This is a genomic window from Methylobacterium goesingense, assembly GCF_022179225.1.
Lineage (GTDB): Bacteria > Pseudomonadota > Alphaproteobacteria > Rhizobiales > Beijerinckiaceae > Methylobacterium > Methylobacterium goesingense.
Genome location: NZ_BPQL01000023.1, coordinates 1 through 57,671, shown reverse-complemented (window position 1 = coordinate 57,671; position 57,671 = coordinate 1). Strand labels below are relative to the sequence as shown.

Below are 57,671 nucleotides of genomic sequence, written 5' to 3'. Positions count from 1 at the left end.
GAAAGCTTAAAGTTCTCACGATCCGCTGATTGGGATGGAGAGACAAGAACTTGTCGGGACTGTGAAGTACGTATTCCGATCCGGCATTGCACTGCACGAAGCATGATGCAGCGCGAAGTTCATCTTCGCGCCGCGGGCGATGTCGTTCAGCGTTGGGCGGGCGCGGCCTGGAGCCCCTGCTCGGCAATCCAGGCCTCGGTCCTGTCGAGGGCGCGGCCCAGCCGGTCGAACAGGGTATCGATCTCGGAGGGCGCGATGACGAGGGGCGGGCAGACCGCGACGCGGTCGCCGGCGAGGAACCGCACGATCAGCCCCTCGGCCTGGGCGAAAGCGACCACGCGGGCCGCCACGCCGGCCTTCGGCTCGTACTGGCGCCGGGAGGCCTTGTCCGCCACGAGTTCGATGCCGCCGATCAGGCCGATCCCGCGCGCCTCCCCCACGAGGGGATGGTCGGCGAGCGCGGAGAGGCGCGCCTGAAACTGCGGCGCCTTCTCGGCGACGCCCTCGATGATGCGGTCGCGCTTGTAGATCGCGATGGTCTTCAGGGCGACGGCACAGGCCACCGGGTGCCCCGAATAGGTGGTGCCGTGACCGAAGGTGCCGAGCTTGGCGCTCTGCTGCACCATGAGGCGATAGAGCGGCTCGTCCACCGAGATGCCACCCAGCGGCAGGTAGCCGGAGGTCAGCGCCTTGGCGAAGGACAGGCTGTCAGGCGCCATGCCCATCGCCTCGGAGCCGAACCAGGTGCCCAGCCGCCCGAAGCCGCAGATGACCTCGTCGGCGATGAAGCGCACGTCGTGCCGGTCGAGCACGGCCTGGATCTTGGCGTAGTAGCCCGCCGGCGGCAGGATGGCGCCGCCCGCACCCAGCACGGGCTCGGCCACGAAGGCCGCCACGGTCTCGGGGCCCTCGCGCAGGATCAGCGCCTCCAACTCGGCGGCGAGCCGGGTGGTGAAGGCGTCCTCGCTCTCACCGGCTTCCGCGAAGCGGTAATGGTGCGGGCAGCCCACGTGCAGGAAGCCCGGCAGGGGCAGGTCCCAGTCGGCGTGGTTGGCGGGCAGGCCCGTCATCGAGGCCGTGGCTACGGTGACGCCGTGGTAGCCCTTGATGTGCGAGAGGATCTTCTTCTTGCGCGGGCGGCCGAGCGCGTTGTTCATGTACCAGGTGAGCTTGACCTGGGTGTCGTTGGCCTCCGAGCCCGAGGAGGTGAAGAAGATCTTCGAGGTCGGAACCGGCATCAGCTCCTTCAGGATCTCGGCGAGCTCGATCGCCGGGTCGTGGCTGCGCCCCGAGAACAGGTGCGTGAAGGGCAGGCGCGCCATCTGCTCGCTGGCCGCCTCCACCAGTTCCTCGTTGGAATAGCCGAGCGCCGTGCACCACAGGCCCGCCATGCCCTCGAGATAGGGACGGCCGTCGCTGTCGTAGACCCAGACCCCGTGGCCGCGCTCGATCACCAGCGGTCCCGTCTCGCGGAACGTCTCCAGGTTGGTGTAGGGATGGATCAGGGTTTCGACGTCGCGGGCGGCGAGGTTCGAGAGCATATTGTTGCCTGACGGTTGACCGATGGCCGACATGGGTGCCCGACTGTAGCGAGGGGCGCCCCCCGTAGAAACCCGCGTTTCCCCCGCGCGACATCGCAACCCGACCTGAAGGCCATCGGACCCGAAACCATGCTCGACCCCGCCACCATCGTGGCCCACCCGGCCCCGGGCCGCACCTGCGGAACCTGCACGCTCTGCTGCAAGGTCTACGACGTGCCGGCGGTGGACTCCGTCGCCGGGCAATGGTGCCGGCACACCAAGCAGGGCCGGGGCTGCGCCATCCACGCGACGCGGCCCGACCATTGCCGCGCCTTCCACTGCCTCTGGATGACGGAGGCCTGGCTCGGCCCGGAATGGAAGCCCGAGCGCGCCAAGATGGTGCTGAGCCTCGATCCGGTCTCGCGCCACATGAACGTGCAGGTCGATCCGGGACAGCCGAATGCCTGGCGGCGCGAGCCCTATTACGGCCAGCTGAAGCGCTGGGCGGTCTCGTCCCTGGCGCAGGGACGCCACGTCCTCGTCCACCTCAACAAGGCGACCACCGTGGTTCTGCCGGACCGCGACGTGGCCCTCGGGGTGTTCGAGCCCGGCGACCGCATGGTCGCGCGCGAGCGCATGACGCCGCAGGGCGTCGTCATCGAGGTCGAGAAGGTGCGGGATGCAGCCTGAGCCCCTGGGTGAGACGATCCGCGGCATCCTGTTCGACAAGGACGGCACCCTCGTCGACTTCGATCGCACCTGGGGGCCGGCGGCCTATTCGGTGATGACCGATCTGTCGGGAGGGAGCCGCGTCCGCCTGGAGGCCCTGATGCGGGTCAGCCACTACGACGAGGCAGGGCAGCGTTTCGCGCCGACTTCGCCCCTCATCAGCGGCTCCTCGGCGGGCTACGGCCCGCTCTGGGCCGAGGTGCTGGGCCGCCCCGCCGGCCAGGCCCTCTACGCGGAGATGGACGCGCTGTTCCGGGCTGCGGGCCTGGCCGCGCTGACGCCGATCGGGGCCCCGGCCGAACTCGCCACCCGCCTCGTCGCCGGGGGCTACGCCCTCGGCATCGCCACCAACGACGCCGAGGCCTCGGCCCGGGCGCAATGCGCGGCCCTCGGCCTCTTGGGCCAATGCGGCTTCGTCGCGGGCTACGATTCCGGGCACGGCTCCAAGCCGGAGCCCGGTATGGTCACGGCCTTCGCGGCGCATCTCGGGCTGCCCGCCGGCCGGATCGCCATGGTGGGGGATTCGCCCTACGACCTCGCCGCCGCGCGGGCCGCGGGCGCCGTCTCGATCGCGGTGCTCAGCGGCCCCCTCGGCCCGGCGGCGCGCGACGCGATGGCGCCGCTCGCCGACCACATCCTCAACTCGGCGGCGGACCTGCCGGCCCTGCTCGGGCTCTAGACGCTCGCCTCGTCGCACATCTTCGTGACGAACCCGCTTCCGCTTCGTCGGAATGCACCCTAGGCGGGCTCGTCCGGCAGCGGCTGCTCCCGTGCGAGGTCGCGCCACTTCAGGACGAGGCGCTCGAAATCCGCGATGTCCCCCTCCGGCAATTGCCCGAGGGTGCGGGCCACGTAGGCCTTCTGCGCCACAATCCCGCGGGTCGCGAGATCCGCGCCGGCCGCCGTGAGGTGGAGGGCGTGCGAGCGCCGGTCCCCCGGGATCGGCCGGCGCTCCACGAGGCCGGCCTCCACGAGGCGGTCGATCAGCCCCGAGACGTTGCCCTTGGTGACGTAGAGCCGGGCCGCGAGGTCCTGCTGCGTCATCCCCTCGCGCTCGGTGAGGGTGGAGAGCGCGTCGAATTGCGGGATCGAGAGCCCGAGCCCGCGCAGTTCCGCCGCCATCGCGGCGGTGACGCGGCGGTTGAGGCGGATGAAGCGGAACCAGACCCGCAGCGGATCGGCGGCCTCGGCGGGGATCTGGGCGGGCGCGGGAGCGGGCATGTCGGCGCCCGCTATAGCAGACCGGCCCCGCCCGCCGAAAGCGGTGCGAATAGCGACGGGCGGGACAGGGCGGGTGGCGCGGGACGGCGCAGACCGGTAAAGCTTGCCGGGACCGGCCTCCCAGGCTCGGCCCCGTGGATCGTCCGGACAGCGAATCTCACCCCAGCATGCGTCGCCTGCCCTACGAGGATCCCGTCACCCGCGCCGGCCCGGTCTCGCGGACCCTGGCGGTGCTGGCCCTGCTCGTCACCCTGTTCGCCCTGGTGCTGGTGCGCGACCCGCGCGCCGAGGCGGGCCCCGCCCTGGCGACCCTCGGCGCTGGCTTCGTATTAGCGGGGGTGGCGGTGTTCCTCGCCCTCGTGGCCTTCGTGCGCGTCTGGCGCGAGGGCGCGCGCGGCCTCGGTGCGGCCCTGGCGGGGCTGTTCCTGGCCAGCCTCGTCCTGGCCTATCCGGCCTTCGCGGCCCTGCGGGGCTTGGCGCTGCCGGCGATCGCGGATGTTACGACCGACGTCGACAACCCGCCCGCCTTCTCGCGCTCGCGGGTCGCCTTCGCGGCCCGCGACGGGCGCTACCCGCCCGACCCCGGCCCGGCCGCACGCACCGCCCAGCGCGCGGCCTATCCGCAGATCGCGCCCCTGACCCTCGACCTCGACGCCGACGAGGCGTTCGAACTCGCCCGCAAGGCGGCGGTGAACCGGCGCTGGCAGATCGTGGAGGCGATCCGCCCCGGCGGACGCGTCGGCAACGGGCGCATCGAGGCGGTCTCGCGCGGCCCCATCCTGAACCTCGCCGACGACGTCACCGTGCGCGTCCATCCCCGGGCGGACGGCGCCCGCATCGACGTGCGCTCGGCCTCCCGCCTCGGCACCCGCGACTTCGGCAGCAACGCCGACCGCATCCGGGCCTATCTCGACGAAGTCGCCAACCTGGCCATCGCGCTGAAGTGAACCGGGATCAAGCGGGCGCGTAGCGCCCCTCGATCCGGGGGGACCCGTCGCTGACGACCACGCCGCGCGCGACGAGATCCTCCAGGTGGGCGAGGACCGACAGGGCGGCCGCCCCCCGCAGGCCGGGGGCCAGCCCCTGGTAGATGGCCCCCACGATGGCCGGGATGTCGCGGTCGCCCGCCTCGATCCGCGCGCGGATCGAGGCCTCGCGCTGCCGGCGATGGGCCGCGAGCCCACGCACGAAGCGACGCGGATCGCGCACCGGGCCGCCGTGGCCGGGCCAGTAGGTCGTCTCCGCACGGGTGCGCAGGCGCTCCAGGGAATCCATGTAGGCGTTCATCGCGCCGTCGGGCGGGGCGACGATGCTCGTCGACCAGGCCATGACGTGGTCGCCGGAGAATAGCAGCGCCTCCTCGGGCAGGGCGAAGGCGAGGTGGTTCATGGTGTGGCCGGGGGTCGCGACGGCCTCCAGGGTCCAGCCCGCGCCCGCCACGGTCTCGCCGTCGCCCAGTTCCCGGTCGGGCCGGTAGGCGCGGTCGGCACTGGCGTCGAGATGCGCGACCTCGCCCTCCGCCAGAGCCCGCGCCGCCCGGTGCGGCCCGCAGCCGAGGATCGGGGCGCCGGTCCGGGCCTGGAGCAGGCGCGCGCCGGGCGAATGGTCCCGGTGGGTGTGGGTCACCAGAATGGCGACGAGGCGGCGCCCCGCGCAGGCCGCCTCCAGGGCCGCGATGTGCGACGCATCCTCCGGCCCTGGATCGATGACCGCGACCTCGTCGGTCCCGACGATGTAGCTGCAGGTGCCGCTCGCCGTGAAGGGACCGCCATTGGGGGCGACCCGGCGCCGGACCAGGGGCGAAAGCCGGACGGTCTCGCCGCTCGGGGGAAGTGCCGCCTCGAAGGCGGGTTCGTCCCGTGGGGCCGGTTCATTCTGCGGGCCGGGTTCGTCCTGGGATTCGCGCATGCCGGATTCCGGGCTCGAAGGCGGGTCAGCCTGTCGCCCTAGAGGATCGCCGCGCCCCCGACAACGCGGGGCGCGGCTCAGTACACGAAGGGCGAGGCCATCACGACCCGGGGACCGGCCGGCGCGCGCGCCGGGGCGAAGGCCGGCTCGACCTCGATCGGCGGCGCCGACTGGAAGCCGGCGCCGGATGCGAGGCGGATGCGCGAGGCCCGGTCGGCGCGGCGCATCGCGTTGCGGAAGGCTCGGACATCGGCCTCGCGGCGGATCACGTCGACCTTGGCGTCGATCGCCCGCCGGGCCCGCCGAGACAGGCCGCGGGCCTCGCGGAAATCCACCACCGTGAGGCCGCCGTCCCGGGCCTGCGTCACGATGGCGGCGGAGGCGGCGGTGGCGACCACGTCGCCGGCCCGCAGAGTGCGGTCCTGGGCGAGAGGCAGGGGGATCGCGGCGCGCCCCTCCGGCTGGCACGCGCACTGCGCCACCCGCTTGGTGCGGTAGAGGTTGGCCACCGCAAGGCTGCGGTAGGGCCGACCGTCGAGGCCGACCGCCCGGTCCATCTCGGTCTCGTGCGCGCCCAGAGTGAAGAGGCTGGTCGGGGCATTCGGGCAGGCCGCCGTGCAGGCGGCCTCGTGCACCGGCAAATCGGCGCGCGCAGCGAGACGGCCCACGGGGAAGAGGTAGCCGTCGCAGGCGCGCACGCAGACGGTGCGGGCTCCGAGGACGGCATCCCCGAATCCCGCCACCGGCGTCTCGGGCACCCGGGTGCGGGCTTGCCGGAGGGGCCGCGGGAGCCGGACCTGCTCCCGCACGCGCGGGGTCTGTCGTACCACCCGCACCGCGGTTACCCGGCGGGCATCGGGCAGGGAGGCGTAATGGGCGGGACGCCGCCGCACCGGCGCCGCCATGGGCTCGGGGGCGGGCCCGCGAAAGATCGATTCGAAGAAGTCGAACAGGCCCCCGCGCTCGGAGGCCTGGACGAGGCCGGTGCCGGCCGTGACCCCACCGAGGCCGAGCAGCAGGCCCGCCAGGGCCGTCACCGCCATCTGCTTGCGCGTGCGCGCGGGCGCCAGACGCTGCCAATCCATCCCGAGCGCTCCCCCTCGAAGGCGTCGCCGATCAGCTACACAGCATCCCCACCCGAGGGCAATGGCGTCAGACCACCGAGACGCGGCATTCCGGCGCACGATTTTGCGGCTGCACGATCCCGTGCGCACATGATCCTGCGGGCGCATGATTCCGCGAAGGTTTCGTCAACCCATGCCGAGTCATGGTCCGGGCCAGATCATCACCCGGCAGCCGATGTCCGTCCCCTTCTTGCGAGAGACCTTGCCGACATACCGCGCCCTGCGCAGACGGATGCGCCGGCTGGTTCCATCGGCGGCCTGGCTGGTTCTGTTCAACGCCCTGGTGGCGGCCGCCCTCTGTGGCGTGTGCGCGGTCATGCTCCTCGAGATGCGCCGCGAGATCGACGAGCGCGCCAAGGTCACGGCGCGCAGCCTCGTGACCCTGATGGCGCGCGACATCGCCCGCAACGTCGAGCTCTACGACCTCTCCCTGCGGGGCATCGTCGACGGCATGAAGGAGCAGCGGGTTCGCGAAGCGGATCCGGAGCTGCGCCACATGATCCTGTTCGACCGGGCCGCGACGGCCACGAATTTCGGCCTGATCGCCCTGCTGGATTCCGAGGGCAGCCCGATCCTGACCTCGCGCCCGATGGCGCCGTTCAACGCGCGGGACCGGGAATACTTCCAGCATCATCTGCGCGACCCGAGCCCGGACCTCTTCATCGGCAAGGCGATCCTGTCTCGCAGCTCCGGGCGGTGGGGCCTGCCCCTGAGCCGCCGGGTCTCGCATCCGGACGGCAGCTTCGCGGGCGTTGTGGTGGGCGTGATCTTCCTCGACCACTTCGAACAACTGTTCGCGACCGCCGGCCGCCAGGCCGGCGATGCCATCAGCCTGCTCACCCTGGACGGCACCATTCTAATGCGGGACCCCCGGCCGGGCGTGGGGACCAACGTCGCGCAGTCGCCGAGCTTCCAGACCATGCGCGCCGCGCGCGAGGGTCTGTTCGACGGCACGGCCATGATCGGCCAGGATGAGCGGCGCTTCGCCTTCTCGCAGGTCGGCGACCTGCCCCTGGTCGTCAGCCTGTCGGTCCCCCTGGAGACGATCTACGCCGCATGGTGGCGCAAGGCGATCGCCCTGGGCGGCATCGTCCTGATCCTGTGCGGCGCCACCCTGGTCCTCACGGCCCTGCTGCGGCGCGAGCTCATCCAGCGCCGGAAGGCCGAGGAGGCCACCGCCCGCCTCAACGACGAACTGCGCCAGCTCGCGGTCACCGATCCCCTGACCGGCCTTAACAACCGGCGCCGGTTCGACGAGGTGCTGGCGCGCGACCTGCGCCGGGCCCAGCGCACGGGGCATCCCCTGGCGTTGATCCTCCTCGATGCCGACGCCTTCAAGGCTTTCAACGATTGCTACGGCCACCAGCGCGGCGACACGGCCCTGCGGACGATCGCCGAGGCTCTGGTCAGGGCGGCCGCCCGGCCCGGCGCGACCCTGTGCCGGATCGGCGGCGAGGAATTCGCCGCGATCCTGCCCGAGACCACATGGATCGAAGCCGAAGCGGCGGCGCGGCGCATCCGGGCCGCCGTCATCGCCAGCGCCCTGCCGCACGCGGCGAACCCCCACGGGGTGGTCACCGTGAGCCTCGGGGTCGCCTGCCTGTCGCCCGGCACGGGCTCGGCGCAGGGCCTCGTCGCCGCCGCCGACGCGGCCCTCTACGAGGCCAAGGGCGGGGGCCGCAACACCTACGTGATGGCGCCAGCGTCACTGTCGGGTCCGCGCGCCGCCTGAGGCCGCCGGTCGACAGCCCTCGTGAGCCACATCGGCTCGCGAGGGCCACATCTCCCTGGGCTGGGCGTGCAGCGCGGTGGGTCCGACCACCGCGAATCGCATCCGAGCGACGCGGGCGACCCATGATCACGCCTGAAACAAGCCCCTGCACTGCGGCGAACATTTGAGCTGTGCGGGGTGCAGCGCGATCATGCGACCCAAATTTCGCCGAAGGTCTAAGCAATATTCGATCACAGTGCGAATAATTACATCAATACTTGATATGCCGCTCATCACGCGCATGTGATCAAGGATCGATCGATGCTATATTTGTCGAACCAATGGCCTTCAGTGAATCTTAATCGAACCGACGCTTTACTCGTACTCAAGAGCGAAGCTGCGGAATGGTCGCCGAGGCTTGGATGGCGGGGACGGAGCATCCGGCCCGACCGAACCGCTCCGAGACCGGGGGAGCCTGATGTGACCGATCCGTCACCGGAGCCTGAGTGCTCGCGAGACGGGCCGCAGGAAGCAGCGGAACAGCCACCACACCCATGATCTTGGGTTTGAATCGACTTGGCCGCAGTTTCACGATCCTCGTTCAATAAACCCACACCACTTCCCTGATGCCACGAAATCGAACGCCCCAGGGCGTCTTTCGTGTCCCGTGTGGTCGTACACCGGGATCATTCAACCCTCCTTCAAACACTCGGCTCCGAGCGCGTACGGCGCGTGCGAACCAGGAATCCAAGCCATGACGTTCTTCAATCGCGGGTCATCGGCGAAACTCCAGGCCCTGGACCGCTCGCAGGCCGTCATCGAGTTCAAGCTGGACGGGACTATCGTCACCGCGAACTCCAACTTCCTGGCGACGATGGGTTACAGCCTCGACGAGATCCGGGGGCGGTACCACAACCTCTTCGTCGACCCCGCCGAGCACGAGAGTGCCGCCTACCGGGCCTTCTGGGCGGAATTGGCCAAGGGCGCGTTCCAGCGCGGCGAATATCGCCGCCTCGGCAAGGACGGGCGCGAGATCTGGCTCCAGGCGAGCTACAATCCGATCCTGGGCTCGGACGGACGCGCCATCGCGGTGGTCGCGTTCGCCACCGACATAACCGCCGAGAAGATGCGCAGCGCCGACACCCTAAGCCAGATCGAGGCGATCGACCGTTCGCAGGGCGTGATCGAGTTCGGCCTCGACGGGACGATCCTGACGGCCAACGGCAACTTCCTGAACCTGGTCGGCTACAGCCTCGCGGAGGTGAAGGGCCAGCACCACCGGGTGTTCGTGACCCCGCAGGACCGGGACTCGGCGACCTATCGCGCGTTCTGGGAAACCCTGGGCCGCGGCAGCTTCCAGGCCGGCGAGTTCCGCCGCGTCGGACGCGACGGGCGCGAAATCTGGCTCCAGGCGAACTACAATCCGGTCTTCGACCCGTCGGGCCGGCCGATCAAGGTCGTCAAATACGCCACCGACATCACCGCCGTGAAGGTCCGCAATGCCGAGATGCAGGGACAGGTCGAGGCCATCGGCCGCTCGCAGGGCGTGATCCACTTCGACCTCGACGGGACCGTCCTCGACGCCAACACGAACTTCCTCGACGTCCTCGGCTACGGGCTAAGCGAGATCCGGGGGCGCCACCACCGGATGTTCGTGGACCCGGCCTACGCGGCCTCGGCCGCCTACGGTGACTTCTGGGCCGCCCTGGGCCGGGGTGAGTTCCAGTCCGGCATCTTCCAGCGCGTCGGCCAGGGCGGCCGGGACATCTGGATCCAGGCCTCCTACAACCCGATCTTCGACCTCGCCGGCCGCCCGTTCAAGGTGGTGAAGTTCGCCACCGACATCACCGGACGGATGCGCTCGCAGATCGATGCGGCTCACGCCTCGGGGCAGACCCTGACCAACGTCCAGACCGTCGCGGCGGCGGCCGAGGAGCTGAACGCCTCGATCAGCGAGATCGCCAGCAGCCTTGCGCGGTCCCGCCAGGAGGTCGACGACATGGACGACCGCGCCAAGACCGCCGACCACGCGACGGGCCAGCTCGCGGACGCGGCAAGCTCGATGAATGGTATCGTTCAGCTCATCCAGGGTGTCGGCGGGCAGATCAACCTCCTGGCGCTGAATGCCACCATCGAGGCGGCCCGCGCGGGTGAAGCCGGGCGCGGCTTCGCGGTGGTCGCCGGTGAGGTGAAGAACCTCTCCAACCAGGTGACGAGCGCCACCGCCCGCATCGCGGAGGACATCAAGGCGATGCAGTCGATCTCCGGCGACGTGGTCGGAGCGCTGACCGCCATCGGCCAGTCCATCGACGCGGTCCGGGGCTTCGTGACCGGCGTCGCCTCGGCGGTCGAGGAACAGAGCGCGGTGACGTGCGAGATCTCCATGAGCATGCAGACCGCAGCGCACGGAGTCGCGGCCATCGATCGGAATCTGCAGACGCTGGCCTCGTGACGGCGCCGGGCGGCCGACGCCTCACGAAACCTCCCGGCTGCGGTCGATTTTCGTCCCGCGCGCGACGGAGCGGCGGGCGTTTCGTGCGCGCCACTTAGCCCGTTGCTCTTAGTATAGCCTCTGCTATAACGCCTCGGACCGTGACCATTCGACCGCTCGGCGCGCTCGATCCCGTCTCGGCGAACGGCAAGCGTGGGCATGGCTTTCAACGAACAGGTGACGACCCCAGAGACCGTGGCGGAGCCGCGGGCCTCCTGGAGGTTCGACGACGCGACGGGCGCGCAGCCCAGTCTCGGGCGCATGAATGCCAGCGTGCCGGTGCGGGCGGGGGGCTCCTGGCTGCGCCGGCTCCTCGCCTTCATCGGCCCGGGCTACATGGTCTCGGTCGGCTACATGGACCCGGGCAACTGGGCCACCGACATCGCGGGGGGCGCGCAGTTCGGCTACACCCTTCTCGCCGTCATCCTGCTCTCGAACCTGATGGCGATCGTGCTGCAGGCGCTCGCCGCGCGCCTCGGCATCGCCACCGGCCGCGACCTCGCGCAGGCCTGCCGCGACCATTATCCGCGCCCGGTCAGCCTGCTGCTCTGGATCGCCTGCGAGGCCGCGATCATCGCCTGCGACCTTGCCGAAGTCATCGGCACCGCCATCGCGCTGAAACTGCTGTTCGGGATTCCCCTGGTCCTCGGCGCGACCATCACGGCCCTCGACGTGTTCTTGATCCTGCTGCTGATGCGGCGCGGCTTCCGGGCTCTGGAAGCCTTCGTGATCGCGCTGCTGGCGGTCATCTTCGTGTGTTTCGGCGTCCAGATCGCGCTCGCGGCGCCGCCGATCCAGGCGATCCTCGGGGGCTTCCTGCCAACCGCCGAGATCGTGACGAACCCGGCGGCGCTCTACATCGCCATCGGAATCATCGGCGCCACGGTGATGCCGCACAATCTCTACCTGCACTCCTCGATCGTGCAGACGCGCGCTTATCCGCGCGACGAGGCCGGGCGCCGGGGCGCGATCCGCTTCGCGGTGACGGATTCCACCATCGCGTTGATGCTGGCCCTCTTCGTCAACGCCGCGATCCTGATCATGGCGGCCTCGGTGTTCCACGCGCAAGGACGCACCGACGTACAGGAGATCGAGCAGGCCTACGAGTTGCTCTCGCCGCTCCTCGGCGCCGGGATCGCCTCGACGCTGTTCGCGGTGGCGCTGCTGGCCTCGGGCCTCAACTCCACGGTGACGGCGACGCTCGCCGGACAGATCGTAATGGAAGGTTTCCTGCGTCTGCGCATTCCCGACTGGGCCCGCCGCCTCATCACCCGGGGCATCGCCATCGTGCCGGTGGTGGGGGTGACCGCCCTCTACGGAGAGCAGGGCACGGCGCGTCTGCTGGTGCTCAGTCAGGTGGTGCTGTCGATGCAGCTGCCGTTCGCGGTGATCCCGCTCGTCGGCTTCGTCTCGAACAAGGGCAAGATGGGCCCTCACGTGATTCCGGGCTGGCTCAAGGTCCTGGCCTGGGCGATCGCGACCATCATCGTCGCGCTGAACGTGAAGCTTCTGTTTGATACGATAACGGGCGCCTGACGCCCGTCACGATCCGTCGAGGCCGCGACGACGCGCGACCGAGGCGCCTCAGCGGCGCTGGCGCCCGGCGCGGACCCGCACGGGAACCGGCTGCGGCGCCGGCATCGCACCCTCGACCACCGAACCGATGAACGACCGGCTGGCCTCGGCGACGGTTTTGATCAGGCGACGCACGATGGAAGCGGCAGTCGATTGTCTCATCATGGGCTCCTGACCGACGGGCTTGGGACGAACGCCGCATCCCGGGCCGGGTTCCGGAGGCGACTGAGACATGAGATGGCGAGGGGATCGTCTCCTGTTCAGGGCCCGAGGGCAATCCGCCGCACGCGGGCGACACGCGTAAAAAAGCACCGGCGCCGGGCGCCGATGCTTAAAATTTAACGCATGCTGGGCGGGCGCCGCACCGAGAGCCTACGGCTTGCCGCGCTTGGCCATCAGCTGCTCGATGAGCGAGCCGCCCTTCTCGATCGCCGCGAGTTCCTCGGCGACCGCATCCACGGTCTCGCGGATCTGCTCCGGCGTATGCTCCGAGGTCATGAAGAAGCGCAGGCGCGACGAGCGCTCCGGCACCGCCGGGTGGATGATCGGCTGCACGTTGATGCCGCGCTTGAACAGGCGGTCCGACAGGGTCACCGACTTCAGGGAATCACCGATGATGACCGGGATGACCGCGAGGCCGAGGCTCGTGCCCGTATCGAGGCCGTGCTTCTTGGCGCAGGACAGGAACAGGTGGCCGTTCTGACGCAGGCGTTCCACCCGGTGCGGTTCGGCATGCATGATTTCGAGGGCGGCCTCTGCGGCGGCGGCGAGCGGCGGCGAGATGCCGACGCTGAAGATGAAGCCGCCGGCGGTGCATTTCAGGTATTCGATCAGCGGCGCCGGGCCGGCGATGTAGCCGCCGCAGGTGGACAGCGTCTTCGAGAGCGTGCCCATCCAGATGTCGACCCCGCGCGGATCGACGTCGCAATGCTCCGCGAGACCGATGCCCGTGCGTCCGAGGACGCCGAGGCCGTGGGCGTCGTCGACCATGAGCCAGCAATCGTAGCGCTGCTTCAGGCTGATGAGGGCGGCCAGATCCGGTGCGTCGCCGTCCATGCTGTAGAGGCCCTCGACCACGATGAGCGCCCGGCGGTGCTCATGGCGCGTGGCGCCCAGCAGGGTCTCCAGGGCGTCGAGGTCGTTGTGCGAGAACGAGCGGCGCTGCGCACCGGAGAGCTGCGCCCCCGTGACGATGCTGTTGTGGCTTAGCGCATCGTGGAATATCACGTCGCCGGGTTCGAGCAGGGCGCCGATCGTGGTGACGTTGGTGGCGTGCCCGCTCACCATCACCACGCAGGCCTCGGTGTCGTAGTGCTCGGCGAGCGCCTTCTCCAGGGAGAGGTGGCCCGGGCGCTCGCCGGCCACGATCCGGCTCGCGGAGGCCGAGGTGCCGTAGATCTCGATGGCACGGGCCGCCGCCGCGTTCACGTCCGGATGCCCGTTGAGCCCGAGGTAGTCGTAGGACGAGAAATTGATGAACGACTTGCCGTCGATGCGGGTCGTGGCGCTGGCCCGGGTCTCGTGCACCCGGAAGAACGGATTGCCGAGGCCGATCAGGTCGGCCGCCGAGCGCTGGAGGCGCAATTCCCGATAGCCCGGCAGGGATTCGAAGTTCTGGACGGACGGATCGCTCGAGGGACGCTGGGCCGTCCGGGCCGGAGCCGGCCGGCTGGCGCTGCGCCCCATGCGGTTCGTGACGAAGCCCGCCAGGGCCGCGCGTCCGCCGTCCGGTCTCGCGGGGTTGCTCATGCGGGTACTTTCGAAGCTGCGCTCAAGGCAGGATTTCTTTGATCACGAGGCTGTTCTCTTCCACCAGGGCGTGGAAGGGCTCGAGGGTGCGCACGTCGACGCCCTCGCTGGCGTGGCGCTGAGCCAGGCTCATCACCGCCGCCGCCGCCTCGTCGACCGGGGCCGAGATCGACTGGATCAGGGTCTCGGTCAGCTCGTTGACGGTCAGCCCCGACGAGATGCCGGAGGGGGGCGCCTCGAGGGCGAAGCGCTCCTGCAGGCTAGCGCCGAGTTCCACGCCCATCAGCGAATCGAGGCCGATTTCGGAGAGCTGGCGCACGCGGCTGATGTCGTCCTTGGGCAGGCGCAGGATGCGGGCGATGTCCTCCACGATGGCGTCGGCCACCGTCTTGCGAACCGCGTCGATGTCCTGGGTCTTCAGGAGCATCCCGATATTGATGGCCGCCACCGTGCCGGCTTCCATCTGCTGATCGGAGCCGAGCTCGGCGTAGCTCGGGCTCTTCATGGTGGCGAGGCGCTCGCGCGCCTTGCCCCAGTGCATGGAGGCGATGGCGATCACGGCGTCGTCCGGGCTGCTGCCCTGGCCCTGCAGAGCGTCGGCCATGAGGTCGAGGCAGTGGCGGGCATCCATCGGCGTGACGCCGACGCGGCCCGCCAAGGTCTCCATGACCGCGCGGTTGCGGGCCAGCACCCCGACATCGCCGATGGCGCCCCAGGCGACGGCGAGCGCCGGCAGGCCGGCCTTGCGGCGGCGGCGGGCGAGGCCCTCCATGAAGCCGTTGGCCGCGACGTAGGCGCCCTGGCCGGGGTTGCCGATGAAGGTCGTGGCCGAGGAGAACATCACGAAGTAATCGAGGGCGCGTCCCCGTGTCGCCGCGTCGAGGTTCTCGGCGCCGATCACCTTCGGGCGGATGACCGCGTCGAGGGCGGCGGCATCGATGTTGGCGATGAGGCCGTCCTGCAGCACCATCGCGCCGTGGATCACGCCGGCGAGGCGCCGGCCGTTGCGCTCCACTTCGGCCACGAGGCCGTCCACCGCCTTGCGGCTGGTGATGTCGCAGGCCATCGCCGCGACGTTGACGCCGCGTCCGCCGAGATCGGCCACCACCTGCTTGGCCTCGGGGCTTGCCGCCCCGTTGCGGCCGACGAGGACGATGTGCTTCGCGCCCCGGTCGGCCAGCCAGCGGGCCGCCTCGATGCCGAAGCCGCCGAGGCCGCCGGTGACGAGGTGGACCCCCTCCGGCGAGATCGAGAAGGCGGATGTCTCGGCCTGCATCACGCTGCCGGGCTTCGGCGGCGCGATGACGATCTTTCCGACGTGACCCGATTGCTGCATCAGCCGGAAGGCGTCCGAGACCTCGTCCGCCGTGAAGGGCTGGAAGGGCAGGGGCTTCAGGCCGCCCTCCTTGAACAGCGCCATGACCTCGCGGAACAGCCGGGCGCCGTCCTCACCCTGGTGCTGGAGCACCTGATCGAGGTCGACGCCGAAATAGGAGAGGTTCCGGCGGAAGGGGCGCAGGCCGATATGGGTGTTGGCGACGTAATCGCGCTTGCCCAGCTCGATGAAGCGGCCGAACGGCTTGAGGACGTTGAGGCTGCGCTCCATCGCCTCGCCGAACAGGCTGTTGAGCACTACGCCGACACCGTCGCCGGTGATGCGGCGGACCTCGTCCACGAAGGCCAGCGAACGCGAGTCGAGCACGTGCTCGGCCCCCAGCGCCTTGACCAGGGCGCGCTTCTCCCGCGACCCGGCGGTGGCGATGACGCGCGCGCCCTTGAGCTTGGCGATCTGGAGTGCCGCGAGGCCGACGCCGCCGGCGCCGCCATGCACCAGCACCCACTCGCCCCGGCGCAGGCGGGCGCAGCTGACGAGGCCGTAATAGGCGGTCAGGAAGGCCACCGGCACGGTGGCGGCGGCCTGCGCGTCGAGTCCGGGCGGGCTCGGCGCCACCACGAGCTCGGGCACGACCACGTGCGTGGCGAAGCCGGACTGTGCGAAGGCGACGACGCGGTCGCCCGGCTTGAAGGCTGCAACGCCCTTGCCCACCGAGAGCACGCGCCCGGCGACTTCGAGACCGAGGCGGGGGCCGGCGAAGCCGTCCTCCAGGATCTCCTCGGGCAGCATGGAGAGCGCCCAGAGCACGTCGCGGAAGTTGAGGCCGGTGGCCTCGACCGCGATCTCCACCTCGCCGTGACCCGGCGCGCGGCGCTCCGCCGGCCCCCAGGCCATCTCGTTGAGACCGCCGGTGTTGCTGCGCTCCAGGCGGGCGGCGACGGCCGGCACCGCGTCGGCGGCGGGGCGGCGGGCGCGCTGGCCCGGCGCGAACCGGATCACGCGGGTGCCGTCGGCGTCGAGAATGATCTCGGTCTCGGCCGTGCCGGAGAGGATGAGGTCGCGCAGGCGCTCGGCAGCGGCCTTTGTCGAGAGTGCCTCGGCGAGGTCGATCCGGCGCACGTCGAGGTTGGCGACCTCGTTGGCCAAAGTCCGGCTGAAGGCCCAGACGCCGGCCTCCACCGAGCCGGTGGCGTCGCCCCCGTCGCGGGTGGCGCCGGGGCAGACGACCCAGAGCCGGGTCTGGCGGCTGCCGAGATGCTCGACGCAGCGCTTCAGGCTGAGGCAGCGCTCGCGCAGGCGGTCGGCAGCCGAGCCCGCGTGGTTGAAGGCACCGGCCAGGAACACCACCGTGTCCGGCGTCTCGCGCTCCAGTTCGAGCAGGGACTGCTCCGAATCGAGGATGATCGAGACATGGACGCCGCTGGCCACCAGCAGGGTGGCGAGGGAGGAGGCGGTCTCCGCCGCGACGGCGTCGTGCGAGCCGATCACGAAGGCGAAGGTCTGCCCGGCGGCGGGCTTCGTGCGCGGCGGGGCCTCGGCGATGAACAGGAGGTCGTCGCCGTTGGCCGAGGCAGCCCGGTCCACCGCCACCCGTACGAGGCCAGTGTCGCTCAAGGAGCGCTGCCAGCCGGTGATGTCGTCGAGACGTCCGACCGGAAGGTCGCCGGCGCCGTCGAACCAGTCCGGGGTGAGGCCGAAGACGAGGTCGCGGAACAGGGAGGCCCCGGGCTCCACCGCGAGGAGGAAACCGCCCGTGGCGAGCGCGTCGGAGACCTGGTTCAAGAGGGCCCGGTCGGAGCGGTGCAGGACGTTGCTCGCCAGGATGGCGTCGAAGCCCCCCGCCGTGAGTTCGGCCGGATCCTCGATGATCGTGACGCCGCGCGGCAGGGCGAGGCGGGCGCGCTCGGCCAGGCGCCGGTCGGCCTCGAACACCGTGAGCTGCGCCTCGACGGCGTCGGTGAAGCCCGCGGCCTGCGCCGAGAGCGGACCGAAGCCGACCTGGAGCACGCGCAGGGCCCGGTCGCGGGGCAGGGCGCTCCGGCCGGATTCGACCAGGGCGGCCAGGAGGTCGGCGGAGGCGCGCGCCGTGGCGCTGCGCAGGATGAACGCGTCGAGGGCGTTCTGCGACAGGGTCGGGGCGACGGTGAGGCCGCCGTCGAGCAGACGGGCGATGACGGCGCCGATATCGGCGGTGAGCACCAATTCAGCCGAGAGTTCGGGATGGTCGGCCGCGATCCAGCGCATGATCTCGTCGGGCGCCGGCAGGGTGACGTCCTTGCGCAGAATCCAGCGCTCGCCGTCGACGGTGGCCAGGTCGCTGCTCTCGAGCGCCAGGAGGGCGTTCAGGAGCCAGGGACGCATCGCCTCCGGAACTCGCTCGTCGATGGCGACGGTGCCGGCGCGCTGGAGCCCTTCCGCGAGGCGGTAGGCCATCGAGGTGGCCCAGCCCTCGAGGAGGAGGTGGCCGGGCGCCAGGGGCGCCTCGGAGGCCGCGAAGGCCGCCTTCACCGCCGGCCGGATCGCATCGGCGATGCGGGCGCCGCGCGTCAGGGGGATCGCGGTCGGCTCGGTGGCAAGTTCGGGACGCTGGGCGATGGCATAGGCGGCCAGATCGCTGCCGTTCTTGGCGCGCAGGGCCTGGAACCGGCCCTCGCGCAGGGTAGCGATGACCTCGCCCTCTTCATCCACGAGGGTGAAATCGGCCAGGATGCTGCGCTCGTTGGCGCGCCGGGTCCGGATCATCGCCCGCGCGATGACCGCGCCGGGCTTGACGAGGCGGATTTCGCCGAAGCGGACGGGAACGTAGGCCTTGGTCGAGCCCTCGCCCATCAGGCCGGCGAAGAGCAGGATCAGGCCGTGGAAACAGGAATCCAGGCGCGCGGGCACGAGGCCGAAGCGGGCATCGGGCTCGGCCGGCACCAGCTCGGAGACGATAGTGGTCTCGTCCAGGCGCGCGCTCAGGGCCACCTGGCGGAAGCTCGGGCCGAAGCCGAGGCCGGAAGCGGCGGCGAGGCGGTACAGGGCCGCCCCCTCGACCGCGTGCTCCTCGGGCACGTGGATGTCGACCGGGGCGGGCGCATCGAAGCTGCCGTCGATGATCTTGGCCGCCGCGTGGATCTGCCAGGCGGCCTGGGTCAGGCGCGGACGGCTGAGGACCTGGATGGCGTTGCCGGAGCCGGCGATGCGGACCGCGACCTCGCGCAGGGAATCCTCGCCGAACACCATCGGCGACTGGATCTCGAACTCGGCGAGCACCACGGTGTCGCTCTTCATCGCCTCGCGGGCCACGCCGAGCGCCATCTCGATGAAGGCCGCGCCCGGCAGGATGGCCTGCCCGTCGATGCGGTGGTCGTCGAGGTCCGGCACCGTCGCGATGTCGACGTGGCCGTGCCACTCGAGGCCGTCGGGCGAGAGCCGGGAGCCGTAGAGCGGGTGGTAAGGGCGCGGTGTCGCGGCGCCGACGCCCTCGGTGGTCTCGGCCAGACGGAACGGGCGGCGCTGCCAGGGATAGAGCGGCAGCGGCACGTCGCCCGCCGGATTGGCGCCGAACACGGTGTCTTCGTCCACGGCGGCACCCTGGACGAGGGCGGCCGCGACGGCGCGGGCGATCGGGTCTGCACCGGCCGGCTTGCGGTGGAGCACGCCGATGGTGGCGTTCTCGATGCCCAGCGGCTCGATGGCGTCGCCGATATGCGAGAGTAGGGTGGCGCGCGGACCGACCTCGACGAAGACGCGGGCGCCCTGGCGGGTCGCCTCCTGCACGGCTTCGCAGAAACGCACGGGCTCGCGGATGTTGCGCCACCAGTAACCGGCACCGAACTGCTCGCCGGCCAGCACCGTGCCGGTGACCGTGGAGATCATGGCGGTGGTGGCGGCGCGCGGCTTGAGCCCCGCGAGATCCCGCAGCAGGGGCTTCTCGGTCGGGTTCATCAGGCGACCGTGGAAGGGGTATTCCAGGTCGAGCTTGCGCCCGCGCCGGCGCTTGCGCGACAGCGCCTTCATGGCCGCGTCGATGTCCTCGACGGGACCCGCCACCGTGACGGCCTTGGGGCTGTTGTAGGCGGCGATGTCGAGGCTCGGATAATCCTGCAGGAAGACCGCGATCTCGTCGGCCGGCGCCAGCAGCACCGCCATGGTGCCGAAGCCGCGCGTCGTCTCCTGGTGCTTGCTGCGGTAGAAGATGACCTTCACGGCCTGTTCGAGGCTGAGGATGCCGGCTGCCTCGGCCGCCGCGATCTCGCCGACGCTGTGGCCCAGCACGTAGCTCGGCTTGAGACCATGCGCCCGCAGTGCGGTGGTCGAGGCACTGGAGATCGCGAAGATCAGCGGCTGAGAGACCCGGGTCAGCGCGAGGCGCGTCTCGAGGTCGTCGGCGAAGAGGGCCTCCTTCAGCGACCAGTCGGAGAGCTTCAGGAACAGCGCGTCGATCCGGTCGAAGGCCGTGCGGAACGCGGCGTTCTCCTCATAGGCCTCGCGGCCCATGCCGGCCCACTGGCTACCGTTGCCCGAATACACGAAGGCGACCTCGGCCGCGCGGTCGACGGCGGTGCCGAGGAGGGCGGCCGGGGCGTCCTCCGCTTCGCCCACGGCGCGCAGCACCCCGGGCAGGTCGGCATCGAGGGACACGGCGAGGCGCGAGGACAGGCGCTCGCGGCGATGGGCGGCGGCCCCCGCGATGCGGGCGACTTGGCCCGCGTCGGCACCTTCGAGGCGCTCGGCATAGTCGAGGGCGAGTTCGTTCAGCGCCGCACGGCTCTGGGCGGAGAGCAGCAACACCTCGGGCGTGCGGCCCGCCCCGGAGGCGGGGGCCTGCACGGCGGCGGCCGCGCCGTCCGTGAGAACGATGTGCGCGTTGGTGCCGCCGAAGCCGAAGGAGTTCACGCCGGCGAATCGCGGCTTACCGGTGCGCGGCAGCGGCAGGGGCTTGTTCGTGACGGAGAGATTGAGCTCGCGGAACGGGATGTCCGGGTTCAGCTCGGCCGCGTGCAGTGAGGTCGGGAACAGGTCGTGTTCGAGGGCCAGGCTCGCCTTGAGCAGGCCCGCGAGGCCGGAGACCGGCTCGGTGTGGCCGATGTTGCTCTTGATGGAGCCGATGGGCAGCGGCGCTTTGCGGGGCCGTCCGAGCTTGCCGCCGATGGCGCTGGCCTCGATCGGGTCGCCGACGGGGGTGCCGGTGCCGTGGGCCTCGACGAAGACCACGGAGTCGAGGTCGATCTCGGCCTCGCGGTAGACCTGCTCCAGCAGGGCGCCCTGCGCGTAGCCGGAGGGCAGCGAGATGCCGGTGGTGCGCCCGTCCGAGTTGACGCCGCTCGCCGCGATCACGCCGCGCACGGTGCTGCCGTCGCGCATCGCCGCGCGCGCCGATTTCAGCACGAGGACGACGCCGCCCTCGGAGCGCACGTAGCCGTCGGCGCTCGACGAGAAGGCCTGGCACAGGCCCGTGCGGGAGAGCATCTGCGCGTTGGAGAAGCAGATGAAGTTGAAGGGGCTCGCCAGCAGGTTGACGCCGGCCACCACGGCCGTGTCGATCCGTCCGCTGGAAATCGCCGCGACGGCGGCGTCGAGGGCGACGAGGGAGGACGAGCAAGCTGTGTCGACGGTGAAGCTCGGGCCCTTGAGGTCGTAGATGTACGAGATGCGGTTCGACAGGATCGAGAGCGTGTTGCCGGTGGCCGCGTAGGCGTCGCCCGACGAGGTGTCGAGGACGCGCAGGTTGCCGTAATCGAGAGAGGAGGCGCCGACGAAGACACCGATCTGGCTGCCGGCCACGTCCGAGGGACGCAGGCCCGCATCCTCCAGGGCCTCCCAGGTGAGTTCCAGCAGCAGGCGCTGCTGCGGATCCATCTGCTCGGCCTCGCGGGGCGAGATGCCGAACACGCCGGGATCGAAGGACCAGATGTCGTCGAGGACACCCGCCGACCAGGTGTAGCTCTTGCCGCGCTCCTGGGCCCGCGGATGCCCGAACCGTTCCAGCGACCAGCGATCATCCGGGATGCGCCCGACGGCGCAGCGTGCCTCCGTGAGGAGCTGCCAGAGCCCTTCGACGCTCGATGCACCGGGCAGCCGGCAGGCGCGGCCGACGATCGCGATGTCTGTACGTTGTGTCACGTTCGATTCGCACGCGCTCTTGAACGGGGGACAGATCGACTGGCGCCACCGGAGTGATCCATGCGATCCTTAGTATGGCTCCAAGTCGGTGTCCAACCGGGGAGGGCGCGCCCAACAGGATATCGGCAGAATGCACCGCCCCTGTTGCACGTATTCACCAGTCGAACGCCCAAGACTATCCGCGCCAGGGCCACATTCTGCGCGAATACACCCAAATTTTCCTTTAATAATCCCATCGCCGACCGTAGTGGCCGATGTGCGGCCAAGACTATCGGCAACGTATGCCTCGTCGCGGCCGGGACCGGACACGCGAGACTTGAACGTCCCCACCCGGGAAGCCTGCTCGAACGCGCTGCCATGGTGGATGCGCCCGGCATCGCGGATGGGCCGCTCTCGATAAAGCCCGTGAATGCGGCGACTTTGCGGTGCGGACGATCGATGCCGCACTGCACCATCAGAGCCGAAACCGGCCGGATGCCCGTGAAAGGTTGGGGTTGTAGTACGGGTCCGACCTCAACTGGCTCTCCCAGCGGGTCTTCATGACGCGCACCTCGCCCTCGAACCGCGCGCGCTTCTCGGGCGTGTCCTCCGGCCCGCGACTCTTCGATTCGTGGTGGACCAGCACCGCGTGCGGGGTCCAGACGTTGCGGTATCCGGCCGCGCGCAGGCGCAGACAGAGATCGACGTCGTTGAAGGCGACCGCGAGATGGTCCGCGTCGAAGCCGCCGCAGGCGGTGAACAGCGCCGCTCGCACCGCGAGGCACGCCCCGGTCACGGCCGAGACCTCCTGCGTCAGCACCATGCGGGCGAAATAGCCGGGCTCGGATTCGGGGATGCCGGGATGGCTGTGGCCCGCGACCCCGCCGATGCCCAGGATGATGCCCCCGTGCTGAAGTGTCCGGTCGGGGTAGAGGAGCTTGGCGCCCACGGCCCCGATCCTGGGATCGAGGGCGATCGAGACCATTTCCCGCAGCCAGCCCGGCGCGATCACCTCGACGTCGTTGTTGAGGAAGAGGAGGACGCTCCCCCGTGCCGACGCGGCGCCCCGGTTCGAGAGGGCGGAGAAGTTGAAGGGCCCCGGCACCGAAACGACGTGGACCCGAGGGTCCGCCGCGTGGCGGGCGAACAGCGCGCGGGTCGCCGCCTCGCGGCTGTCGTTGTCGATGACGACGACCTCGATCGCCGGGTAATCGGTTCCCGAGAGCAAGCCCGCGAGGGCCAGGCCCAGCAGGTCCGCGCGGTCTCGCGTCGGGATGATCACCGAGACCAGGGGCGCCGGATCGGGCAGGGGCCGCACCAGCCGGTTGAAGCCGAGCGGCCCCCGCTCCGCCCGCGCGCCGGAGGGCGCGGCGATGTCCGCCAGGGCCCGCAACCGGGCATCCTCGGTGCGTGCCAGGGCCCGGTCCGAGAAGGTGCCGGAACCGCCCGCCGCGCGCCAGTGATAGAGCACCCGCGGGATGTGGCGGACGCGGCGCGCGTCGAGGCCGGCGGTGAGCCGCAGCAGCAGATCGTGGTCCTGGCTGCCCTCGAAGCCGGGGCGCAGGCCGCCGACCGCGCGCACGGCCTCGGCGCGTACCACCGTGAGGTGGTTGACGTAGTTCTGCCCGTAGAGGAGTTCGCGGTCGAAATCGGACTTGAAATGCGGCTCGAAGCGGCGCCCGCGGCCATCGATCTTGTCCTCATCGCTGTAGATCAGGACGAGGTCCGGGTCCGAGCGGATCGCGGCGGCGACGTGGTAGAGCGCGCCCTCGGCCAGGACGTCGTCATGGTCGAGGAAGGCCACGAAGCGCCCCCGCGCTTCGGCCAGCGCATCGTTCGTCGCGCGGGCGATATGGCCGTTCTGCGCCCGGCGCTGCACGTGGATGCGCGGCTCCGCGCCGGCATGCCGGACGAGCAGCCGCGAGATCGCCGGGTCGGTGGAGGCGTCGTCGACGATGCGGAGTTCCCAATGCGGATAGATCTGGCCGCGCACCGACCGGATCGCCGCCTCCAGGACGCGCGGGTCGGGGTCGTGGACCGGCATCACCACCGAGATCAGCGGCGCGGTCCCGGCCCAGGCCGCGACCTCGTCCCGCATGCGCCGGCGATCCGGGTCCGACAGGGTGTCGAACCGGGCGATCCAGGCCGCATAGCCCGTCTCGGCCCGGTATTCGAGGGCGCGCAGGAGCAGGGCGCGACCCCGGACCTTGAGGCCGAGGGCGCGCCAGTACACCGCCCGCGCCGCCAGGGCCGGGTCCCGGCGCAGGGCCCCCGCCACCAGGGCGATCCGGCCGCGGCGCCGGACCGCGAAGGCGGTGAGCCGGAACGGCACCTCGCGGGACAGGGGTGACAGGCGCAAGGAGCGCACGCCCTCGGGGAACCGGCCCGTCCAGACGAAATCGTCGCCCCCCGCCGGCGCCTCCGCGAGGGCGATCGGCTCGGGCGTGCCGTCCGGCCCCGCGACGAGCGCAGCGAGCACCAGGCGGGCGACGCCGGCACTGCCCGCGTCGCGGAAGCGGATCGTCGCCCAGGCGCCGCCGAGGCCGGCATCCGACACGTCGAGGGTCAGGCCGCCGCCCTCGGCCACGAAGGCACGCGCGCGCGGAGCGCCGCCCCGCCGCGGAAAGGTGGCCACCGGGGCGGCGTCCATGCTCAGGCGTTCCAGCCCTTCGAGACCGCGTCGCGCACCGCGTCCGCCATGGCAACGTCGAACACCAGCATCTCCTCGGCGGCCTTCATGGTCCGCAGGCGGCCGGCGAGTTCCAGCACCTCGGCGGGGATCGGGGCCGGAACCGGCACCTGCGCGTCAATGCCGAGGCGATCGAGGAGGGTGGCGGCGAAGGCTTCGAAGTAGTCGCGGTGGCCGACGATGCCCATGCGGGCCAGGACCTCGATGGCCACGATAGAATGGCCCGGCATCAGACGGTCGTCCGGCAGCTTGGTGCTGAACTGCCGGGTGAGGGGGTTGTAGAGCATGCGGTAGGCCGATTCCGGCAGCATGCGGAAGAAGCGCTTCAGGCTCCGGTTGTCCGAGAAGTCATAGTCGTTGACCGCCTGGACCGCCTCCTTCAGCTGCCCCGCGCGCCAGGCCTGAGCCGGATCGGCCGTGATGGCGGCGCGCGCCTTCAGCCAGAGCAGGCGGGTCGCCATCTCCACGTAGGGGTCGTGGATCAGGGTCGTGGTGAGGATCTCGTCGCCCACGAAGGACCCTTCGTAGCGCGGCATCAGGATGAGGCCCGAGAAGAACGACGACGTCATCCACGGGCTCTCGAACAGCACCCGCAGGACCTCGTCCGAGAGGGTGCCGACCCCGAAGTAGCTCTGCTGGAAATGGTCGAACAGCACGGACTGGATCGCGCTGTCGCCGGTGATGCTGGTGTCGACCAGAACGACCTTGGCCCGGATCAGGTCGGTCCGCGGCGAGCGCCGGTAGATCAGCACGTTGGTGTCCGCGTCGTAGAGTTCTACGCGCCGAGCCTGGCTGATCCCCGGGGCCTGGGCGTCGGTGATCTCGAACACGCACTGGCCGGTGGAATGCCATCCCTGCAGCCGGATCACGTCGTCGACGAGCCAGGCGTCGAGTTCCGCGACCCGGCGTCCCTCCAGGGCGACGTAAATCCGGCTGATCGCCACCGGATTGTCCGGCGCGACCCAGCACCGGATCAGCGCTCCGAGATCATGGTCGACGTAGAATCGCATTCCTCAACCGATTTTTGCCTCAACCGACGCCTGCTGCGCGGCGGACCCGACACGACCGGATCGGCGACGTCCAGCCGCGCGTCGCGCGCAGGCCATGCGGGCCGCCGTGCCGGCCTTAGCGCATTTTTCATCGCAGTGCAGCGGCATCCGAACCCCGCGCATCCGCGATGCCAAGCACCCTTTCGTGCCCGACGCATCTTCGATGCGCGAGGGGCCTTGCGCCCCCCCGGACCTCCGGCTATAGCCCCCTTCATCGGCGCCGGACGGCACCGGTGAGGGCGCGTAGCTCAGCGGGAGAGCACTACCTTGACATGGTAGGGGTCACAGGTTCGATCCCTGTCGCGCCCACCATCCAGCCTGTTCATGTCATTGGACCTTGTCCAAGACGGGTTGGATAAGCCGGAGACTACCTTGGGTTCAACCAACCTGGGACCGGTTCGGAGCAGGTTCGCAGCGCACGGCGCACAGCGAAATCCGGCCCATCTTCAAGCTCCCCATTAGCAGCAGTTCGGCTCAGCGCCTCTGGTCAAAATCAGGCGTTGACGCATTGCGTTGACCCTCAGGTCCGAGTGGGGCCAGTCGGACGCGACGCTCTCAATCGAGACGTCCATCTCGGCCGGACGAACAGCCGCCGAGTGTCCATCGCGTCGTCGCGGTGTGCGCAGATCTGTGTGGCCGATCCCCGCCGATCATGCTTTCTTAACGGTGCAGTAATCGGCTGAGCGATCAGACTATCCATCAACGCCAGCGGCTGGATGGAAATGGCATGACGAGCTTGGAGCGCAGGGATGCCGTTCGCCGGGACAGATTCCAGACCGGTGAGATTTCGGTCGGCGTCGGCGATCCGCCCGTTCATTGCCTGGTGCACAACAGCTCCGTTCATGGCGCCTTGCTCCAGGTCACATCGACGGAAGGCATACCGGAGCTGCTGATTCTGAGGATCATCTCCAAGAACTATAGCCGCCCATGTGCGGTCGTTCGCAAGACGAAGCATATGCTTGGTGTCGTCTTCCTCGAATGAGAATGCTCCGTTGGGGAAATAGGCTGAGACGGCCGTCTTCCTGCCGCAGCGCCTTCAATCACCGCGACACGAACGGGGCCATTCCGGATCTATTCCCGACCTGATCGCGGGAGCGGGCGGCATTTCCGGCCGATCCGTTGCCGTATGTCAGGCGGGAATCCGTGCCCCGTCCCAGGCGAAGACATGGCCGGTATCCTCCGGCCCGAGACCATCGAGGACCTTCAGCAGGTGAGCGGCGCTCACCGCCGGGCTGAACAGACCAGGGGCGTCCGTGTCCGGCCGGAAGGGTCGGGACAGGGCCGTCGTCACGGTTCCGGGGTGGAGGCCAACCACGATCGCGCCCGGATGGGTGCGCCTGGCCTCCACGGCGAGGGTGCGCAGGATCTGGTTCAGGGCGGCCTTCGAGGCCCGGTAGGCGTACCAACCGCCGAGCCGGTTGTCCTCGATCGATCCGACCCGCGCCGAAAGGGCGGCGAAGCAGCACCGCTCCGCGCGCGGCATCAGGGGAAGGAAATGTTTGGCGACCAGGGCCGGGCCGATCGTGTTCACCGCGAACACGGTCGCCATGGCCACCGGATCGAGGCTCCGGATCGCCTTCTCGGGCGCGACGCCGTCCCCGTGTAGGAGCCCGCTCGCCACGATCACCAGCCCCACCGGACCGTCGCGGGCCACGTCCTCGGCGGCGGCCGCCACCGAGGCCTCGTCGGTCACGTCGATGATACCCGCGCAGGCGGGCGCCGGGGCGGGCACGCCGGATCGCGACAGGGCGAACACCGTGCCGTGAGCGCCCCGCGCCACGAGGGCATCGACGAGGGCGCGGCCGATGCCGCCGGAGGCACCGATCACCACAGCGCTGGTCGTCATGCGTCTTCACCTCGGCTCGGGCAACGATCGGAACGGCAGGCGAGCGACACGTCTGCCATGCCCGGCCTCAACGCGCGGCGACGGGCTTCGGGCGCGCCGCCGGCGGCCGCACCGCCCCCTTAACCTTCTGCTGCGACAATCCCGATGGGTCGAAGGGGCGCCGCCCTGGGCGCACCGGGGGATAGGGAAGCCGGTGAGCACGGCGAACAGCATCACGGCGTCATCCGCCCCGTCCGATCGCTCGGCCTTCGACAACCCGGCGGTCCTCTGGCTGCTCGTGGGGCTCGGCCTCTGGATGCTGTACCCCGTCTCGGGATTCCGGGACGTGGTGGGTGGCCTCGTCCTTCCCGACACCGACGACGCCATGCGCCTCGTCCAGGTCCGCGACCTCCTGGCGGGGCAGGGCTGGTTCGACATGGTCCAGCACCGGCTGATGCCGACGGACGGCGCCAGCATGCACTGGTCCCGCCTTGTCGATGCGCCCCTGGCCGGTCTGATCGGCCTTGCCACGCCCTGGCTCGGCCGCCCAATGGCGGAGGGGCTCGTGGTGGCCCTCTGGCCGCCGGCCCTGTTCGGCCTCTGCCTCGCGCTCGTGTACCGCGCCGTCCGTCCCCGGTACGGCTTCCGCGCCGCCCTGCTGGCGCTCTTCACCGCGACGCAGACCGCGAATTTCGGCGGCCTCTTCGCCTTCGGGCGGATCGACCATCACAACGTTCAGGCGCTGCTCGTCCTCACCCTGGCCCTCTGCCTCGCCGCTCCAGTGCCGACGTTCCACCGGGCGGCCCTCGGCGGCATCGCCGCCGCGACCTCCCTGGCCGTCGGCCTCGAAGCGCTGCCCTTCATCGCGATCGCGGGCGTGTTCCTCATGGGCGACTGGGTCCTGCGGGGCAGGACGGCCCTGCCGGCCCTGTGGGGGTTCGCCCTCGCGCTGGCCGGCACCGGCCTCGCGCTGTTCGCGGTGCAGACCGACCCGGCGCTCTGGCGCGTGACGCGCTGCGACGCGCTCTCGCCGCCCTGGCTCTGGCTCGCCGTCGCGGCCGGCGCCGTCGCGCCGGTCGCGGGCTGGCTCGGCGGATTCCTCGCCACGCCGGGCCGCCGCGCGGGTTTCGCCGCCGCCTGCGGAGCCGTCACGGTGGCGGGGTTCGTGCTCCTCGCGCCGCGCTGCCTGTCGGGACCGTTCCAGGATCTACCGGCCGTGGTCCGCGCCGAGTGGCTGGAGCGCGTCCTGGAGATGCAGCCCTTCCACCGCCTCGTCCTGACGATGCCGGGGGCGGCCCTCGCGTTCGGCGTACCGCCGCTGCTGGCCGGTCTGGTCGCCGTCCACGCGGCCCTGCGCGGGCGGCCCCCGCTGCGCCGGGCCGCGGCCCTGACCGCCGCGTTCCTTCTCACGGGATTCGTGCTCGCGCAGTTCCAGCTGCGTGGCGTCTACATGGCCGGCATCTTCGTCGCCCTGGTGGCCGGCCCGCTGCTGGACCACGCGATCACCCTGCTGGGACGGCCCGTCCGGGCGAGCCGCAAGGTCGCAATCCTCGCCCTGGCCCTCGCGCTGATGCCCCGATCCTGGGCGGCCCTGCTCATGCCCCTTGATCCCGGCGGCGCGTTCCCGGTGGGTGCGAGCGGCGCGGCGACGCGGACCGGGCATGCGGGCACGCAGACCTGCGATGCCGGCGGGGTCCTGTCCGCCCTCGATACCCTGCCGCCCGGCACCATCCTGGCGCCTGTCGACCTTGGCCCCGCGATCCTGCTCCGGACCCGCCACGGCGTCGTGGCCGCGCCCTATCACCGCGCCATCGCGGGTCTAACCGCGTCGGAAGAGGGCCTGCACGGCGACGAGGCCGCCCTGAAGCGCGCCCTCGCGGCATCCGGGGCCGACTACCTCGCCCTCTGTGCGGGCACAGAGGGCGAGTCGCCGGAGGGACGGGCGTTCGCACGGCAACTCTTGACGGGCGCGGCCCCACCCGAATGGCTCGACCGGCTGTCCGACCCCGGCGCCCCCCTGGCCGTCTGGCGATTCCGCCGGGACGGCTGACGCATCCGCGTCGGCGGCCGCCACGTTCGGAAAGCATAAGATAATCCTCCATCCTATCAGGTCTCGCGGCGGAACGCCGTTTTACAAGTCGAGACCAATACGGAATGGCGTTTCATTGACTTGATGGCCTGGCCCACAGAACAATCGCTCCCGGCGCGCCGCTTTCGCGACGCCCGGCAGCGCCCCTTCGATGGGGCGCTGCCGGGCCGGTGTCGAGGCGCGCCGAACCGCCTGCATCCCCCGGGGTGATCTGTCCGTGCACGCTTGGCCGCGCCCGGGATCGCGCCCGCACGACCGGAGTGTCCCCGTGCCGAAAACATCGATCCGCTTGCTCGCCCTTGCCCTCGCCGTGCTCACGCCCGCCGCCGTTCGCGCGCAGGAGCCCGTCGCGGCGCGCCAGGCGGCGGCCGGCCCCCTCGTCAGCACCGCGTGGCTAGAGAAGAACCTCGATGCCAGGGGGTTACGCATCGTCGAGGTCAGCGTCGAGCCGGGTCAGTTCGAGCGCGGGCACATCCCCGGAGCCCAGAACGTCGCATGGCACACCGACCTCGTGGAGACCGTCAGCCGCGACATCGCCGGGCCGGACAAGTTCGCGGCCCTGGTGCGGCGCCTCGGCATCGACCGCGACACCACCGTGGTGCTCTACGGCGACAACAACAACTGGTTCGCGGCTTGGGGCGCCTGGGTGTTCGCGCAGTACGGCCTCGTGGACAACGTCAAGCTGCTGGATGGCGGGCGCAGGAAGTGGGAGGCCGAGAAGCGCCCCCTCGACACGCGGAGCACGGAGGTGGCGGCCTCGCGCTTCGAGGCGTCCCCGGCCTCGCCGGCCCTGCGCGCCCGCCTCTCGGACGTACTGGCCGTCGCCCGCAAGGAGCAGGACGAGCAGATCCTCGACATCCGCTCGCCCGATGAGTTCAGCGGCAAGGTGATCGCGCCGGCCGGCGTGCCCGAGCTGGCGATCCGCGCCGGCCACATCCCCGGATCGGTCAACGTGCCGTGGGGCAAGGCGGTGAACCCGGACGGGACGATCAAGTCGCCAGCCGAGTTGAAGGCCCTCTACGCGGCCGCCGGCATCGACGGGTCGAAGCCCGTCATCACCTCCTGCCGAATCGGCGAGCGCTCCAGCCATTCCTGGTTCGTGCTCAGCCGCATCCTCGGCTATCCGGTGCGCAACTACGACGGCTCCTGGACGGAATACGGCAACACGGTGGGCGTGCCGGTGGTGAACCTCGCCGGCACCGTCTGGGGCGGCAAGTGAGCTGGATACGAGTGGGCGCGCAGAGGTGCAGGACGTCGGTGAACCCGGCACCCGCGGCCAGCCGTCCGGCTGTACAGCGGTGAGCACGGCGGCCACGCGCATGCCGGTGCCTGTGCGAATGCGGGAACGCTGGGGCCTTCCGGCGCGCTTGGGCGCGGCGCTCGCCGTCACGGCGGGACTGGCCTGGGCGGCGCATCGCCTCGCCGAGGAGCCGAACGGCGCCCGCCTGTCCCTGTCGCTGATCTTCGGGGCGCTGTTCGGCTTCGTGCTCCAGCGCAGCCGGTTCTGCTTCTACTGCCAGTGGCGGGACTTCCTGGTCGGGGGCGATCCACGCGGGATGCTCGGCATCCTCGCCGCCCTGGCGGCGGGTATGGCGGGTTACGCCATGATCCTCGGGGCCTGGATGCCCGACCCGTCTGGGGCGCGGCTGCCGCCGGATGCCCATATCGGACCGGTCGGGCCGGTGCTGGCCCTCGCGGGCGCCGTGTTCGGGGGCGGCATGGCTGTGTCCGGCTCGTGCATCAGCGCGCATCTCTACCGCCTCGGCGAGGGCTCGCCGACCGCGCCCTTCGCTCTCCTCGGCACGGGCTTCGGCTTCGCGCTTGGGTTCGCCACCTGGAACCCGCTCTACCTCGCGAGCGTCTCGGAGGCGCCAGTCCTCTGGCTCCCGCGCCATCTCGGCTATGGCGGAAGCCTCTTCGTCGCCCTCGCGCTCCTTGGCGTCCTCGCCCTGGCGCTCCTGCGCCGCCTGCCCGCCCGTGCCCCGGCGCCGGCCTCCGTCACGCCCTGGCAGGCCGTCTTCGTCGACCGCTGGCCGGTCTGGCTCGGTGGCCTCGCCGTCGGCGCCCTCGCGATGCTGGCCTATCTGCGGATCGGGCCACTCGGGGTCACGGCGGAGATCGGCGGGCGGACCCGGCAGGCGGCGGCAGGCCTCGGCCTGCTGCCGGACCGGCTCGAAGGTCTCGACGGCTTCCGGGGCTGCGCCACGGCCGTGCGCGACGCCCTGCTGACGCCCAACGGCCTTTTCATCGGCGGCCTCGTGCTGGCCGCGTTCGCCGCCGCCCTCGCGGCCGGTCAGTTCCGGCCTTCCCGCCCGACGCGGGGCCAGGCCCTGCGCGGCGTCGTGGGCGGCATCCTGCTGGGCTGGGGCGCCATGACGGGGCTCGGATGCAGCGTCGGCACGCTGCTCTCCGGCATCATGGCCGGCGCGGTCTCCGGCTGGGTGTTCGGCCTCGCGATGTTCGCGGGCGCCGCCGCGACACTCCGGCTCGGACGCCGCGCCCGCCTGCTGGCGTGAGCCCCCGCGAAGCGCTGGCGCGACGGGCGGGGCGGGGCGGCGGGGATTTAGCGGTGGCCACTCCGCGGGGCGCGCGATAGAGGAGCGCTCGCACGCAGCGTTCCCGTGGCCCGGCCCCCCGACATGCACGCCCCCCCGCATCGCCCGCCCGCGCCGCTGTCGCCCATCGTGACGTACTGGGAGGGGCCGGTCAGCTGGCTCGAACGGCTCAGCGCGGCCTCCATCGCCGCCGCCGGCCACGAGTTGCGGATCTATACCCACACCGTCTCCGACCTGCGCGGGCAGGGCCTGCCCGGCAGCGTGCATGACGTCCGCGAAATCCTCGGCCCCAACCCGATGGCGGACCTGTACCGCGCCCGCCGGTCCTACGCATTCTACACGGACTACGTGCGGCTCGCCCTGCTACGGAACGGGCGCGGCATCTGGTCGGACCTCGACTTCGTCTTCCGCCAGCCGCTGCGGACCGATACGGAGGGGGGCGACTACGTCTTCGGCTGGCTCAACCCGAACCGGATCAACAACGCCATCCTGCACGCGCCAGCGCAGTCGGAGCTGCTCGCGCGCTACTGGGACGCGATCACCCGCGTGCCGATCCGGACGCCCTGGGCCACGGGGCATATCCGCGTGAAGCGGAGCCTCGAGATCCTGGCCGGCCGGCGTTTCCCGATCCAGCCCGAACGGCTGGCGATCGGTCCCCGGGCGCTGACCTACTTCATCCGCCGGCTCGGCCTGACGCAGCACGCGCGGGCCAAACCGGCTTTCTATCCCCTCGACGACGACGAGGCCCATCTGCTGACGCAACCGGACGACGCCCAGGCCCGTGCCCGGATCACCGCCGAGACGGTGGCGGTCCATGCCTGGCGCGGCAAGCTCTGGTCGATCGGCCAGAGCGCGCCGCCCGCGCCCGCGTCCTGGCTCGGGCAGCGCCGCCGGGAACTCGGCGTCTGAGCCGGGACCTCATCAAGTCGAGCGGAACGCCAGGAGGAGCCGGATGCGCCGGGCCACGTTCATCTGCGCGACCCGCGTGGAATTCGGCATCGACACGCCGGCCACGGTCGGGCTCGGCGGCATCGAGAGCACCAACATTGCCCTGGCCCGCGCCCTCGCGCGGCGGGGCTGGGCTGTCACCCTCGCCACCCGCCGCACGGGCAGCGTGGAGCGGGACGGGGTCCTGAACGTCCCCCTGGCCGAGGCGGGGCGGCACCCCGCCGATGCGGTCGTGACCAGCAACGACCCACGGCCGCTGCGCGACTTCCCCGATGCGCGCCGGATCGTCTGGGTGCACAACCCGATCAACCTGGAGAAGGCCTTCCGGAAGCGCTACCTGCTGCCGATCCTGGCCCTGCGCCCGGACGCGGTCTTCGTCGGCAGCATCGCGGCCGCATCCATGTCCCCGGTCTTCGCCTATCGCCGCCGCCGGGTGATTCCGCACGGGATCGCGCCGGCCTTCCGGGAGCCCGAACCGACGCGCGGGACCGGCCGCGACTTCGTCTACGCCTCTCAGCCCCAACGCGGGCTGGAGCGCGTCCTGACACTCTGGCGCACGGTGCCGGCGATCGCCGCGACCGGGGCGCGGCTGCACGTCTTCGGCTCGGATTACCCGGCCTCGACCGACACCGGAGGGCCAGTGGTCTTCCATCCCCGCGTCGGCGCCGCCGCGCTGGCGGCCTTCTACGCCCGGGCGCGCGCGATGGTCTGCCCGGGCTCGGTGGACGAGACTTTCTGCCTCGCGGCGGCCGAGGCGCAGGCGATGGGCCTGCCGGTCATCACCGCCGGCATCGGCGCCCTGTCCGAGCGCGTGCAGCACGGGGTCAACGGCCTGATCGCCCCGACCGACCGCGATCTGGCCGAGGCGATCGTTCAGGTGGCCGGCAATGACGCGGTCTGGTCCGCTCTCAGCGCCGGGGCGCTCCTGCAACGCACGGCGCTGACCTGGGATCGGGCCGCCATCCTGTGGGAGGCGGTGCTCGACGACGCGCGGGCCTGAACGTCCTCAGACCGTTGCCTGCACCGGCGCATGCGCCTCGACGGCGCCGTCCCCGTCCGCCAGCGGCTCCGGGCGACGCCGGGACAGGGTGACGATCAGGACCGGCAGGATGAGGAGGATGAGCAGCGGCGCCAGGCTCATTCCACCGACGACCACCAGCGCCAGCGGCTTCTGCACCTGCGAGCCGACGCCGTTGGAGAAGGCCGCCGGCAACAGGCCCACGCCGGCCACCACGCAGGTCATCACCACCGGGCGCATCTGGGTCAGGCAGGTGCGCATCATCGCGCGCATGCGCTCCTCGCCCTCGGCGATGAGGCCGTTGTAGTGCGAGAGCACGATGATCCCGTCCATCACCGCGATGCCGAGGAGCGCGATGAAGCCGATGGCGGCGGAGACGCTGAAAGGCGTCTCGGTGAGGACGAGGGCGAGCACGCCGCCCGCCACCGCCATGGGAATGACGCTCAGCGCCAGCAGCATGTCGGTGATGGAGCCGAAATTCACGAAGAGCAGGATCGCGATGAGGCCGATCGCGATCGGCACCGTCACGGAGAGGCGCGCCAGCGCACCCTGCATGTTGTTGAACTCGCCCACGAGTTCGAGGCGGTAGCCGCGCGGCAGGCTGACCTCGTTGGCCACGCGCGCGCGCGCCTCCAGGATCGCGCTGCCGAGGTCGCGGTCGCGCACGCTGAACTTCACCGGCAAGTAGCGCTCCTGCCCCTCCCGGTAGATGTAGGCCGGCCCGGAGACCAGGGCGACCTGGGCGACCTCGCTGAGAGGCACCTGCATCAGGACACCGCCCGGGCCTTGCCCCGAGATGCGCAGGCCACGGATCGAGGCCATGCTCTGCCGGAACTGCTCGGCGAGGCGGATGACGATGGGGTAGTGGCGGTCCGAGCCGCTGTCGTAGAGGTCTCCGGCGCTGTCGCCGCCGATGGCGGTGCGGACCGTCGCGTTGATGTCGCCTGGGGTGAGGCCGTAGCGGGCCGCGCGGACGCGGTCGACGTCGATCTGCACCGTCGGCTGTCCGAGCGAGGTGAAGACGCCGAGATCGGTGACGCCGGGCACCTTTCGAAGACTCGCCTCCACGCGGTTGGCGACCTCCGTCAGGGTTTCGAGGTCGGGCCCGAACACCTTGAAGGAGTTCTCGCCCTTGATGCCCGAGACCGCCTCCGCGACGTTGTCCTGGAGGTACTGAGAGACGTTGAACTCGACGCCGGGGAACTCCACGCGCAGCTTGTCGAGAAGGTCGCCGAGCATCCGCTCCTTGGTCACCCCGGGGCGCCACTTCTCCGTCGGCCTGAGGGGGGCGAAGAATTCGCCGTTGAAGAAGCCGGCGGCGTCCGTGCCGTCGTCCGGGCGGCCGTGCTGCGAGACCACGCTCTCCACCTCCGGCACCGCCGCGATGATGCGGCGGATGCGGTTGACGTAGAGGTTGCCCTCTTCCAGCGAGATCGTCGCCGGCATGGTGGCGCGCAGCCAGAGGTTGCCCTCCTCGAGCTTGGGCAGGAATTCGAGACCGAGCTGGCGCCCGGCGAGGCCGACGCCGACGGTCAGGATCGCCGCCAGGCCGAGGGTGAGGAGGCGGTTGCCGAGGGCAGCTCGAATCGCCGGCCGGTAGAGCCGCTCCAGGGTCCGCACCAGGATGGTCTCGACCTCCTCGACGTGGTCCGGCAGCAGGTAGGCCGAGAGGACGGGCGTCACCGTGAAGGTGGCGATGAGTCCGCCGAGCAGGGCGTAGGCGTAGGTCTGCGCCATCGGCCCGAAGATGTGACCCTCGACGCCCGTGAGCGTGAAGAGCGGCAGGAAGCCCGTCACGATGATGATGGCGGCGAACACGATGGAGCGGCTGACGTCGCTCGACGCTCCCACGATCCGGGCGAGCTTGCCCTTCAGGCCGGGGGGAGACCGATAGCCGGGCGGATCGCCGTGGCCGGACAGGCGACGGAAGATCGCCTCCACCATGATGACGGTGCCGTCGACGATCAGACCGAAATCGAGGGCGCCCACCGAGAGGAGGTTGGCCGATTCACCCCGCACCACCAGGATGATGACGGCGAAGAACAGCGCGAAGGGAATCGTCGCCACCACGATGAGGGCGCTGCGCAGGTTGCCGAGGAAGAGCCACTGCACGATGAGGATCAGCACGATGCCGACCAGCATGTTGTGCAGGACCGTGTGGGTGGTCACCGCGATGAGGTCGGCCCGGTCGTAGATCCGCTCGATCCGCACGCCGGGCGGCAGCAGGCCCATGGTCTCGATGCGCGACACTTCCGCCTGCACGGCCTCGATCGTGGGCGTGCTCTCCTCGCCGCGCCGCATCAGCACGATGCCCTGCACGATGTCGTCGTCGTCGTTCATGCCCGCGATGCCGAGGCGTGGCTGGTGTCCGATGGTAACGGTGGCGACGTCCTTGACCAGCACCGGTGCGCCGCCCGACTGCGTCAGTACGGTATCGCCGATGTCGTCGGTCGAGCGGATCAGGCCGACGCCGCGCACCACGGCGGACTGGGTCCCGAGGTTGATCCGGTTACCGCCGACGTTGAGATTGCTGTCGTTGAGGGTCTTGACGATGCCCGAGAGGGTCAGCCCGTAGGCGGTGAGGCGCTCGAGATCGACGGAGATGTCGAAGGTCTTGGTCTTGCCGCCCCAGCCGATCACGTCGATCACGCCCGGCACGGCGCGAAAGCGCCGGCGCAGCACCCAGTCCTGGAGCGATTTGAGGTCGAGGACGCTGTAGCCCTCCGGAGCGGTGAGCTTGTAGCGGAAGATCTCGCCGATCGGACTCACGGGCGAGATGGTGGGCTTGGCCCCATTGGGCAGGGCGTCGAGCTGGGCGAGGCGATTGAGCACCTGCTGCTCGGCCTCGCGATAGCTGAACTCGAACCCGAACTGCAGCTTCACGTCCGAGAGGCCGTAGAGGGAGACGGAGCGCACCTGCTTCAGGTTGGGCAGGCCGGAGGTGATGACCTCGATCGGCACGGTGACGTAGCGCTCGATCTCCTCGCCCGAGAGCCCGTTCGCCTGGGTGATCACGTCGATCATCGGCGGGGTCGGGTCGGGATAGGCCTCGATGTTGAGGGTGCGGAACGCCACCAGCCCGCAGACGAGCAGGAGCACGAAGGCGAGCACCACCAGCGCACGCTGGCGCAGCGCGAGAGCGACGAGACCGTTCATGAAGGGTGTTTCCCCGCGGTGGAGCGCTGACGGATCAGCTTCGCGTCAGCATGCGGTCGATGAACAGCGAGCCGCGCGAGATCACCCGCTCGCCCACCGCGAGCCCCTGCAGGATCTCGATGTTCCCGCCGTCGATGATGCCGGGCCTGACCCGGCGGCTCTGCACCACGTTGCCGGCGCCCAGGACCCAGACGCTCGCCTTGGGGCCTTCCAGCACCACCGCGCTGCGGGGCACCGAGGGCGACACGGTCTCGCGCTCGTTGATGATGCGCACGCTGGCGTACATCTCCGGCTTCAGGAGGTTCTCGGTGTTGTCGATGTCGGCCCGCACGGTGATGCGGCGGGTCGCCGGATCGACGGAGGCGCCGATGAAGTTGATCTGGCCGTCGAAGACCCGCTCGGGAAAGGCGAGCACGCGGAACTTGATGCGGTCGCCGAGATCCACCCGCGCCGCGTCCGGCTCGCGCAGCTGCGCGATGAGCCAGACCTTGGAGAGGTCGCCGATGATGTAGGAGGGATCGCCGCCGCCGCTGCCGACATACTGGCCCGGGCCGATCTTGCGCTGGATGATGGTGCCATCGAGGGGCGCGTTGATCGCCGTCTCGGGGTTGATCGAGCCCTTCTGCAGATTGGCGACCTCGTCGTCGCGCAGGCCGAGGATGCGCAGGCGGCTGCGCACCGCCTCCAGGCCCACCTCCGCGGTACGGGCGTCGTTCGTGGTCGAGGTCAGGTCGTTCTGGGCGTTCTGGAGTTCGCGCAAGGTGGTGACGCGGGACTCGTAGAGGTCGCGCAGGCGCTTCTCGGCCGCCTGCGACAGGGCGAGCTGCGAGCGGGCCTTGTTCAGGACGTTCAAGGCGGCGAGGTAGTCGTTCTGCGCCTGGACCATCTCGTTGGCCTGAAGGGAAAACAGGCGCTGGCCCTTCTTCACGCGCTCGCCGGTACGGGCGAAAATGGAGACCACGCGCCCCGGATAGGGCGAGAAGACCGGCGTGGCCTGGTACTCGTCGACGCCGATCTTGCCCTCGGTGTTGATCTCCTCGGAAAACAGGTGCTGCTCCACCGACGCCACGGTGACGGCGGCGAGCTGGTCCGGCGTGAGGACGAAATCGGCATTGGGTGCCGGGCTCGAATTGGCCGCGTTGGTCGGCGCCGCCCCGGCCTGGGTTCCGGCGGGGGTTCCGGCGAGGGTTCCGGGAAGCCAGAGGGCGCCGGCGATGACCAGGACCGCGCCCGTCAGGATCGCGACCTGCGTGCGCTTCCGGAAACCGGAGACCGGAGCCAGCGGAGAGGCGTGTTCACTCATGCGACGGATCTCGTGCCCAGCCGCAGCCGCGGACGACACCGGTGGGACCGCGGCGCACGGCCGCAATCCAGTTCGATGCCGTGCGGCCGAAGGGCTCCAGGAGGAGTTTGACGCCCGGGCGTAGCGTCGATCTCTGACGCATTGATGAAGGTTGGCGTCGAAAACAAGGCGTGGCGCTGAGAATCCGCGCCGGTTGTTTCGCATGGGCGCATGTCGCACGAATCGGGCGGGAATTGCTCTGTGTAAAGGAACCTTCGCATCCCCCGTGCGATGGCTCCGCGCCGACCGTCGCGAGGGCCTCGTCACGGGACGCGGATCGGATCACCCTCCAGAACGTCGGCCCGCCAGGGTCCTTGTCCATGCCATCTCCCCCCGACATCACCTCTCGTGAGATCACCTTCGAGGAGATCCGAGAGCGCGCCTACGATTTGTGGGAGCGCCATCATCGCCCGGAGGGGTTCAGCATCGAGCTCTGGCTGATGGCCGAGCGGGAGTTGCGGGCCGAACGGGAAGGACGCCGGCCCGGCAGGCCGGAGCCCGAATCCGCGCCGGCCCCGGCGGAGCCCGGCACAGCGGCGAAGCCTAAGGCTTCGCTGGAGCGAATCGCCTCCTGAGCGCGCCGGCCCTCAAAACTCCATACCGAATTTGACGCGCAGGTTCTGGCGCTCGAACTGGTCGAGGCCGAGCCTACGCCCGGTGAGGTCGGGGCCGGTGTCCCGGCCCCGGACCTGCCCGGCATAGGCCACGGTCAGCCAGGTCTTCTCGGTGAAGCGGTGGTGCAGGGCGGGCCCCAGGAAGAGGGCCTCGCTCTCCAGCTTGTTCAGGAACGTGCCCGCGTAGCCGCGCAGGTAGCGCAGTTCGGGTCCCAGATAGGTGTTCTCGCCGATCCGCGCGACGAGGGCGTTCGACCAGAGCAGGGTAGAGGAACGGTAGCCCGGGCCGTTGCCCAGCTGGCGCCCGGCCGCCGGCTCGAAGCTCAGATTGCCGCCGTACCAGAGCTTGTTCGGCACGATCTGGACATCGAGCTGAAGCACGCTCTCCATGTCGAAGATATCGGCGCCATTGCCCTCGATGGGCAGGACGCGGCTGAAGCGCGGACGCAGCTCGACCGCGAGCCCCAGGGGCTGCTCCGCCGAGCCTTTCAGGAACTGGTACTTCACCTCCACGGAAATGCCGTCGAACGTGCCGTACGACTTGTCGTCGAGGCCCACGATGTTGCGGGACGTGCGCAGGTTGCCGAAGGCGCCGAGCTCGATGCTCAGCTTGTCGATGGGGTTGAACTGGTAGCCGAGCTTGGTGTCGAGGACGCGGTAGCGCGATCCGCCGGGGCCGGCGGCGCGCTTGCCGAAGCGGGATATGGTGTCGAGCACGACCTCCTGCTCGCCCTTCTCGCCGGCATCCGCCCCCTCCGTGAAGCCGAACAGGTGCTCGGTGTCCACGTCCTTGGCGGAACTCTGCCCCTTGTCGCCCGAGGCGGACGCGCCCTGCTTGCCCGGCGCATCGTCCTGTCCGGCCCGGGCCGGGTCCTCGCTCTGGAACGCCAGTATCGCGAGGGATAGCACGGCCACGGGGACAAGGTGAGCGGCAAGCCACCCGATGCAACTCGAAGACATGAAACGCCACCCTGCCGCTGCCGACCGGTCCTGGAAGAACCGACCGCCCCGCAACGTCTTAGAGACGTGGTTGCGAAGCTTGCCTGCACCTTGGATGGCACAGCGCCCGAAAATGATGAAGACCGGGGATTAATTTCGAACGCCCCGGCATTCCGCCGGAGTGCAGGGGCGGCGGGTCCTTCCGCTTCAGCCGTCCCGGTCCGGGTGATGACGCAGGGCGGGCCGGGGATGGAACGGGGCGGGCGGGACACTGTTTTCCTCCCGGCATCGGCTGGGAGAACATCATGCGGATCACTGCAACGGCATCGGCGCTCGCGCTCCTCACCTTCGGGAGCGTGGGAGCGGCGGAGGCCAAGGGCTGCATCAAGGGCGCCATCATCGGTGGCATCGCCGGCCATTACCTGGCCGAGCGCGGGGTCGTCGGTGCCGTGGCGGGCTGCCTCGGCGGCCGCTACCTCGCCAATCGCCAGGCTCGGCGCCAGCGCGAGATCGATTACGGCTCGCGCGTCCAGCCCCGCGACACCGGCTACGGCCCGGGCCAGGGCGCCGGCCGCCGCAGCTACAGCTACTGACGACCGGGCGCCGCCGGCGGGACCTTCCCGTGGGGCGGCGTCAGGCCCCGATCGCGGCCTCGGGACGGACCGCGAACCAGAGCACGTGACGGGGGCCGAGGGGGCCCCCGTTCGCATAGATGCGCGCCTCGTCGACGGTGAAGCCGTGCAGGCGCAGGCGTGCCTTGAAGCGCCGGTCGGGCTTGCCCGACCAGACCCCCAGAACGCCGCCGCGCGTCAGCGCGTAATGCGCGCGCCGCAGGCCCCAGCGGTCGTAGAGCCGGTCGTTCTCCCGCCGGGTCATGCCCGAGGGACCGTTGTCGACGTCGAGCAGGATCGCGTCGAATCGCTCGGGCCCCGACTGGATCACGCGGTTCACGTCGTCCTGGACGATCTCGACGCGCGGATCGTCCAGGCTGTCTCCGAACAGGTGCGCGAGGGGGCCGCGTGCCCAGGCCACCACGGCCGGGACGAGTTCGGCGACCACCACGCGGGCGTCGGGCCCCAGCGCGTCGAGGGCGGCGCGCAGGGTGAAGCCCATGCCCAGGCCGCCGATCAGAATGCGGGCATGCGGACGGTCGCGCAGGCGGGCGCAGGCCATCGTCGCGAGCGCCTGCTCGGAGCGCCGGTCCAGGTTCGTCATCAGCTCCGCCTTGCCCACCTGGATCGAGAAGGCCTCGTCCTGCCGCAGGAGGTGGAGAATGGTGCCCGTCCCGGGGATGGGCGCGCTGTCGAGGTGAACCCAGGGGCTCGCGGACATCAAGGTGAGGCTCCGGACGCGGCGTGGCCGCGAGGCCTCGGCCGAAACCGGGGGTCGCGTCAAGCTCGGCCCCCGCGACCCTTTAGGAACCTGGCGGGCGCGGAATGCGCCCGGTGGATCAGACCAGGGCGCCGGATTGCGCCGGCGCGGCGGCCCGGGTGGCGTCGGGACCCGGGTTGGGGGTCTCGCCGGCGTCGCGCTCCACCACCGGAGGCGCGGCGCGGCGCTCCAGGGTAGCGATGGTGCGGAAGGCCAGGACGATGCCGGCCAGACCGAACAGGACCGAGCCGAGGCCGACGCCCGCGATGACGCCCTTCGGCCCGTAGAGATGGGCGCCGAGGAGGGCGGGCGGCACCGTCCCCAGGGTGGCGCGGCCCCAGTTCAGGGCGGTGGAGTAGAACGGGAAGCCGAGGTTGTTGAAGGAGGCATTGGCCAGGAACAGCAGTCCGGTGAAGAACCAGACGCCGCCGCTGACGAGGCAGAAGAACGTGAACAGCTCGGCCGCCAGGCCCTGAAGGGCGAACAGGCGCGTCAGTGGCGCGGCCCCGAGGGCCAGGGCGACCCAGACCACAAGGACGTAGACGGCCGTGACCAGGGTGCCGTCACGCAGCACGCCGCGCATCCGGTCGAAGCGACCCGCGCCCCAGTTCTGTCCGAGGATCGGGCCGATCGAGCCCGACATCGCGAACAGGCCCCCGAAGGCCACGGGGGTGAGGCGGTCGACCACCACGTTGCCCGCCACCGCCACGGCGCCGAACTTGGCGAGCGCGTGCGCGATGAAGGCGCTGGCCACGGAGGGCGCGAGGTTGGTGAGTACGGCGGGCAGGGCGATGCGCATCATCACGGGGGCGTCCGCGACTATGTGGGCGAGGCTGGGACGCGCGAGGAGGCGGTGCTGGCGCACGCCCCAGAGGCCCACCAGCGCGAAGGTGGCGCGGGCCACGCAGGTGGTGATGGCGGCCCCGTCCACGCCGAGCCCCGCCCCGAAGATCAGCAGCGGGTCGAGGCCGGCGGTGACGATGGCCCCACCGAGGGTGACGTACATGGCCTGTCGCGCGGCACCGACGGCGCGCAGCAGGCCGGAGAACATCATGCCCGGCCCCATCAGGAGATTGGAGGGCAGGGTGATCCAGAGGAAGCGGATCGCCACCGGCATGGTCTCGGCATCCGCGCCGATCCAGCCCAGAACATGCGGCAGGAAGGGCAGCATCATCAGGATCAGGGCGCCCGAGATCACGAGGCCGTGGATGGTTCCGGAGGTGGCGAGGCGCCGCGCACCCGCCTCGTCCCCGGCGCCGATCGCCCGCGAGACCAGGGCACCGGCCGCGATCATCAGGCCGATGTTGATGGCGATGGCGAAGAACTGGACGATGGTGGCGAAGCCCACCGCCGCGGTCAGGCTGGGGTCGCCGAGCTTCGAGACGTAGAGCAGCGAGAGGAAGTCGACGACGAAGATCGCCATCAGCCCCACCGAGCCGGTGGCGCTCATCGTCACCACGTGACGCAGGATCGAGCCTTGGACGAAGCGGGCGGAATCTCGGGTCGCCTCAGGCATCCGAATGCGCGTCCTGGGCGGCATGCGCCGGAGTTTGGGTGACCGGCGCTTCGAGGGTGCGCGTGGCCGCCTCGCGCGTCTTCGAACCGATGATGCCGCGGGTCTCGGCGTTGAGGGCGCGGGAGGGCCGCTGCGGCTCCGTCAACGGCTCCGGCTTGATCTCCGAGACACCGCGCGTCCAAAACGTGGCGTCCGGCGCGGCGCCGGCCTGCTGCAGCACGAGGCGGGCGATGTCGCGCTTGCGCACGTCCTCGGCGGTGGCAGTGGCCGCCTCGGCGCTGAGGCCGAGGCCCTCCAGGGTGGCGCGCCCGAAGGCGAGGGCGGATTCGACCGTTTCGCGCAGCTGGAAATCCACGTCGCGGTTCATGAGTTCGACGGCGTGCATGCGGTCGTAGGCCCGGACGTAGGTGCGCACGCTGGCGAATTCCTCATGCACGATGTCGACGATCTTGAGGGCCGCCTCGCCATCGTCGACGCAGACGCAGAGGAGTTCGGCCCGGCCGATGCCGGCGGCACGCAGCACGTCGAGGCGGGTGCCGTCGCCGTAATAGATGCGGAAACCGAAGCGGGAGGCGCTTCGGATCTGCTCCACGTCCTTGTCGATCACCGTGACGCTGATGCCCTCCGCGAGCAGCACCTGGGTCAGGATCTGCCCGAAGCGCCCGAAGCCGATCACGAGGACGCGGGCCTCGGTGCTCTCGATCGCCTCCGGCGTGGTCTCCGGCCCCTCGGGACGCCGGGCCAGCACGGTGTCGAGGGCCTTGGCGGCCACGGGCCCGACCAGCATGGTCAGGGCCGCCAGCGCCACGGCGAAGCGCGTGCCCGCCGGATCGACGAGGCCGAGCTCGCCGCCGGCCGGCAGCAGCACGAAGGCGAACTCGCCCGCCGGAGCCAGGATGGCGCCGCCGCGCACCGCGTCGAGCCAGGGCGAGCCGAACAGGCGGAACAGGCCGGCGACCAGCGCGACCTTGAGCAGGATCGCGCCGGCCGTCGCGCCCAGCAGGGTCGGCCACTCGGCCTTGAGCAGGCCGCCGTCGATCGACATGCCGACGCTCATGAAGAACAGACCGAGCAGCATGCCGCGGAACGGCTCGATATCGGCCTCGAGCTGGTGGCGGAAGTTCGATTCGGCCAGCAGAACGCCGGCCAGGAAGGCGCCCATCGCCATCGACAGGCCGACATGCTCCATCAGCATCGCGGTGCCGAGCACCACCAGGAGAGCGGCCGCCGTCATCACCTCGCGGGCGCCGCTGGCGGCGAGCAAGCCGAAGAACGGGTTGAGGCCGTAGCGCCCGACCAGAACCACGGCGAGGATCGCCGCGCCCACCGTGCCGGTGGATTGCAGGGCGGCGAGCAGCCAGCCGTCGCCGCCGCTCGGGCCGGACGCGGCGAAGAGGGGCATCAGGGCCAGGATCGCCACTACGGAGATGTCCTGGAACAGCAGCACCGCGAAGGCGCGCCCGCCATAGGGCGTGCCCATGTCGCCGCGCTCTTCCAGCAGCTGCAGGGCGACCGCCGTGGCCGAGAGCGCCAGCGCGATGCCGATGACGAGGCTCGCCGCGGGCTTGGCGCCCATCAGGATGCCGACGCCGGCGAGCGCGGCCGAGCAGACGAAGAGCTGGGCGGTGCCGAGCCCGAAGATGTCGCGCCGCATGGAGACGAGACGGGAGATCTGGAGTTCGAGGCCGACGATGAAGAGCAGCAGCACGACGCCGAGTTCGGCGACGCTCGCCGCCGTTTCGGGCTCGGCGATCAGCGAGAAACCGAACGGCCCGATCACCACGCCCGCCACGAGGTAGCCGAGCACGGCGCTCTGTCCGATAAGGCGGAAGATCGGCACGCCGATCACCGCCGCCGACAGGAACGTCAGCACGGGCGGCAGGAAGCTGACGTGGGTCGCGGCGCTCGCCATGGGACTCCGGAGCTCGGGTACTCGCGCTGGATAAGGACCGACTCGATCGCGATCGATCCAAGAGTGCCGGGCCGCCCGTCTTAACCACCGGGGGGCCGCCCGTCACGTCGGCACAGCCCTTTGCAGTCCCGTCACTCGCGCTCCACCGTGCGAATCGGCACGTCGGCCTCCCGCGTCCGATCTATGCGCCTCGCCCGTTGCGACGGCGCGCGCCCCACCGCTCGTTCCGGCGGCCCACGAGGAAGCTCGACGCGTCGCCCTCCCGGAGCAGGAGCTCGGAGTCGCGCACGTCCTGCCGCACGAGGCCGATATCCCGGAGTTCGCGGTCGGACATCCGCGAAAGCTGACCGATCACGCGGCGGTTAATGGCGGCCCGCGACACGCCCTCGGCCACATGGGCCATCAACCCGACGAACCAGGCCCTGGCGAACCAAGTCCCGGCCAAGAGGCGCGCCTTGGCGCCTGTGGGTGCGCCTGAGTGCCGGCAGGTGGCGGTAATTCTCGGAGTGGTGATGCCGTCCATGATGCAGGTCCCTGGCCGGCGCCCGCTCTCAAGGGGCGCCGATCCCGAAACCATGCGGGCCGGGGACTGGCCGCGACAGGGACAATTCAGTACGGTTCGGTTGAATTGTCCGGTACGAGGAGCAGGACAGATGAAGGCCTCCCCCCTGTCCGCCCCCACCCTTGTCGAGACCGTGGCGGCCTCGATCACCGAGCGGATCGCGGGGCGCCACCTCATGCCGGGCGCGCGCCTGCCGTCCGTACGCGCCTTCGCGGAGGCGATGGGCGTGTCGAAATCGACCGTGGTCGAAGCCTATGACCGGCTCGGGGCCGAGGGGGCCATCGTGGCGCGCCGGGGCTCGGGCTTCTACGTGGCCGGCAAGACGCGCCCCTTGTGCCTGAAGACGGTGGGGCCGCAGCTCGACCGGGCGGTGGATCCGCTCTGGATCACCCGCCAGTCCATGCAGGCGGGGCCGGACCTCGTGATGCCTGGCTCCGGCTGGCTCCCGGCGGCCTGGATGCCGGACGCGGCGATCCGGCGGGGCCTGCGGCAGTTGGCACGCGGCGGGGAAGCCAACCTCGTCGCGCACGACCAGCCCCTCGGCTTCCCGCCCCTGCGGGCGCAGATCGCCCGGCGCCTGGCCGAGAAGGGCGTCGAGGCGGGCGCGGATCAGGTCGTGCTGGTGGATTCGGCGACGCAGGCGGTGGATCTGCTCTGCCGCTTCCTGCTCGAACCGGGTGACGCTGTTCTGCTGGATGACCCCTGCTACTTCAACTACCACGCCCTGCTGCGCGCCCACCGCGCGCGGATCGTGGGGGTGCCGCTGACGCGATCCGGCCCGGACCTCGCCGCCCTCGACGCCCTCATGGCCGAGCACCGGCCCCGCTTCTACCTCATCAATTCCGCGCTCCAGAATCCCACGGGCTCGACCCTGGCCCCGGCGACCGCGCATCGCGTGCTCAAGCTCGCGGAGGCCCACGACACCCTGATCATCGAGGACGACATCTTCGGGGATTTCGAGGTCGAGCCCTCGCCGCGCCTGGCCGGCTTCGACGGTCTGGAACGGGTGATCCAGGTCGGCAGCTTCTCGAAGACGCTCTCGGCGGCCGTCCGCTGCGGGTTCGTCGCCCTGCGGGAGGACTGGGTGGAACCGCTCATCGACCTCAAGCTCGCCATGAGCCTCGGCAACAGCCACCTGTCGGCGAGCCTGATGCACGGCCTTCTCACGGACGGCACCTATCGCCGCCACCTCGGGGAGGTCCGCGAAAAGCTCGCGCGCGCCATGGCGCCGGCCTTGCGCCGGCTGGAGGCCTGCGGGCTGACGGCCTGGCTGGAGCCGGCCGGCGGCTTCTTCCTGTGGATGCGCCTGCCCGCGGGCGTGGATTCGGCGGACGTCGCCCGGCGCGCCCTGGCCCGCGGGCTCGTGCTCGCCCCCGGGGGGGCCTTCAGCCCCTCGTCGCTCGGCGACAGCTTCCTGCGCTTCAACGTGGCCCAATGCACCGATCCGCGCATGATCCCGATGCTGGAGGCCGCGTTGGCCGAATGCGCGGCCTCGGCCGCGCCTTGAGGTCCGCTCGAAGCGGCCCGACGCGAATTTACGGGAGAGCGGCCGGGTCCTGCGTGTCACGCGGACCCGGTTTCGCGGACCCAAGGGTGCCTGTGCCGGAGTTTTCCGCTATGACAGGTTGACAGGGGCGTCCCCGCCTCGCCACATCCCGGCTATCATGAGCGACGCGAATCCGACGACCTCCCCCGTCTCCAGCGATGTGGCCGAGCTGCCCTCGGTCAAGCCCCCCCTGGAGATCCTGCTCTGTGCGCCGCGCGGCTTCTGCGCCGGCGTCGTGCGGGCCATCGACGTGGTGGAACGTGCGCTGGCCATCTACGGACCCCCGGTCTACGTCCGTCACGAGATCGTCCACAACAAGTACGTGGTCGAGAGCCTGAAGCGGAAGGGCGCCGTGTTCGTGCGCGAGCTCGACGAGGTTCCGGACGGCTCCGCCCCGGTGATCTTCTCCGCTCACGGCGTCGCCAAGACGGTGCCGCACAACGCCGATTCGCGCGGCCTCACCACCATCGACGCGACCTGCCCGCTGGTGACCAAGGTCCACCGCGAGGCCGAGATCCACCACAAGCGCGGCCGCCACGTGCTGCTCGTCGGCCATTCCGGCCACCCCGAGGTCGTCGGCACCATGGGCCAGCTGCCCAAGGGCTCGATCACCCTGGTCGAGGACCTGGAGCAGATCGCCGCCCTGGAGCCGGAGAACCGCGACAACCTCGCCTGGGTGACGCAAACCACCCTGTCGGTGGACGACACCCGACACATCGTGGCGGCGCTGAAAGAGAAGTTCCCGACCATCACGGGGCCGCACAAGGACGACATCTGCTACGCCACCACCAACCGCCAGGAAGCGGTGAAGCAGGTGGCACCGCTGGTCGACGCGGTCATCGTGGTCGGCTCCTCGAACTCCTCGAACTCGCAGCGTCTGCGCGAGGTCGCCGAGCGCGTCGGCTGCCCGATCACGCGCCTCGTGCTGCGCGCCGAGGAGATCGACTGGCCGGCCTTCGAGGGCATCCGCAAGCTCGGCCTCACGGCCGGCGCCTCGGCGCCCGAGGTGCTGGTGGAAGAGATCATCGACGCGTTCGCCGCCCGCTACACCGTGACGGTGGATACGGTGTCGACGGTGGTGGAGGACATGTCCTTCCCGCTGCCGCGCGAACTGCGCAGCGAAGCCGCCGAATAACGGCCGTTCCCACGGCCGAAACCATCCGCAGGGGCGCCGTTCGGCGCCCTTGTCCTTTTCCGCCCCCGAGATGTTAAGCGAAGCGCCGTGGCCGTCTACACCGAGGTCTCCGACGAGGCCCTGACCGCCTTCCTCTCCGCCTACGAGATCGGCACGCTGCTCTCGTACAAGGGCATCGCCGAGGGCGTCGAGAACACCAACTTCTTCCTGCACACCACCGCCGGCTCCTACATCCTCACGCTCTACGAGAAGCGGGTGCGGGTCGGGGACCTGCCGTTCTTCCTCAACCTGATGGAGCATCTCGCCGCGCGCGGGCTCGCCTGTCCGCAGCCGATCCGCAACCGGGCCGGCGTGTCCTTGAGTGAACTCTGCGGCCGCCCGGCCGTCATCGTCAGCTTCCTGGAGGGCGTCTCGGTTAAGCGCCCCGGGATCGACCATTGCTGGGCGCTGGGAGGCGCGCTCGCGGGCCTGCACGCGGCGGGCGCCGATTTCGGCATGCGCCGGGACAACAATCTCTCGGTGGAATCCTGGGGACCGCTGTTCGCCGGAGCCGAGGCCCAGGCCGACACGGTCTCGCCCGGCCTCGCGGATCGCGTGCGCGGGGATCTCGCCGTGCTCCAGGCCGGCTGGCCCGCCGGCCTGCCCACGGGCGTGATCCACGCCGACCTCTTCACCGACAACGTGTTCTTCATCGGCGACGCCCTGTCGGGGCTGATCGACTTCTACTTCGCCTGCACCGACGCCTTCGCGTACGATCTGGCGATCTGCCTCAACGCCTGGTGCTTCGAGGCCGACGGCACCTTCGACCGGGACAAGGGCGCGGCCCTCATCGCGGGCTACGAAGCGGTGCGCCGCCTGACCGCGGCCGAGGTGGAGGCCCTGCCGATCCTATGCCGGGGCGCGGCCCTGCGCTTCCTGCTGACCCGCCTCGTGGACTGGCTCGACGTGCCGCCCGGCGCCCTGGTGCAGCCCAAGGACCCGCTGGAATACGACCGCCGGCTGACGTTCCACCGCACGGCGATGCAAGCGGTCGATTATGGCTGGGGCGTATAGGGAGGCTCGGCCTCACCGGGTCCGGTCCAGGGAGCACGAACCGGGGAGCACATTTCCCTTGCCCCGCACGCGGGGAGAGGATCGCAGGCACCTTGTCGTGCCTGCGATGAGCGAAGCGAGGGTGAGGGGACGGATCCGATCGAGACCCTCCCGGATTAGCCCCCTGACCTTCGGCTGCCGCCTCGCTCCGCCAACGGCAGGGTCGGCGAAACCCTCTCCCCGCGTGCGGGGCGAGGGGACGCGCACCGAGCGATGCGCGAACGTAGGTGCGATCCTCGCTCAGATTACCTTCAGCAGAGCTTCCGCCCCGGAGACCTCGGTCTTGGCCGGGGAATCCTCGACGTTGAGCACCCGCACCACGCCGTCCTCGACCAGCATGGCGTAGCGCTTCGAGCGCGGGCCGAGGCCGAAGCCGGCGCCGTCCATGTCGAGGCCGACGGCCTTGGCGAACTCGGCGTTGCCGTCGGCCAGGAATTCGATGCCCTCGGCGCCGCTGGCCTTCTGCCAGGCGTCGAGCACGAAGACGTCGTTGACGGAGGTCACCGCCACGGCGTCGACGCCGCGCGCCTTGATCTCGGCCAGCTTCTCCACGAAGCCGGGGAGGTGATTGCGGTGGCAGCTCGGCGTGAAAGCGCCGGGCACGCCGACGAGGACGACGCGGCGCCCCTTGAAGAGGTCGTCGGTGGTCTTGGCCTCGGGCCCGCTCGCGCCGCTCACGCGGAAGGTCACCTGGGGAAGGTGGTCGCCAACCTGGATCGTCATCCGTCGTCTCCTGAAACGCTCGCCGGCGCGCCCGGCACCCGCTCTGTGGGGCGGCCTCGTGCGGTTGCGTCTAGCTCGCGGGGCCGGACCTGTCGAGTTTGCCCGAATGGGTGAGGGGCCCTCGCATCGCGGCGCCCTGGACAACGCCGCCGGCCCGCGTAGCATGCGGGGATGCAGACCTCCCGGCCCCGAGCTTCCCGGCCTGAAGCCTCCCGACCTCATAGGGGTGATCCCGCCTATTTCGACGGTCAGTTCCTGGTGGCGATGCCGGGGCTCACGGATTCCCGCTTCGCCCGCTCGGTGATCTACCTCTGCGCCCACTCGGCGGATGGGGCGATGGGCATCATCCTGAACAAGCCGGTCTCGGACCTCAACATGCCGGACCTGCTGATCCAGCTCGACATCGCCAGCGAGACGGACGCGATCCGCCTGCGCGAGCGGGTCGGCCACATGCCGGTGCTGATGGGCGGGCCGGTGGACGCCAAGCGGGGCTTCGTGCTCCACACCGATGACTTCCACATCGACCAGTCCACGCTGATCATCGACGACGGCATCTGCCTGACCGCGACCGTGGACATCCTGCGCGCCATCGCCTCCGGCGACGGGCCCGCCAGCGCGGTGCTGGCGTTGGGCTACGCCGGCTGGCAGGCGGGCCAGCTCGAGAACGAGATCCTGGCCAATGGCTGGCTGATCTGCCCGGCCGACCCGGAGATGATCTTCCACACGGCCCTGGACGCCAAGTACGAGCGCACGCTGCGTAACAACGGCATCGATCTGGCCATGCTGTCGGTGAGCGCCGGGCACAGCTGAGGGCCGCGCGCCGAGATTCGTCTCAAGGGCGCTACTGCTCCACGAAGGGCGAACCGCCGGCATCCGGGTTCATGCCCTCCACCGGCGGCTTGCGGCGCGGGCGCGGCGTCGTTGCCGTTGCGGTCGGCGCCGCCGTGCTGGTGTTGACGCCGAGGCGGGTGGCGAGCGCCAGGGCCCGCGCCTCGGTAAAGCGCAAGTTGCAGAACCCGTGGGCGCCCTCGCGGGCATAGGTCCGGCAGAGCTGCTCGCGGTCGGACGAGAACGCCGCCTGCTCGGTCACCACGGGACGTAGGTCCTGTCCCTTCAGGCGCTGGCTCATCAACTTGTAGTTCTCGCGCACCGCCCGGTCGGCACCGCCGCGCGCGCCTTCGAACTCGCCGGCACGCGGAATCAGGCTTGCGGCGGGCGGTCCCCACAAGCCGGTCGGCGTCGTGGCGCAATCGGCCGCCGCGAAGGTGCAGACGGAGCCCGAGAGCGCCCGCACCAGTACGGCCCCGTCGAGCACGTCCAAGCGCAAGGGGCACTCGCCGCCCGCCACCTCGAAGCGGCCGACACCCTCGGGCCGACCCTCCGAGGACACGGCCACCGGCGCGCCGCCGTTAAGGGGAACCTTGCAGGCCTCCACGGGCTGCGAGATCTTGTTGCCCGGCAGCGTGATCCGGGCGGTGGTGCCGGAGCCGGACTTCTCCAGCTTCAGGCTCCCCGTGAGCCCGTTCAGCTGCAGGTCCTGGCCCATCACGTTGTCTTCCGAGGGCGCCTTCAGCACCACGGGCTGGCGCGGCACCGGCGGCGACTTCGGGACCTCCGCCGCCGGGGGCATGGCCTCGCCCGGAGGGGGCGCCACGGGTGCGCTCGGCACGCCGCGCGGGGGCACCGGGGGCTTGGCGGCCCGCCCGATCCCGAACAATTCCTCGAAGAACGACTGCGCGACGGCCGACTGTGGGACGGATGCCAGAACCGGCGAGAGCAGGAGTGGCAGAAGAAACACGCGGGACAGACGCATCGAGACTTTCAGGCCTATGGCGGGGGAGGCGGACGGATGCGCAGCCAAGCACTTTCACCACACACTTACCATGTGTGCACAGCCGCGCCATGGCACGAATAGGCGAACGCCCCGCTCGAACGCTTCGTCCACGGCTCTCTGGCGTGGCTCCGCCGGGAGCGCGTGCCGCGCCCCTGAGCGACCCCGCGCTCGCACAAGAGCATCAACGCCGGTCCGAACGATCGGATGCGCCGCGCCGCACGCCATCGCCTTGCGGCCTCGCGACACCCTTCTTATATCGGCCGAGACGCGGGATTAAGACCCGGCTCCGTACCGATCCGGGGTACGAACCGGTGCCCAACCCCGTTCTCACACACTCAGTTTTGCACAGCCATGGGCCGAGCTGCTTCGGGGCTCGGCGGTCTGCTTGACCAAACGACAACAGAGGGATCCCACCATGGGTAAAGTCATCGGTATCGACCTCGGCACCACCAATTCCTGCGTGGCCGTCATGGAAGGCACGCAGCCCAAGGTCGTCGAGAATTCGGAAGGCGCGCGCACCACGCCGTCCATCGTCGCCTTCACGGACGAGGGCGAGCGGCTCGTCGGCCAGCCGGCCAAGCGCCAGGCGGTCACGAACCCCGAGCGCACCTTCTTCGCCATCAAGCGTCTCGTCGGTCGCACCTACGACGACCCGATGACGCAGAAGGACAAGGGCCTCGTGCCCTATTCGATCGTACGCGGCGACAACGGCGATGCCTGGGTCGAGGCGGACGGCAAGAAGTATTCGCCCTCGCAGATCTCCGCCTTCACCCTGCAGAAGATGAAGGAGACCGCTGAGGCGCATCTCGGCCAGCCCGTGACGCAGGCCGTCATCACCGTGCCCGCCTACTTCAACGACGCCCAACGCCAAGCCACCAAGGATGCGGGCAAGATCGCCGGCCTTGAGGTCCTGCGCATCATCAACGAGCCCACCGCGGCGGCGCTCGCCTACGGCCTCGACAAGAAGAAGGCCGGCACCATCGCGGTCTACGACCTCGGCGGCGGCACCTTCGACGTCTCGATCCTTGAGATCGGCGACGGCGTGTTCGAGGTGAAGTCGACGAACGGCGATACCTTCCTGGGCGGCGAGGACTTCGACAACCGGGTGGTCGAGTACCTGACCTCCGAGTTCAAGCGCGAGCAGGGCATCGACCTGACGAAGGACAAGCTCGCCCTGCAGCGCCTCAAGGAAGCTGCCGAGAAGGCCAAGATCGAGCTGTCTTCGGCGACCCAGACCGAGATCAACCTGCCCTACATCACGGCCGACGCCACGGGCCCGAAGCACCTCGCCCTCAAGCTCAGCCGCGCCAAGTTCGAGTCCCTCGTGGACGATCTCGTGCAGCGCACGATCGAGCCCTGCCGCAAGGCGCTCAAGGATGCCGGCGTCTCGGCCTCCGAGATCGACGAGGTCGTGCTGGTCGGTGGCATGATCCGCATGCCGAAGATCCAGGAAGTGGTGAAGTCCTTCTTCGGCAAGGAGCCCCACAAGGGCGTCAACCCGGATGAGGTCGTGGCCATCGGCGCGGCGGTCCAGGCCGGCGTGCTCCAGGGCGACGTCAAGGACGTGCTGCTCCTCGACGTGACCCCGCTGTCGCTCGGCATCGAGACCCTCGGTGGCGTGTTCACCCGCCTGATCGACCGCAACACCACGATCCCGACCAAGAAGAGCCAGACCTTCTCGACGGCCGAGGACAACCAGAACGCGGTCACCATCCGGGTCTTCCAGGGTGAGCGCGAGATGGCGGCCGACAACAAGATGCTCGGCCAGTTCGACCTGATGGGCATTCCGCCGGCTCCGCGCGGCATGCCGCAGATCGAGGTGACCTTCGACATCGACGCCAACGGCATCGTCAACGTGACGGCCAAGGACAAGGCGACGAACAAGGAGCACCAGATCCGCATCCAGGCTTCGGGCGGTCTGTCCGACGCCGACATCGAGAAGATGGTCAAGGATGCCGAGGCCAATGCCGAGGCGGACAAGAAGCGCCGCGAGCTCGTCGAGGTGAAGAACCAGGGCGAGAGCCTCGTCCACGCCACCGAGAAGTCGGTCAAGGAGTACGGCGACAAGGTCTCGGCCGATGACAAGGGCGCCATCGAGACCGCGATCACGGCGCTCCGCACGGCACTGGACGGGGACGACGTGGAGGTCATCAAGGCGCGCACCACCGACGTGATGCAGGCCTCGATGAAGCTCGGAGAGGCCATGTACGCTGCAAACCAGGCCGGTGAGGCGGACGCCGCACCGGGTACCGGCGAGGCCAAGAAGGACGACGTCATCGACGCCGACTTCCAGGAAGTCGATGACAAAGACCAGAAGAAGCGCGCATAACGCCTTCATCTGAGCGCGGGGCCGGAGCGATCCGGCCCCGCGTCATGTCTCGCGCCTGCCGGCGACACGGTGGGATCGGTCCTTGGCGAATGAGCCAGGACCGCTGGGTTTGATCGGGGACGGCGCCACCGCGACGAAACGGGACGCCGGGGGACTTTGAGGACGGGAATGTCGAAGCGGGACTATTACGAGATCCTGGGCGTCTCCAAGACCGCGACCGACGGCGAGATGAAGGTCGCCTTCCGCAAGCTCGCCATGAGCTACCACCCGGACCGCAATCCGGGGAACGCGGAGGCCGAACTCAAGTTCAAGGAAATCAACGAGGCCTATCAGTGCCTCTCCGATGGCCAGAAGCGCGCCGCCTACGACCGCTTCGGCCACGCCGCCTTCCAGCAGGGCGGGGGGGGCGGACCGGGCTTCGGCAACGAGTTCGGCGACTTCATGTCGGACATCTTCGACAACTTCTTCGGCGACGGCCGGGCCGCTCCCGGCGGCGGACGGGGCGGCGCGCGCGGCGGGCCGAGCCGTGAGCGTGGCGCGGATCTGCGCTACAACCTCGAGATCTCCCTGGAGGAGGCGTTCGCCGGCAAGGCCGAGACCATCAAGATGGCGACCTCGGTCACCTGCGAAGTGTGCGCGGGCTCGGGCGCCAAGGCCGGTTCGAAGCCGCGCCCCTGCCAGACCTGTGGCGGCTACGGCCGGGTACGGGCGGCGCAAGGGTTCTTCGCCATCGAGCGCACCTGCCCGAACTGCCACGGGCGCGGCGAGATGATCGACGACCCCTGCGGCGCCTGCAGCGGCGCCGGCCGGGTCACCCGCGAGCGTACCCTCTCGATCAACGTGCCGGCGGGCGTCGATGACGGCCTGCGCATCCGCTTGGCCGGTGAGGGCGAGACCGGCCTGCGCGGCGGGCCGGCGGGTGACCTCTATGTCTTCCTCTCGATCCGGCCGCACGAGTTTTTCCAGCGCGACGGCGCCGATCTGTTCTGCCGCGTGCCGATCTCCATGGTGACGGCGGCGCTCTCGGGCGAGATCACCGTGCCGGTGATCGACGGCTCGCAGACGCAGGTCCGCATCCCAGCCGGGACGCAGACCGCCAAGCAGTTCCGCATCAAGGGCAAGGGCATGCCGGTCCTGCGCTCGCGTGACGTCGGCGATCTCTACATCCAGGTCTTCGTCGAGACGCCGCAGAATCTCTCGAAGCGGCAGCGCGAACTCCTGCAGGAATTCGACCAGTCGGCTTCCGACGAGAACCACCCGGAGAGCGCCGGCTTCTTCTCGAAGGTCAAGGACTTCTTCGAGGCCTTCGGCGGCACCGCGCGCACGTGACGGCGTTCCCGCACGAGCATCGATGGGCCCGGGGATCAAAACAAGGCCGAGCCGGTTCTATGATGTGGCGGTCCGGCACCGCTCGCTCGATCTCGCCGGCCGGTCGGCTGCGTCCGATGGATGCAAGCTTGACTGCCGAAGAGGTTCGTCGTCTAGCCTTTCCTTCCCAACCCGTGATCTGAGGACATAGGGTCTTGCCGCCGCTACGCCGCTCCAGCGCCAAAGACGACCTCGCAGCCGGTGCCAGCCGTACGCGACGGGACCCGCTGGAGGACGAGGCGCGCTTCCTGCGTTCCTGGTTTGAGCGCCCGCTCGTCACCGGCGCTGTCACGCCATCCGGCCGTATGCTGGCCCGCACCATGGCCTCGTACGTCGACCCGCGCGTGAGCGGCCCGGTAATCGAGCTCGGCCCCGGCACAGGCCCGGTGACGGAGGCTCTGGTTCGGCGCGGCGTCGAGCAGGAGCGGCTGATCCTGGTCGAGTACAACCCGGATTTCTGCAAGCTGCTGCAGAAGCGCTTCCCGCGCGCCACCATCGTGCGCGGCGACGCCTACAACATCCGCGAGACCCTCGGCACCATGCTCGCCGAGAAGGCAGCCGCCATGGTGTCGAGCCTGCCGCTCTTCACCAAGCCGCTGGAGCAGCGGCTCGACCTCCTCAACACCGCCCACACGATGATGCATCCGAGCGCGCCGTTCGTGCAGTTCACCTACGCGGTGGTGCCGCCGATCCCGGCCCGCTGCGATGCGGGCACCTACACGGCCAGCCGCTCGAACCGGGTCTGGCTGAACCTGCCGCCCGCCCGGGTCTGGGTCTATCGCCGGCCCTGAGGCCAAACCCGAACCTGAGATGAAGGACGATCTCAGATCGCGTTCAGTGGACCTGCCTTACATCCAAGAACAAGGGCGCCCTGGCGCCCGCGCGCATGGACAGGGAGGTTCTCATGACCACGTCACGGATCGGATCGGTACGGGGCTTCCGCGCCCTGGTCGCCGCCCTGGCGATCACCGGCAGCGTCGGCGCCGCCCCAATCGCAGAAGCTGCCCCGGCCTTCGCGCAGACCACGTTCTCCGACCGGGCCGGCGCCACCCCCGTGCAGTACTGGGGCGATCGTGGCGGCTGGGGCTATGACCGCCATCACCACCACGACCGGGGCTACGGTCACCGCCACCACGGCCACGGACGCGACCACGGCTGGGGTCACCGGCACCATGGCGGCTGGGGCCATCGCGACCATGGATGGGGCCACCGTGATCACGGTCACCACCATCGCGGCCACGGCCACCACGACTACTGACGGGCCGATCGCTTATCCCGCGATCCGCTCCAGGATCGCGGGCATGTCGGCCGGCGCGACCCCATCGATCCGGTAGGCCGCCCGCACGGCCGCCTCTGCCCGGTCGGCGGCATCCCCATCGCGCGCGTGGATCGTGGCGAGTGGCTGGCCCCGCTCGATTCGGGCGCCGGCCCGGCGCAGGCCGGTAAGGCCGACCGCCGGGTCGATGGCGTCCTGCGGGCGGGTGCGCCCGCCACCGAGACCGATCACCGCGAGCCCGAGGTCCCGCGTCGCCACGGACGCGACGAAGCCGTCTGCTTCCGCAGGCACAGAACGGATGACGGGCGCCGCCGGCAGATGATGGCCGGACCGCTCCAGGATGTCGGTCGGCCCGCCGAGGGCCGCCACCATCCGGGCGAACACCTCCGTGGCCCGGCCGGAGTCCAGCGCGGCTTCGAGGCGCGCGCCCGCTTCGGCGGTATCGGCGCAGAGCCCCCCCACCACCAGCATTTCGGCGCCGAGCGCCAGGGTGACGGCGTGGAAGGCCGGCTCGCGGGCGCGGCCCGTGAGGTAGTCGAGGGTGTAGGCCACCTCGACGGCGTTGCCGGCCGCCGAGGCGAGGGGGGAATCCATGTCGGTGACCAGCGCCACCGTGCGCAGGCCCGCGCCTTGCGCCACGCCGACGATACTGGTGGCGAGGTCCCGCGCCTGCGCGCGCCGCGCCATGAAGGCGCCGGAGCCTGTCTTCACGTCCATGACCAGGCCGTCGAGGCCGGCGGCGAGCTTCTTCGAAAGGATCGAGGCGGTGATGAGGTCGAGGCTCTCCACCGTGCCGGTGACGTCGCGGATCGCGTAGAGGCGCCGGTCGGCCGGGGCGAGGTCGGCGGTCTGTCCGATGATGGCACAGCCGACTTGCGCCGTGACGCGCCGGAACCGATCGAGATCCGGCGTCGCGTCGTAGCCCGGGATGCTGCCGAGCTTGTCCAGGGTGCCGCCGGTATGGCCGAGGCCGCGCCCCGAGATCATCGGCACGTAGCCGCCGCAGGCCGCCACCATGGGGGCGAGCGCGAGGCTGACCGCGTCGCCGACCCCGCCGGAGGAATGCTTGTCGAGGACGGGGCCGGGCAGGTCCCAGGCCAGAACGGTGCCGGAATCGGTCATGGCGCGGGTCAGCGCCACGCGTTCGCCGAGCGAGAGGCCCCGGAAGAACACCGCCATGGCGAAGGCCGCAGCCTGCCCCTCGGTGACGCTGCCCTCGGTCAAGCCCGCAACGAAAGCCGCGATGTCCGCGGGCGCGACCTCGCCGCCGTCGCGCTTGGTCCGGATGAGTTCCTGCGGCAGCCTCACCGGGCCGTCCTCGGGCCGGCGGTC

Annotated in this window: 42 protein-coding genes and 1 tRNA gene; 23 read left to right on the top strand and 20 right to left on the bottom strand. The window is 70.4% G+C overall.

Going from position 1 to position 57,671, the window contains the following annotated elements; genetic code table 11:
- Positions 1 to 146: 146 nt before the first annotated feature.
- Positions 147 to 1,541, bottom strand: coding sequence for an aminotransferase (locus tag MFF30_RS05540; protein ID WP_238277618.1), 1,395 nt, complete (start codon positions 1,539 to 1,541; stop codon positions 147 to 149).
- Positions 1,542 to 1,670: 129 nt separating this feature from the next.
- Here MFF30_RS05540 and MFF30_RS05535 point away from each other — a divergent pair, with 129 nt between their 5' ends.
- Both MFF30_RS05535 and MFF30_RS05530 read left to right on the top strand, forming a co-directional pair.
- Positions 1,671 to 2,210, top strand: a complete 540-nt coding sequence (locus MFF30_RS05535) for a hypothetical protein (RefSeq protein ID WP_238277616.1) — start codon at positions 1,671 to 1,673, stop codon at positions 2,208 to 2,210.
- The gene (locus MFF30_RS05530; RefSeq protein ID WP_238277614.1) at positions 2,200 to 2,928 is read left to right on the top strand and encodes an HAD family hydrolase; all 729 of its coding nucleotides are present in this window, start codon (positions 2,200 to 2,202) and stop codon (positions 2,926 to 2,928) included. The genes MFF30_RS05535 and MFF30_RS05530 overlap by 11 nt, the downstream gene beginning before the upstream one ends.
- A gap of 59 nt (positions 2,929 to 2,987) precedes the next feature.
- Here the strand turns inward: MFF30_RS05530 and MFF30_RS05525 are convergent, their stop codons facing one another.
- A complete protein-coding gene (locus tag MFF30_RS05525) occupies positions 2,988 to 3,470 on the bottom strand; it encodes a MarR family winged helix-turn-helix transcriptional regulator (RefSeq protein WP_238277612.1) in 483 nt (160 codons plus the stop codon).
- A 167-nt stretch (positions 3,471 to 3,637) separates the two neighbouring features.
- Here MFF30_RS05525 and MFF30_RS05520 point away from each other — a divergent pair, with 167 nt between their 5' ends.
- Positions 3,638 to 4,417, top strand: coding sequence for a DUF1499 domain-containing protein (locus tag MFF30_RS05520; RefSeq protein ID WP_238277609.1), 780 nt, complete (start codon positions 3,638 to 3,640; stop codon positions 4,415 to 4,417).
- Between the two features lie 7 nt (positions 4,418 to 4,424).
- Here the strand turns inward: MFF30_RS05520 and MFF30_RS05515 are convergent, their stop codons facing one another.
- Together MFF30_RS05515 and MFF30_RS05510 are read right to left on the bottom strand one after the other, a co-directional pair.
- Positions 4,425 to 5,378, bottom strand: a complete 954-nt coding sequence (locus MFF30_RS05515; protein ID WP_238277608.1) for an MBL fold metallo-hydrolase — start codon at positions 5,376 to 5,378, stop codon at positions 4,425 to 4,427.
- A gap of 77 nt (positions 5,379 to 5,455) precedes the next feature.
- On the bottom strand, positions 5,456 to 6,463 hold the full coding sequence (locus MFF30_RS05510) for a DUF2865 domain-containing protein (RefSeq protein WP_238277606.1): 1,008 nt from the start codon (positions 6,461 to 6,463) through the stop codon (positions 5,456 to 5,458).
- 241 nt (positions 6,464 to 6,704) lie between these two features.
- Here MFF30_RS05510 and MFF30_RS05505 point away from each other — a divergent pair, with 241 nt between their 5' ends.
- The 3 genes from MFF30_RS05505 to MFF30_RS05495 all read left to right on the top strand — a co-directional run bounded on the left by MFF30_RS05505 (position 6,705) and on the right by MFF30_RS05495 (position 12,240).
- Positions 6,705 to 8,234 carry a sensor domain-containing diguanylate cyclase gene (locus tag MFF30_RS05505; protein ID WP_238277604.1) on the top strand — a complete coding sequence of 510 codons (1,530 nt, stop codon included), beginning with the start codon at positions 6,705 to 6,707 and terminating at the stop codon, positions 8,232 to 8,234.
- A gap of 733 nt (positions 8,235 to 8,967) precedes the next feature.
- A complete protein-coding gene (locus MFF30_RS05500) occupies positions 8,968 to 10,665 on the top strand; it encodes a methyl-accepting chemotaxis protein (RefSeq protein WP_238277602.1) in 1,698 nt (565 codons plus the stop codon).
- A gap of 198 nt (positions 10,666 to 10,863) precedes the next feature.
- Positions 10,864 to 12,240, top strand: a complete 1,377-nt coding sequence (locus tag MFF30_RS05495) for an Nramp family divalent metal transporter (RefSeq protein ID WP_283205864.1) — start codon at positions 10,864 to 10,866, stop codon at positions 12,238 to 12,240.
- Between the two features lie 48 nt (positions 12,241 to 12,288).
- Here MFF30_RS05495 and MFF30_RS05490 read toward each other — a convergent pair whose 3' ends face one another.
- From MFF30_RS05490 to MFF30_RS05470, 5 genes are all read right to left on the bottom strand, one after another.
- Positions 12,289 to 12,441 (bottom strand): hypothetical protein, encoded by a 153-nt coding sequence (locus tag MFF30_RS05490; RefSeq protein WP_238277601.1) that lies wholly within the window; start codon positions 12,439 to 12,441, stop codon positions 12,289 to 12,291.
- A gap of 210 nt (positions 12,442 to 12,651) precedes the next feature.
- Positions 12,652 to 14,028 carry an aminotransferase class I/II-fold pyridoxal phosphate-dependent enzyme gene (locus tag MFF30_RS05485; RefSeq protein WP_238277599.1) on the bottom strand — a complete coding sequence of 459 codons (1,377 nt, stop codon included), beginning with the start codon at positions 14,026 to 14,028 and terminating at the stop codon, positions 12,652 to 12,654.
- Between the two features lie 22 nt (positions 14,029 to 14,050).
- On the bottom strand, positions 14,051 to 21,472 hold the full coding sequence (locus tag MFF30_RS05480) for a type I polyketide synthase (protein WP_238277598.1): 7,422 nt from the start codon (positions 21,470 to 21,472) through the stop codon (positions 14,051 to 14,053).
- Between the two features lie 454 nt (positions 21,473 to 21,926).
- Entirely contained in the window at positions 21,927 to 24,101 is a 2,175-nt protein-coding gene (locus MFF30_RS05475) for a glycosyltransferase family 2 protein (RefSeq protein ID WP_238277596.1), read from the bottom strand.
- 2 nt (positions 24,102 to 24,103) lie between these two features.
- The gene (locus MFF30_RS05470) at positions 24,104 to 25,150 is read right to left on the bottom strand and encodes a hypothetical protein (protein WP_238277594.1); all 1,047 of its coding nucleotides are present in this window, start codon (positions 25,148 to 25,150) and stop codon (positions 24,104 to 24,106) included.
- A gap of 276 nt (positions 25,151 to 25,426) precedes the next feature.
- On the opposite strand from MFF30_RS05470, the gene MFF30_RS05465 reads away from it, so the two are divergent.
- Both MFF30_RS05465 and MFF30_RS05460 read left to right on the top strand, forming a co-directional pair.
- Positions 25,427 to 25,501: transfer RNA gene (locus MFF30_RS05465), tRNA-Val, on the top strand.
- Between the two features lie 415 nt (positions 25,502 to 25,916).
- A complete protein-coding gene (locus tag MFF30_RS05460) occupies positions 25,917 to 26,171 on the top strand; it encodes a PilZ domain-containing protein (RefSeq protein ID WP_238277592.1) in 255 nt (84 codons plus the stop codon).
- 147 nt (positions 26,172 to 26,318) lie between these two features.
- Here MFF30_RS05460 and MFF30_RS05455 read toward each other — a convergent pair whose 3' ends face one another.
- A complete protein-coding gene (locus MFF30_RS05455) occupies positions 26,319 to 27,035 on the bottom strand; it encodes an SDR family NAD(P)-dependent oxidoreductase (protein ID WP_238277590.1) in 717 nt (238 codons plus the stop codon).
- A 193-nt stretch (positions 27,036 to 27,228) separates the two neighbouring features.
- Between MFF30_RS05455 and MFF30_RS05450 the strand changes: the two genes are divergently transcribed.
- The 5 genes from MFF30_RS05450 to MFF30_RS05430 all read left to right on the top strand — a co-directional run bounded on the left by MFF30_RS05450 (position 27,229) and on the right by MFF30_RS05430 (position 33,606).
- On the top strand, positions 27,229 to 29,064 hold the full coding sequence (locus MFF30_RS05450) for a hypothetical protein (RefSeq protein ID WP_238277588.1): 1,836 nt from the start codon (positions 27,229 to 27,231) through the stop codon (positions 29,062 to 29,064).
- 307 nt (positions 29,065 to 29,371) lie between these two features.
- Complete coding sequence (locus MFF30_RS05445) at positions 29,372 to 30,322, top strand: sulfurtransferase (RefSeq protein WP_238277586.1); 951 nt, start codon at positions 29,372 to 29,374, stop codon at positions 30,320 to 30,322.
- 118 nt (positions 30,323 to 30,440) lie between these two features.
- The gene (locus tag MFF30_RS05440) at positions 30,441 to 31,619 is read left to right on the top strand and encodes a YeeE/YedE family protein (protein ID WP_238277585.1); all 1,179 of its coding nucleotides are present in this window, start codon (positions 30,441 to 30,443) and stop codon (positions 31,617 to 31,619) included.
- A gap of 123 nt (positions 31,620 to 31,742) precedes the next feature.
- Complete coding sequence (locus MFF30_RS05435) at positions 31,743 to 32,567, top strand: glycosyltransferase family 32 protein (protein ID WP_238277583.1); 825 nt, start codon at positions 31,743 to 31,745, stop codon at positions 32,565 to 32,567.
- A 43-nt stretch (positions 32,568 to 32,610) separates the two neighbouring features.
- On the top strand, positions 32,611 to 33,606 hold the full coding sequence (locus MFF30_RS05430; protein ID WP_238277581.1) for a glycosyltransferase family 4 protein: 996 nt from the start codon (positions 32,611 to 32,613) through the stop codon (positions 33,604 to 33,606).
- Between the two features lie 6 nt (positions 33,607 to 33,612).
- Here the strand turns inward: MFF30_RS05430 and MFF30_RS05425 are convergent, their stop codons facing one another.
- Both MFF30_RS05425 and MFF30_RS05420 read right to left on the bottom strand, forming a co-directional pair.
- Complete coding sequence (locus MFF30_RS05425) at positions 33,613 to 36,780, bottom strand: efflux RND transporter permease subunit (protein WP_238277579.1); 3,168 nt, start codon at positions 36,778 to 36,780, stop codon at positions 33,613 to 33,615.
- 34 nt (positions 36,781 to 36,814) lie between these two features.
- Positions 36,815 to 38,083 (bottom strand): efflux RND transporter periplasmic adaptor subunit, encoded by a 1,269-nt coding sequence (locus MFF30_RS05420; RefSeq protein WP_238277577.1) that lies wholly within the window; start codon positions 38,081 to 38,083, stop codon positions 36,815 to 36,817.
- Between the two features lie 359 nt (positions 38,084 to 38,442).
- On the opposite strand from MFF30_RS05420, the gene MFF30_RS05415 reads away from it, so the two are divergent.
- Positions 38,443 to 38,697: a DUF2934 domain-containing protein gene (locus MFF30_RS05415; protein ID WP_238277574.1), complete on the top strand. Its 255-nt coding sequence runs from the start codon at positions 38,443 to 38,445 to the stop codon at positions 38,695 to 38,697.
- 12 nt (positions 38,698 to 38,709) lie between these two features.
- Here MFF30_RS05415 and MFF30_RS05410 read toward each other — a convergent pair whose 3' ends face one another.
- A complete protein-coding gene (locus MFF30_RS05410) occupies positions 38,710 to 39,651 on the bottom strand; it encodes a DUF6662 family protein (protein ID WP_238277572.1) in 942 nt (313 codons plus the stop codon).
- A gap of 329 nt (positions 39,652 to 39,980) precedes the next feature.
- Here MFF30_RS05410 and MFF30_RS05405 point away from each other — a divergent pair, with 329 nt between their 5' ends.
- A complete protein-coding gene (locus MFF30_RS05405) occupies positions 39,981 to 40,268 on the top strand; it encodes a hypothetical protein (protein WP_238277571.1) in 288 nt (95 codons plus the stop codon).
- A gap of 40 nt (positions 40,269 to 40,308) precedes the next feature.
- Here the strand turns inward: MFF30_RS05405 and MFF30_RS05400 are convergent, their stop codons facing one another.
- The 4 genes from MFF30_RS05400 to MFF30_RS05385 all read right to left on the bottom strand — a co-directional run bounded on the left by MFF30_RS05400 (position 40,309) and on the right by MFF30_RS05385 (position 44,997).
- A complete protein-coding gene (locus MFF30_RS05400) occupies positions 40,309 to 41,007 on the bottom strand; it encodes a spermidine synthase (RefSeq protein WP_238277569.1) in 699 nt (232 codons plus the stop codon).
- A gap of 118 nt (positions 41,008 to 41,125) precedes the next feature.
- Positions 41,126 to 42,586, bottom strand: coding sequence for an MATE family efflux transporter (locus tag MFF30_RS05395; RefSeq protein WP_373320846.1), 1,461 nt, complete (start codon positions 42,584 to 42,586; stop codon positions 41,126 to 41,128).
- Positions 42,555 to 44,474: a monovalent cation:proton antiporter-2 (CPA2) family protein gene (locus MFF30_RS05390; RefSeq protein ID WP_238277565.1), complete on the bottom strand. Its 1,920-nt coding sequence runs from the start codon at positions 44,472 to 44,474 to the stop codon at positions 42,555 to 42,557. Before MFF30_RS05390 ends, MFF30_RS05395 begins: the two co-directional genes overlap by 32 nt.
- A gap of 181 nt (positions 44,475 to 44,655) precedes the next feature.
- The gene (locus tag MFF30_RS05385) at positions 44,656 to 44,997 is read right to left on the bottom strand and encodes a DUF1127 domain-containing protein (protein WP_238277547.1); all 342 of its coding nucleotides are present in this window, start codon (positions 44,995 to 44,997) and stop codon (positions 44,656 to 44,658) included.
- Positions 44,998 to 45,127: 130 nt separating this feature from the next.
- Here MFF30_RS05385 and MFF30_RS05380 point away from each other — a divergent pair, with 130 nt between their 5' ends.
- The 3 genes from MFF30_RS05380 (at position 45,128) to thrB (ending at position 48,770) form a co-directional block, all read left to right on the top strand.
- Entirely contained in the window at positions 45,128 to 46,543 is a 1,416-nt protein-coding gene (locus MFF30_RS05380; protein WP_238277545.1) for an aminotransferase-like domain-containing protein, read from the top strand.
- A 157-nt stretch (positions 46,544 to 46,700) separates the two neighbouring features.
- Entirely contained in the window at positions 46,701 to 47,717 is a 1,017-nt protein-coding gene (ispH, locus tag MFF30_RS05375) for a 4-hydroxy-3-methylbut-2-enyl diphosphate reductase (protein ID WP_238277543.1), read from the top strand.
- A gap of 87 nt (positions 47,718 to 47,804) precedes the next feature.
- The gene (gene thrB, locus MFF30_RS05370) at positions 47,805 to 48,770 is read left to right on the top strand and encodes a homoserine kinase (RefSeq protein ID WP_238277541.1); all 966 of its coding nucleotides are present in this window, start codon (positions 47,805 to 47,807) and stop codon (positions 48,768 to 48,770) included.
- A 279-nt stretch (positions 48,771 to 49,049) separates the two neighbouring features.
- Here thrB and MFF30_RS05365 read toward each other — a convergent pair whose 3' ends face one another.
- Entirely contained in the window at positions 49,050 to 49,532 is a 483-nt protein-coding gene (locus MFF30_RS05365; RefSeq protein ID WP_238277539.1) for a peroxiredoxin, read from the bottom strand.
- Positions 49,533 to 49,703: 171 nt separating this feature from the next.
- Here MFF30_RS05365 and MFF30_RS05360 point away from each other — a divergent pair, with 171 nt between their 5' ends.
- Positions 49,704 to 50,342 (top strand): YqgE/AlgH family protein, encoded by a 639-nt coding sequence (locus MFF30_RS05360; RefSeq protein ID WP_283205863.1) that lies wholly within the window; start codon positions 49,704 to 49,706, stop codon positions 50,340 to 50,342.
- 31 nt (positions 50,343 to 50,373) lie between these two features.
- Here MFF30_RS05360 and MFF30_RS05355 read toward each other — a convergent pair whose 3' ends face one another.
- Entirely contained in the window at positions 50,374 to 51,345 is a 972-nt protein-coding gene (locus tag MFF30_RS05355) for a hypothetical protein (RefSeq protein ID WP_238277537.1), read from the bottom strand.
- 436 nt (positions 51,346 to 51,781) lie between these two features.
- On the opposite strand from MFF30_RS05355, the gene dnaK reads away from it, so the two are divergent.
- From dnaK to MFF30_RS05335, 4 genes are all read left to right on the top strand, one after another.
- Positions 51,782 to 53,695 (top strand): molecular chaperone DnaK, encoded by a 1,914-nt coding sequence (gene dnaK, locus MFF30_RS05350; protein ID WP_238277535.1) that lies wholly within the window; start codon positions 51,782 to 51,784, stop codon positions 53,693 to 53,695.
- A 168-nt stretch (positions 53,696 to 53,863) separates the two neighbouring features.
- The gene (gene dnaJ / locus MFF30_RS05345; RefSeq protein ID WP_238277523.1) at positions 53,864 to 55,024 is read left to right on the top strand and encodes a molecular chaperone DnaJ; all 1,161 of its coding nucleotides are present in this window, start codon (positions 53,864 to 53,866) and stop codon (positions 55,022 to 55,024) included.
- 194 nt (positions 55,025 to 55,218) lie between these two features.
- Positions 55,219 to 55,854, top strand: coding sequence for a class I SAM-dependent methyltransferase (locus MFF30_RS05340; RefSeq protein WP_238277521.1), 636 nt, complete (start codon positions 55,219 to 55,221; stop codon positions 55,852 to 55,854).
- A gap of 113 nt (positions 55,855 to 55,967) precedes the next feature.
- The gene (locus MFF30_RS05335) at positions 55,968 to 56,321 is read left to right on the top strand and encodes a hypothetical protein (RefSeq protein ID WP_238277519.1); all 354 of its coding nucleotides are present in this window, start codon (positions 55,968 to 55,970) and stop codon (positions 56,319 to 56,321) included.
- Positions 56,322 to 56,333: 12 nt separating this feature from the next.
- Here the strand turns inward: MFF30_RS05335 and deoA are convergent, their stop codons facing one another.
- The gene (gene deoA, locus MFF30_RS05330) at positions 56,334 to 57,647 is read right to left on the bottom strand and encodes a thymidine phosphorylase (RefSeq protein WP_238277656.1); all 1,314 of its coding nucleotides are present in this window, start codon (positions 57,645 to 57,647) and stop codon (positions 56,334 to 56,336) included.
- Positions 57,648 to 57,671: the final 24 nt, after the last annotated feature.

Bases quoted from the DNA above. Each gene is read 5' to 3' on its own strand.
- MFF30_RS05540 (WP_238277618.1), bottom strand. From the start codon at position 1,541: ATGCTCTCGAACCTCGCCGCCCGCGACGTCGAAACCCTGATCCATCCC.
- MFF30_RS05535 (WP_238277616.1), top strand. From the start codon at position 1,671: ATGCTCGACCCCGCCACCATCGTGGCCCACCCGGCCCCGGGCCGCACC.
- MFF30_RS05530 (WP_238277614.1), top strand. From the start codon at position 2,200: ATGCAGCCTGAGCCCCTGGGTGAGACGATCCGCGGCATCCTGTTCGAC.
- MFF30_RS05525 (WP_238277612.1), bottom strand. From the start codon at position 3,470: ATGCCCGCTCCCGCGCCCGCCCAGATCCCCGCCGAGGCCGCCGATCCG.
- MFF30_RS05520 (WP_238277609.1), top strand. From the start codon at position 3,638: ATGCGTCGCCTGCCCTACGAGGATCCCGTCACCCGCGCCGGCCCGGTC.
- MFF30_RS05515 (WP_238277608.1), bottom strand. From the start codon at position 5,378: ATGCGCGAATCCCAGGACGAACCCGGCCCGCAGAATGAACCGGCCCCA.
- MFF30_RS05510 (WP_238277606.1), bottom strand. From the start codon at position 6,463: ATGGATTGGCAGCGTCTGGCGCCCGCGCGCACGCGCAAGCAGATGGCG.
- MFF30_RS05500 (WP_238277602.1), top strand. From the start codon at position 8,968: ATGACGTTCTTCAATCGCGGGTCATCGGCGAAACTCCAGGCCCTGGAC.
- MFF30_RS05495 (WP_283205864.1), top strand. From the start codon at position 10,864: ATGGCTTTCAACGAACAGGTGACGACCCCAGAGACCGTGGCGGAGCCG.
- MFF30_RS05490 (WP_238277601.1), bottom strand. From the start codon at position 12,441: ATGAGACAATCGACTGCCGCTTCCATCGTGCGTCGCCTGATCAAAACC.
- MFF30_RS05485 (WP_238277599.1), bottom strand. From the start codon at position 14,028: ATGAGCAACCCCGCGAGACCGGACGGCGGACGCGCGGCCCTGGCGGGC.
- MFF30_RS05475 (WP_238277596.1), bottom strand. From the start codon at position 24,101: ATGGACGCCGCCCCGGTGGCCACCTTTCCGCGGCGGGGCGGCGCTCCG.
- MFF30_RS05470 (WP_238277594.1), bottom strand. From the start codon at position 25,150: ATGCGATTCTACGTCGACCATGATCTCGGAGCGCTGATCCGGTGCTGG.
- MFF30_RS05460 (WP_238277592.1), top strand. From the start codon at position 25,917: ATGACGAGCTTGGAGCGCAGGGATGCCGTTCGCCGGGACAGATTCCAG.
- MFF30_RS05455 (WP_238277590.1), bottom strand. From the start codon at position 27,035: ATGACGACCAGCGCTGTGGTGATCGGTGCCTCCGGCGGCATCGGCCGC.
- MFF30_RS05440 (WP_238277585.1), top strand. From the start codon at position 30,441: ATGCGGGAACGCTGGGGCCTTCCGGCGCGCTTGGGCGCGGCGCTCGCC.
- MFF30_RS05435 (WP_238277583.1), top strand. From the start codon at position 31,743: ATGCACGCCCCCCCGCATCGCCCGCCCGCGCCGCTGTCGCCCATCGTG.
- MFF30_RS05430 (WP_238277581.1), top strand. From the start codon at position 32,611: ATGCGCCGGGCCACGTTCATCTGCGCGACCCGCGTGGAATTCGGCATC.
- MFF30_RS05425 (WP_238277579.1), bottom strand. From the start codon at position 36,780: ATGAACGGTCTCGTCGCTCTCGCGCTGCGCCAGCGTGCGCTGGTGGTG.
- MFF30_RS05420 (WP_238277577.1), bottom strand. From the start codon at position 38,083: ATGAGTGAACACGCCTCTCCGCTGGCTCCGGTCTCCGGTTTCCGGAAG.
- MFF30_RS05415 (WP_238277574.1), top strand. From the start codon at position 38,443: ATGCCATCTCCCCCCGACATCACCTCTCGTGAGATCACCTTCGAGGAG.
- MFF30_RS05405 (WP_238277571.1), top strand. From the start codon at position 39,981: ATGCGGATCACTGCAACGGCATCGGCGCTCGCGCTCCTCACCTTCGGG.
- MFF30_RS05400 (WP_238277569.1), bottom strand. From the start codon at position 41,007: ATGTCCGCGAGCCCCTGGGTTCACCTCGACAGCGCGCCCATCCCCGGG.
- MFF30_RS05395 (WP_373320846.1), bottom strand. From the start codon at position 42,586: ATGCCGCCCAGGACGCGCATTCGGATGCCTGAGGCGACCCGAGATTCC.
- MFF30_RS05390 (WP_238277565.1), bottom strand. From the start codon at position 44,474: ATGGCGAGCGCCGCGACCCACGTCAGCTTCCTGCCGCCCGTGCTGACG.
- MFF30_RS05385 (WP_238277547.1), bottom strand. From the start codon at position 44,997: ATGGACGGCATCACCACTCCGAGAATTACCGCCACCTGCCGGCACTCA.
- MFF30_RS05380 (WP_238277545.1), top strand. From the start codon at position 45,128: ATGAAGGCCTCCCCCCTGTCCGCCCCCACCCTTGTCGAGACCGTGGCG.
- ispH (WP_238277543.1), top strand. From the start codon at position 46,701: ATGAGCGACGCGAATCCGACGACCTCCCCCGTCTCCAGCGATGTGGCC.
- MFF30_RS05365 (WP_238277539.1), bottom strand. From the start codon at position 49,532: ATGACGATCCAGGTTGGCGACCACCTTCCCCAGGTGACCTTCCGCGTG.
- MFF30_RS05360 (WP_283205863.1), top strand. From the start codon at position 49,704: ATGCAGACCTCCCGGCCCCGAGCTTCCCGGCCTGAAGCCTCCCGACCT.
- MFF30_RS05355 (WP_238277537.1), bottom strand. From the start codon at position 51,345: ATGCGTCTGTCCCGCGTGTTTCTTCTGCCACTCCTGCTCTCGCCGGTT.
- dnaK (WP_238277535.1), top strand. From the start codon at position 51,782: ATGGGTAAAGTCATCGGTATCGACCTCGGCACCACCAATTCCTGCGTG.
- dnaJ (WP_238277523.1), top strand. From the start codon at position 53,864: ATGTCGAAGCGGGACTATTACGAGATCCTGGGCGTCTCCAAGACCGCG.
- MFF30_RS05335 (WP_238277519.1), top strand. From the start codon at position 55,968: ATGACCACGTCACGGATCGGATCGGTACGGGGCTTCCGCGCCCTGGTC.